33 protein-coding genes, 1 tRNA gene and 1 rRNA gene are annotated in these 41,316 nt (G+C 70.9%); 21 read left to right on the top strand and 14 right to left on the bottom strand.

Features of this window, described 5'->3' with window-relative positions; translation table 11 throughout:
* The 3 genes from rrf to ACFU97_RS43100 all read left to right on the top strand — a co-directional run.
* A 5S ribosomal RNA gene (gene rrf / locus ACFU97_RS43110) occupies positions 1-92 on the top strand; the annotation flags it as partial.
* Between the two features lie 114 nt (positions 93-206).
* Entirely contained in the window at positions 207-869 is a 663-nt protein-coding gene (locus ACFU97_RS43105) for a DegT/DnrJ/EryC1/StrS family aminotransferase (protein ID WP_384267977.1), read from the top strand.
* Positions 870-966: 97 nt separating this feature from the next.
* Positions 967-1,039: transfer RNA gene (locus tag ACFU97_RS43100), tRNA-Thr, on the top strand.
* Between the two features lie 72 nt (positions 1,040-1,111).
* Here ACFU97_RS43100 and ACFU97_RS43095 read toward each other — a convergent pair.
* Complete coding sequence (locus tag ACFU97_RS43095; RefSeq protein ID WP_384267974.1) at positions 1,112-3,865, bottom strand: SpoIIE family protein phosphatase; 2,754 nt, start codon at positions 3,863-3,865, stop codon at positions 1,112-1,114.
* Between the two features lie 376 nt (positions 3,866-4,241).
* On the opposite strand from ACFU97_RS43095, the gene ACFU97_RS43090 reads away from it, so the two are divergent.
* The 9 genes from ACFU97_RS43090 to ACFU97_RS43050 all read left to right on the top strand — a co-directional run bounded on the left by ACFU97_RS43090 (position 4,242) and on the right by ACFU97_RS43050 (position 18,378).
* Positions 4,242-9,713, top strand: coding sequence for a HAMP domain-containing protein (locus tag ACFU97_RS43090; protein WP_384267972.1), 5,472 nt, complete (start codon positions 4,242-4,244; stop codon positions 9,711-9,713).
* A gap of 244 nt (positions 9,714-9,957) precedes the next feature.
* Positions 9,958-10,638, top strand: a complete 681-nt coding sequence (locus ACFU97_RS43085; protein WP_384267968.1) for a two-component system response regulator — start codon at positions 9,958-9,960, stop codon at positions 10,636-10,638.
* 124 nt (positions 10,639-10,762) lie between these two features.
* On the top strand, positions 10,763-13,468 hold the full coding sequence (locus ACFU97_RS43080; protein WP_384267966.1) for a DNA translocase FtsK: 2,706 nt from the start codon (positions 10,763-10,765) through the stop codon (positions 13,466-13,468).
* 244 nt (positions 13,469-13,712) lie between these two features.
* Positions 13,713-14,552, top strand: coding sequence for a helix-turn-helix domain-containing protein (locus ACFU97_RS43075; protein WP_384267963.1), 840 nt, complete (start codon positions 13,713-13,715; stop codon positions 14,550-14,552).
* Between the two features lie 83 nt (positions 14,553-14,635).
* Positions 14,636-16,105 (top strand): 30S ribosomal protein S12 methylthiotransferase RimO, encoded by a 1,470-nt coding sequence (gene rimO, locus ACFU97_RS43070; RefSeq protein WP_384267961.1) that lies wholly within the window; start codon positions 14,636-14,638, stop codon positions 16,103-16,105.
* The gene (gene pgsA, locus ACFU97_RS43065) at positions 16,102-16,821 is read left to right on the top strand and encodes a CDP-diacylglycerol--glycerol-3-phosphate 3-phosphatidyltransferase (protein ID WP_384267959.1); all 720 of its coding nucleotides are present in this window, start codon (positions 16,102-16,104) and stop codon (positions 16,819-16,821) included. Before rimO ends, pgsA begins: the two co-directional genes overlap by 4 nt.
* Positions 16,818-17,363 (top strand): CinA family protein, encoded by a 546-nt coding sequence (locus tag ACFU97_RS43060; protein ID WP_384267956.1) that lies wholly within the window; start codon positions 16,818-16,820, stop codon positions 17,361-17,363. The genes pgsA and ACFU97_RS43060 overlap by 4 nt, the downstream gene beginning before the upstream one ends.
* Positions 17,364-17,472: 109 nt before the next feature.
* Entirely contained in the window at positions 17,473-17,847 is a 375-nt protein-coding gene (locus ACFU97_RS43055; protein ID WP_016432287.1) for a helix-turn-helix domain-containing protein, read from the top strand.
* Between the two features lie 252 nt (positions 17,848-18,099).
* Positions 18,100-18,378: a hypothetical protein gene (locus tag ACFU97_RS43050; protein ID WP_384267953.1), complete on the top strand. Its 279-nt coding sequence runs from the start codon at positions 18,100-18,102 to the stop codon at positions 18,376-18,378.
* Here the strand turns inward: ACFU97_RS43050 and ACFU97_RS43045 are convergent.
* From ACFU97_RS43045 to ACFU97_RS43035, 3 genes are all read right to left on the bottom strand, one after another.
* On the bottom strand, positions 18,326-19,090 hold the full coding sequence (locus ACFU97_RS43045) for an SDR family NAD(P)-dependent oxidoreductase (RefSeq protein WP_384267951.1): 765 nt from the start codon (positions 19,088-19,090) through the stop codon (positions 18,326-18,328). The two genes, ACFU97_RS43050 and ACFU97_RS43045, sit on opposite strands and share 53 nt — an antisense overlap.
* 32 nt (positions 19,091-19,122) lie before the next feature.
* Positions 19,123-19,959 carry an Fpg/Nei family DNA glycosylase gene (locus tag ACFU97_RS43040; RefSeq protein ID WP_384267949.1) on the bottom strand — a complete coding sequence of 279 codons (837 nt, stop codon included), beginning with the start codon at positions 19,957-19,959 and terminating at the stop codon, positions 19,123-19,125.
* A gap of 98 nt (positions 19,960-20,057) precedes the next feature.
* Positions 20,058-24,986 (bottom strand): ATP-dependent helicase, encoded by a 4,929-nt coding sequence (locus ACFU97_RS43035; RefSeq protein WP_384267946.1) that lies wholly within the window; start codon positions 24,984-24,986, stop codon positions 20,058-20,060.
* 106 nt (positions 24,987-25,092) lie between these two features.
* On the opposite strand from ACFU97_RS43035, the gene ACFU97_RS43030 reads away from it, so the two are divergent.
* From ACFU97_RS43030 to ACFU97_RS43020, 3 genes are read left to right on the top strand one after another with little or no spacing between them, the layout of a single operon-like run.
* Entirely contained in the window at positions 25,093-26,046 is a 954-nt protein-coding gene (locus ACFU97_RS43030) for an AraC family transcriptional regulator (RefSeq protein WP_384267944.1), read from the top strand.
* On the top strand, positions 25,959-26,783 hold the full coding sequence (locus ACFU97_RS43025) for an AzlC family ABC transporter permease (RefSeq protein ID WP_384267941.1): 825 nt from the start codon (positions 25,959-25,961) through the stop codon (positions 26,781-26,783). The genes ACFU97_RS43030 and ACFU97_RS43025 overlap by 88 nt, the downstream gene beginning before the upstream one ends.
* Positions 26,780-27,088 carry an AzlD domain-containing protein gene (locus ACFU97_RS43020; protein WP_384267939.1) on the top strand — a complete coding sequence of 103 codons (309 nt, stop codon included), beginning with the start codon at positions 26,780-26,782 and terminating at the stop codon, positions 27,086-27,088. Before ACFU97_RS43025 ends, ACFU97_RS43020 begins: the two co-directional genes overlap by 4 nt.
* Before the next feature lie 19 nt (positions 27,089-27,107).
* Here ACFU97_RS43020 and ACFU97_RS43015 read toward each other — a convergent pair whose 3' ends face one another.
* A complete protein-coding gene (locus ACFU97_RS43015; protein WP_384267937.1) occupies positions 27,108-28,082 on the bottom strand; it encodes a hypothetical protein in 975 nt (324 codons plus the stop codon).
* A gap of 80 nt (positions 28,083-28,162) precedes the next feature.
* On the opposite strand from ACFU97_RS43015, the gene ACFU97_RS43010 reads away from it, so the two are divergent.
* Both ACFU97_RS43010 and ACFU97_RS43005 read left to right on the top strand, forming a co-directional pair.
* Positions 28,163-28,357, top strand: coding sequence for a DUF3046 domain-containing protein (locus ACFU97_RS43010; RefSeq protein ID WP_384267934.1), 195 nt, complete (start codon positions 28,163-28,165; stop codon positions 28,355-28,357).
* Positions 28,358-28,417: 60 nt separating this feature from the next.
* The gene (locus ACFU97_RS43005; RefSeq protein WP_384267932.1) at positions 28,418-29,740 is read left to right on the top strand and encodes an AI-2E family transporter; all 1,323 of its coding nucleotides are present in this window, start codon (positions 28,418-28,420) and stop codon (positions 29,738-29,740) included.
* A 42-nt stretch (positions 29,741-29,782) separates the two neighbouring features.
* Here ACFU97_RS43005 and ACFU97_RS43000 read toward each other — a convergent pair whose 3' ends face one another.
* Positions 29,783-30,523 (bottom strand): hypothetical protein, encoded by a 741-nt coding sequence (locus ACFU97_RS43000; RefSeq protein ID WP_384267930.1) that lies wholly within the window; start codon positions 30,521-30,523, stop codon positions 29,783-29,785.
* 318 nt (positions 30,524-30,841) lie between these two features.
* Between ACFU97_RS43000 and recA the strand changes: the two genes are divergently transcribed.
* Both recA and recX read left to right on the top strand, forming a co-directional pair.
* A complete protein-coding gene (recA, locus tag ACFU97_RS42995) occupies positions 30,842-31,966 on the top strand; it encodes a recombinase RecA (RefSeq protein WP_384267927.1) in 1,125 nt (374 codons plus the stop codon).
* A gap of 3 nt (positions 31,967-31,969) precedes the next feature.
* The gene (gene recX, locus ACFU97_RS42990) at positions 31,970-32,821 is read left to right on the top strand and encodes a recombination regulator RecX (RefSeq protein ID WP_384267926.1); all 852 of its coding nucleotides are present in this window, start codon (positions 31,970-31,972) and stop codon (positions 32,819-32,821) included.
* A gap of 64 nt (positions 32,822-32,885) precedes the next feature.
* Here recX and ACFU97_RS42985 read toward each other — a convergent pair whose 3' ends face one another.
* The 8 genes from ACFU97_RS42985 to ACFU97_RS42950 form a co-directional block, all read right to left on the bottom strand.
* Positions 32,886-33,299 carry a rhodanese-like domain-containing protein gene (locus tag ACFU97_RS42985; protein WP_384267923.1) on the bottom strand — a complete coding sequence of 138 codons (414 nt, stop codon included), beginning with the start codon at positions 33,297-33,299 and terminating at the stop codon, positions 32,886-32,888.
* On the bottom strand, positions 33,296-33,844 hold the full coding sequence (locus ACFU97_RS42980) for a cysteine dioxygenase (protein WP_384267921.1): 549 nt from the start codon (positions 33,842-33,844) through the stop codon (positions 33,296-33,298). Before ACFU97_RS42980 ends, ACFU97_RS42985 begins: the two co-directional genes overlap by 4 nt.
* A 75-nt stretch (positions 33,845-33,919) precedes the next feature.
* Positions 33,920-33,967, bottom strand: coding sequence for a hypothetical protein (locus ACFU97_RS42975; RefSeq protein ID WP_309506048.1), 48 nt, complete (start codon positions 33,965-33,967; stop codon positions 33,920-33,922).
* 118 nt (positions 33,968-34,085) lie between these two features.
* The gene (locus tag ACFU97_RS42970) at positions 34,086-35,687 is read right to left on the bottom strand and encodes an FAD-dependent monooxygenase (RefSeq protein ID WP_384267919.1); all 1,602 of its coding nucleotides are present in this window, start codon (positions 35,685-35,687) and stop codon (positions 34,086-34,088) included.
* 191 nt (positions 35,688-35,878) lie between these two features.
* The gene (locus ACFU97_RS42965; protein ID WP_384267916.1) at positions 35,879-36,778 is read right to left on the bottom strand and encodes an amino acid ABC transporter permease; all 900 of its coding nucleotides are present in this window, start codon (positions 36,776-36,778) and stop codon (positions 35,879-35,881) included.
* Positions 36,775-37,440 (bottom strand): amino acid ABC transporter permease, encoded by a 666-nt coding sequence (locus tag ACFU97_RS42960; RefSeq protein WP_384267915.1) that lies wholly within the window; start codon positions 37,438-37,440, stop codon positions 36,775-36,777. Before ACFU97_RS42960 ends, ACFU97_RS42965 begins: the two co-directional genes overlap by 4 nt.
* A 127-nt stretch (positions 37,441-37,567) precedes the next feature.
* The gene (locus ACFU97_RS42955; RefSeq protein WP_384267913.1) at positions 37,568-38,410 is read right to left on the bottom strand and encodes a glutamate ABC transporter substrate-binding protein; all 843 of its coding nucleotides are present in this window, start codon (positions 38,408-38,410) and stop codon (positions 37,568-37,570) included.
* A gap of 83 nt (positions 38,411-38,493) precedes the next feature.
* Complete coding sequence (locus ACFU97_RS42950) at positions 38,494-39,270, bottom strand: amino acid ABC transporter ATP-binding protein (RefSeq protein ID WP_384267910.1); 777 nt, start codon at positions 39,268-39,270, stop codon at positions 38,494-38,496.
* 287 nt (positions 39,271-39,557) lie between these two features.
* Between ACFU97_RS42950 and ACFU97_RS42945 the strand changes: the two genes are divergently transcribed.
* Both ACFU97_RS42945 and ACFU97_RS42940 read left to right on the top strand, forming a co-directional pair.
* Entirely contained in the window at positions 39,558-40,244 is a 687-nt protein-coding gene (locus ACFU97_RS42945; protein WP_384267908.1) for a response regulator transcription factor, read from the top strand.
* A gap of 9 nt (positions 40,245-40,253) precedes the next feature.
* Positions 40,254-41,316: histidine kinase dimerization/phospho-acceptor domain-containing protein (locus tag ACFU97_RS42940; RefSeq protein WP_384267905.1), on the top strand; the 1,063-nt coding region annotated here is incomplete at its 3' end.

The raw sequence follows: 41,316 nt of genomic DNA, 5'->3' as shown, positions 1-41,316 counted from the left end.
CGCCCGGTTACATTCCGAACCCGGAAGCTAAGCCTTACAGCGCCGATGGTACTGCAGGGGGGACCCTGTGGGAGAGTAGGACGCCGCCGAACAATTATTCAAAGGGTTGGATCCTGAACTTCGGTTCGGGGTCCAACCCTTTTTTGTTCTGCGTCACTTGAAGTTCACGTTGCGCAACAACCATCCGCAGTATGGGTACTGCTGCACTGCTCAGGGCCGCCGGCGTAGGGCTCGGCGACGAGGTCGTCGTACCGGCCTTCGGGAACGTCGAGGTCGCTCAGGCCGTCATACTGGCCGGGGCGCTGCCGGTGTTCGCCGACATAGATCCGGTGACGTACTGCATCGATCCGTCCGCCGCCGAGGCGGCCGTAACTCCGCGGACCGCGGCGGTCGTTGTCGTCCATCGCTTCGGCCGGCCGGCCGATGTCGCGCGGCTGCACGGCCTGGGGCAGCGGCGCGGGCTCCTCGTGCTGGAACAGGGCGAGTCCGAGGTGCCGTACGACGAAGTGGCGCAGCGCAGGGAGCGGGCGGCTTATCTCGACGCCAAGTTGAGGGGTGTGCGAACGCCCGACGGTGGTGACGGGCACACCTATCAGCAGTACGTGGTGCGGGTGCCGGGCAACGGGCGGCCGGACCGGGACGCCTTCGCGCGAGCCGTGCGGGCCAGGGGAGTTGAGGCCCGGGTGCCGGTGAAGACACCGGTGCACCGGCTGCCGGAATTCCGTCGCTGCGTGTCCTTGCCGGAGACCGAGCGGGCCGCCGACGAGACGCTCGCGCTGCCCGTGGACGCCGCGTTGACGAAGCGGGACATGCAGCGGATCGTCGGTGCGTGCAACGCGCTGGGCGGGCTGCTGCAGCCTGCCTTCTGAGCAGGCGTTCGGGACGGGACCAGGTGGTTGGGAGCACCCGTCCCCACGGGGTATGATCTATTCCGTCGCCGCGGGGGAAACCCCGAAAAGGTGACTGGCCCCTATAGCTCAGTCGGTAGAGCGTCTCCATGGTAAGGAGAAGGTCAACGGTTCGATTCCGTTTGGGGGCTCCGAATCGAAAGGCCCCGCCCAATTGGGCGGGGCCTTTCGTGTGTTCGGGGGCCGCTCTGTTCGGGGGTCGCTCAGTCCTTGTGCAGGCCCGGCACCCGCATCGCCAGGATGGCCATGTCGTCGGACGGGGCGTCGGAGGCGAAGCGCTCGACCGCGCGCATGATGCGGGCCGCGACCGCGCCGGCCGTCAGGCCCGTGCAGGTCGTGAGGACATCGGCGAGGCCGTCGTCGCCCAGCATGCGGGTGCCCTCGCGGCGCTCCGTGACGCCGTCCGTGACGCAGAGGAGGACGTCGCCCGGGTCGAGGGTGACCGTCTGCTCGTAGAGCTCGAGGTCGTCCATGACGCCCAGCAGCGGCTGGGGTTCGGCGGCCGGTTCGACGGTGCCGTCCTGGCGCAGGCGCAGGGGGAGCGGGTGACCCGCACAGACCACCTTGAGCTGTGCGCTGCCGTCCTCCTGGGGCCGCAACTCGCCGTAGAGGAGCGTCAGGAAGCGGCTGCGGGCGCCCTCGTCGAGAATGGCCGAGTTCAGTCGCTCCAGGACCGCCGGGCCGCTGAGGCCTTCGCGGGCCAGCAGGCGCAGGGCGTGCCGGGCGAGGCCGGTGACGGCGGCCGCGTTGGGGCCCGTGCCGCACACGTCGCCGATGGCGAAGCCGTAGGCGCCGTCGCTGATCGGGAAGAGGTCGTAGAAGTCGCCGCCGACCTCGTTGCCCTCGCCGGCCGCGCGGTAGATGACCTCGACCTCGACGCCGCCGATCTCGGGGAGCTCGGGCGGCAGGAGGCTGCGCTGGAGGGACTGGCTGATGGCGGTGCGCTCGGAGTACAGGCGGGCGTTGTCCAGAGCCAGGGCCGCTCGGCGGCTCAAGTCCTCGGCCAGTTCCAGGATTTCCTGGCGGAAGTGTTCGTCGGTGGGCTTGCCGAGCGTCAGCATGCCGATGACGCGGTTGCGGGCGACCAGGGGCAGGACGACCGTCTCGCCGCCCACGGCGGACGCCGTGGCGAGCGTGGGGCCGATGCCCGAGGCGATCTGGTGGGTCGGGCCGCCGCTGAGCCCCAGGCTGCGCATGGAGCTGCGGAGGGCCGCCTGGTGGGCGACCTCGCCGGGGGCCGTCCACACGCGCGCGCCGGGGGTCGGCACAGGGTCGGGCGGCGAGACCTTGGAGAGCAACGACTTGATGCCGTCGATGAGTTCCTCGTCCTCGTGCAGGACGTACGACAGGTACGGCTCGGAGGCCTGGTCGGCGATGGTGTAGACGGCGCACCAGGTGGCGAGGGTGGGGACCGTCATCTGTGCCATCAGGGCCAGCGTCTGGTCGCGGTCCAGGGTGCCGGCGAGGAGGTCGGAGGCCTCGACGAGGAAGCTCAGGGAGCCTCGGCGCAGGCGCTCCAGTTCGCCGAGGCGGGCCGACTCCACGGCCAACGCGATGCGGTCGGCGGCGAATTGGAGGCGCAGGGCCTCCTCGTTCGAGTATCTGCCCGCGCTTTCGGCGGCCACGCCCAGGGAGCCGGTGAGCCGTCCCTCGACCTTCAGGGGAACCGTGACGACCGAGCGCATGCCGGTGCCGCTGAGGAGCGGGACCGCGCCGGGGACGGCCGAGAGATCGTCGTGGACGGCCGGCATGCGGGCCGAGCCGTAGCGGCCGGGGCCCGCCTCGACGGGTACGCGCGCGAAGCGCTGGCGGGCGGAGGGCAGGCCCGTGGAGGCGCGGACCTCCAACTCCGTCTCGTCGTCGGTCGCGAGGAGCAGGAAGGCGGAGTCGCCGTCGAGCATGTCGCGGGCGCGCTCGACGGTGCGCTGCAGGAGGCCGTCGAGGTCGTCCGGGGCGGGGGAGCCGATGAAGACCTCGAAGGGGTCGTTGCTCTGGCCCTCGCCGCTGGTGACGGTGTCCGACGACGGCAGGCGCAACGGGGTCTGCAGGACGGCCCGTTCGTGGTCGCGGACGAGGAGGCAGACCGTGGAGGGTTCGCCGCCCGTGTCGCGGACGCGCAGGTGCGAGGCGTAGACCGGGATGACGCGGCCGCCGGCGTCCCTGATGCCGTAACTGCCCTCCCAGCGCGAGAGTTGGAGAGCCTCGGCGATGCCCGTGCTGGTGCCCGGCGTGTGCGGCCAGGCGGCGAGGTCGGTGAGCGGCTTGCCGGTGACCTGTTCGGCCGGGTAGCCGAAGAGCTCCTCCGCGTCCTCGTTCCACGCCGTGATGGAGCCGGTGCGGTCGATCTGGACGACCGCGACACGGACCCGGCCGTCGGCGACCGGGAGGAGGGCGGAGGGCAGGGACGGGCCCGCGGCGCGGGTGCCGACCGCGCGCTCGGGAAGCTCCAGCTGGAACCAGACCTGCTTGTGCGTCGGTGTGTACTCGACGCCCCAGCGGCCGGCCAGCGCCGCGCAGAGCTGCAGGCCGCGGCCGCCCTCGCGGTCGGGGCTGCCCATGTTGACGGGGGAGCCCTGGAGGGGGATCTCACGCTCGGGGTAGCGGTCGGCGACCTCGATCCGTACGCCCTCGTCACTGCGCAGGCACAGAACGTCGGCGGAGGTGCCCGCGTGCACGACGGCGTTCGTGACGAGTTCGCTGGTCAGGACCACGGCGTCGTCGACGATGTCGGCGAATCCCCAGCCCTGGAGAGTGTCGCGGACGAACGAGCGGGCGGTCGCGACCGATCGCCCGACGGGCTCGAAACTGGCGGCCGCGCGCGCGGTGATCACAGAACTCCTTGTCCGGTTGTCGACGGGCAGGGCTGCCTGGCCGATCGGCTCATGCCGCTGATGCGGCAGACTGCCCGTCGGCCGGGGGTCCGGGGGCTGTTCCCCCGGGATCAATCCGGTGGTCATGCTGTGCGGCCGCCCTCCGATGCCCGCTCGTACTCGTGCCACCGCCCAGGCCGGACGGACCGGCGCGGCTGGACAGCCGCATGCAAGGTTACTTACCTTCGCCGTCCATGCGGATGCCGGTCTGCAGTGTTTCCGCCCAGAGGGTGTGCGGACGATGTGCGAAGCTGCCGAACTGTTATGGCCGGGTTCAAGCAGGGTGAAACACTGGGCAAGCTTCTTGTGAAGGTCCGGGCAGGCTGAGTGACTTCCGTACGCAGCGGGCAGCAGCCCGGGGTGTGGCCTGGTATATCCGGCAGGAATACGCAGCAGTAACTGGTACGTCGAACGGAAGTACCGGAGCACAGCAGTAACGGTCGACCCCTGCGGGAGGGACACAGTGGAGTCTGGCGCAGCGACGCGGGGCACTAAGACGCGCGCGAAAGGCGGACAGTCCCTGAGCAACCAACGCAAAACGCGGGGCGGCACCACTTCGGTGGACACGGCGTCCCTGAACCGACTGCTGGCGGCTCTCGTGGCGATGCGCGACGGGAACTTCCGCAAGCGACTCACGGTGTCCGGGGACGGCGTGATGTCGGAGATTGCTGCGGTTTTCAACGAGGTGGCCGACCGCAATCTGCATCTGACGAGTGAGCTGTCCCGGGTGCGCCGCATGGTGGGCCGCGAGGGCAAGCTCACGGAGCGGCTGGAGACGGGCGCCTACGAGGGTTCCTGGGCCGCCGCCATCGAGGCCTCCAACGCCCTCGTGGACGACCTCGTACGGCCCGTCTCCGAGGTCGGACGGGTGCTGACGGCGGTGGCCGAGGGTGATCTGTCGCCGCGTATGGAGCTGCGGACGCAGGCGTCGGACGGGACCGGGCATCCGCTGCGCGGGGAGTTCCTCAAGGTCGGTCGTACGGTCAACAATCTCGTCGACCAGCTGTCGACGTTCACCGACGAGGTCACGCGCGTGGCCAGCGAGGTGGGCACCGAGGGCAAGCTGGGCGGCCAGGCACGCGTGCGGGGCATGTCGGGTTCGTGGAAGGACCTCACGGACTCCGTCAACACCATGGCGTACCGGCTGACGGCCCAGGTGCGCGACATCGCCCTGGTGACGACGGCGGTGGCCAAGGGTGATCTGTCACGGAAGGTCACCGTCCATGTCGCCGGCGAGATGCTGGAGCTGAAGAACACCGTCAACACGATGGTCGACCAGCTGTCGTCGTTCTCCTCCGAGGTGACGAGGGTCGCGCGCGAGGTGGGCACCGAGGGCGAGCTGGGCGGCCAGGCGCAGGTGCCGGGTGTGGCCGGTGTGTGGAAGGACCTCACCGATTCGGTGAACCTCATGGCCGGCAACCTCACGGCCCAGGTGCGCGGGATCTCCCAGGTGACCACCGCGGTCGCCAACGGCGATCTGTCGCAGAAGGTCACGGTGTCGGCACGCGGCGAGGTCGCGCAGCTCGCGGACACGATCAACCAGATGACCGAGACGCTGCGGATCTTCGCGGACGAGGTCACCCGGGTGGCCAACGAGGTCGGCGCGGCGGGGCAGCTGGGCGGCCAGGCGAACGTGCCGGGCGCCGCCGGTACGTGGAAGGACCTGACGGACTCCGTCAACACGGTCTTCCGGAACCTCACGATCCAGGTGCGGGACATCGCCGCGGTGACGACGGCCGTGGCCAACGGCGACCTGTCGCAGAAGGTCACCGTCGACGTGGCCGGCGAGATGCTGGAGCTGAAGAACACCGTCAACGGCATGGTGGACCAGCTGTCCTCCTTCGGTTCCGAGGTCACGCGCGTGGCGCGCGAGGTCGGTGTCGAGGGTGAGCTGGGCGGTCAGGCGCAGGTGCCCGGCGCCGCCGGCACGTGGAAGGACCTGACGGACTCCGTCAACACCGCGTTCCGCAACCTCACCGGGCAGGTGCGCAACATCGCCCAGGTGACGACGGCCGTGGCCAACGGCGACCTGTCGCAGAAGGTCACCGTGGACGTCTCCGGCGAGATGCTCCAGCTGAAGAACACCGTGAACACGATGGTCGACCAGCTCTCGTCCTTCGCCGACCAGGTGACCCGGATGGCCCGGGACGTGGGCACCGAGGGCCGCCTGGGAGGTCAGGCGGTCGTACCGGGAGTCGCCGGCACCTGGAAGGAGCTCACCGACTCCGTCAACGGCATGGCCGGCAACCTGACGGCCCAGGTGCGCAACATCGCCCAGGTCACGACCGCGGTCGCCCAAGGTGACCTGTCGCAGAAGATCGACGTGGACGCGCGCGGGGAGATCCTGGAGCTGAAGAACACCATCAACACGATGGTCGACCAGCTCTCCGGGTTCGCCGATCAGGTGACCCGGGTGGCCCGCGAGGTGGGCACGGAGGGGCGCCTGGGCGGTCAGGCGCAGGTGCCCGGCGTCGCCGGCGTGTGGCGGGACCTGACGGACTCCGTGAACGGCATGGCCGGGAACCTGACGGCCCAGGTGCGCAACATCGCCCAGGTCGCCACCGCGGTCGCCCGCGGTGACCTGTCCCAGAAGATCACCGTGGACGCGCGCGGGGAGATCCTGGAGCTGAAGAACACGCTGAACACGATGGTCGACCAGCTGTCGTCGTTCGCGGAGGAGGTCACCAGGGTCGCCCGCGAGGTGGGCACGGAGGGCCAGCTCGGCGGTCAGGCCGAGGTCCAGGGCGTCTCCGGCACCTGGAAGGACCTCACGCAGTCCGTGAACTTCATGGCGAACAACCTGACCATCCAGGTGCGCAACATCGCCGAGGTCACGACGGCGGTCGCCAAGGGCGACCTGTCGAAGAAGATCACCGTCGACGCGAAGGGCGAGATCCTCGAGCTCGTCACGACCGTCAACACGATGGTCGACCAGCTGTCCAGCTTCGCCGAGCAGGTGACCCGGGTGGCCCGCGAGGTGGGCACCGAGGGCATCCTCGGCGGCCAGGCGCACGTACCGGGCGTCGTCGGCATCTGGAAGGACCTCAGCGACAACGTCAACCTCATGGCCAAGAACCTGACCGTGCAGGTGCGCAACATCTCCCAGGTGGCGGCGGCGGTCGCCAACGGCGATCTGACGCGGACGGTGACGATCGAGGCGCGCGGCGAGGTCGCGCAGCTCGCCGACACCTTCAACACCATGGTGAAGACGCTGAGTTCGTTCGCCGACCAGGTCACCAAGGTGGCCCGCGAGGTGGGCACGGACGGCATCCTCGGCGGCCAGGCGCACGTACCGGGTGTGTCCGGCACGTGGAAGGACCTCACCGAGTCCGTGAACCAGATGGCGTCGAACCTGACCGGCCAGGTCCGCAACATCGCCATGGTCACCACGGCCATCGCCAAGGGCGACCTGACCAAGAAGATCGACATCGACGCCCGCGGCGAGATCCTCGAGCTCAAGACGACGATCAACACGATGGTCGACCAGCTGTCCAGCTTCGCCGAGGAGGTCACCCGGGTCGCCCGCGAGGTGGGCACGGAGGGGGCGCTCGGCGGCCAGGCACGCGTGCGTGACGTCGACGGGACCTGGCGCGACCTCACCGAGTCCGTGAACGAGATGGCCGGGAACCTCACCCGCCAGGTGCGCGCCATCGCGCGCGTGGCGACCGCGGTGACCCGCGGCGACCTGAACCTGAAGATCGACGTCGACGCGTCCGGCGAGATCCAGGAGCTGCAGGACTACATCAACAAGATGATCGCCAACCTGCGCGACACCACGATCGCCAACAAGGAGCAGGACTGGCTCAAGGGCAACCTCGCCCGCATCTCCGCGCTGATGCAGGGCCGGCGCGACCTGCAGGACGTGGCCTCGCTGATCATGAGCGAGCTGACGCCGGTGGTCTCCGCGCAGCACGGCGCGTTCTTCGTCGCGATGCCGCTGGTCGACGGCAAGGACCTCAGCGCCGAGAGCGAGGACGCGTACGAACTGCGCATGCTGGGGTCCTACGGCTACTCGATGGGCTCCATGCCGACGTCGTTCCGGCCGGGCGAGGCGCTGATCGGGACGGCCGCCGAGGAGAAGCGCACGATCCTGGTGGAGAACGCGCCCAGCGGCTATCTGAAGATCTCCTCCGGCCTCGGCGAGGCGCCGCCCGCGCAGGTGATCGTCCTTCCGGTGCTGTTCGAGGGCAAGGTGCTCGGCATCATCGAGCTGGCCTCCTTCACACCGTTCACGCAGATCCAGAAGGACTTCCTCAACCAGATCGCCGAGATGATCGCGACCAGCGTCAACACCATCTCGGTCAACACCAAGACCGAGCAGCTGCTGAAGCAGTCGCAGGAGCTGACCGAGCAACTGCGCGAGCGCTCGGCCGAGTTGGAGAACCGGCAGAAGGCCCTCCAGGCGTCCAACGCCGAACTGGAGGAGAAGGCCGAGCTGCTGGCCCAGCAGAATCGTGACATCGAGGTGAAGAACACCGAGATCGAGGAAGCGCGCCAGGTCCTGGAAGAGCGCGCCGAGCAGCTCGCGGTCTCCATGCGCTACAAGAGCGAGTTCCTCGCCAACATGTCGCACGAGCTGCGGACGCCGCTCAACTCCCTGCTGATTCTGGCCAAGTTGCTCGCCGACAACGCGGACGCGAACCTGACGCCGAAGCAGGTCGAGTTCGCCGAGACCATCCACGGCGCGGGCTCGGACCTGCTCCAGCTGATCAACGACATCCTCGACCTGTCGAAGGTCGAGGCGGGCAAGATGGACGTCTCCCCGACGCGTATCGCACTCGTGCAGCTCGTGGACTACGTGGAGGCCACCTTCCGGCCGCTGACCGCGGAGAAGGGCCTGGACCTGTCCGTACGGGTCTCTCCCGAGCTGCCCGCCACCCTGCACACCGACGAGCAGCGGCTGCTCCAGGTGCTGCGGAACCTGCTGTCCAACGCGGTGAAGTTCACCGACTCCGGCTCGGTCGAGCTGGTGATCCGGCCGGCCGGCCGGGACGTCCCGGTGGGGATCAAGGAGCAGCTGCTCGAGACCGGCTCGCTCACCGACCCGGACGCGGGCCTGATCGCGTTCTCGGTGACGGACACCGGTATCGGCATCGCCGCCAGCAAGATGCGGGTGATCTTCGAGGCGTTCAAGCAGGCGGACGGCACGACGAGCCGCAAGTACGGCGGCACCGGCCTCGGGCTGTCGATCTCCCGGGAGATCGCGCAGCTGCTCGGCGGTGAGATCCACGCACAGAGCGAACCCGGGCGCGGTTCGACGTTCACGCTGTATTTGCCCCTGCATCCGAGCGAACTGCCCCCGCAGGGTTACCAGCAGGCGCTGCCCGCCCTGGAGGCGGGCGACCTGGTGGCCGCCTCGGACCTGGCGCAGCTCGCCCAGGCGGAGATCGAGACGCCGGCCGAGGTGAAGTCGTACCGCGAGACGCAGAACGGCGCCGCCGCGCTCTTCCGGCGCCGCCGCAGGAGCGGGTTCGACGCGGAGCAGCTCACCGCCGCGCCGGAGCAGTGGACGGCCGAGCAGAAGGCCGCGGCGCCGCAGGCGCACCGTGGCATCCGGTTCGGCGGCCAGAAGGTGCTGATCGTCGACGACGACATCCGTAACGTGTTCGCGCTGACCAGCGTCCTGGAGCAGCACGGCCTCTCGGTGCTGTACGCCGAGAACGGCCGTGAGGGCATCGAGGTCCTGGAGCAGCACGACGATGTCGCGGTCGTCCTGATGGACATCATGATGCCCGAGATGGACGGGTACGCGACGACGACAGCGATCCGCAGGATGCCGCAGTTCGCGGGCCTGCCGATCATCGCGCTGACGGCGAAGGCGATGAAGGGCGACCGGGAGAAGGCGATCGAGTCGGGTGCTTCCGACTACGTGACCAAACCGGTCGATCCCGATCACCTGCTGTCGGTGATGCAACAGTGGATGCGAGAGGAGTGACGGGAACCATCGATGTTCACTCGGAGTTGCTGACTCAGTGTGGCCGATGCCGTGTAGAAGTACGGGATTCGGGGAACCTTCTGGTCTCCCGCTACGTTTCTGCTACGTGCACAGTGACATCGCGGTGACAGGGTGTGGCGACGAGCGGGGTGCGGCTACGATGACCGGCACAAGGACGGGCGGCGAAAGGGAGTCGTCCCCAGGGGCGGCGCCCGGTGCACAGCCGGGGCGAGGAGGGCGGGCCATGGTGCAGAAGGCCAAGATCCTCCTGGTCGATGACCGGCCGGAGAATCTGCTGGCGCTGGAGGCCATCCTCTCTGCGCTCGATCAGACGCTGGTGCGGGCATCGTCCGGGGAGGAAGCGCTCAAAGCACTGCTCACGGACGACTTCGCGGTCATTCTGCTGGACGTCCAGATGCCGGGCATGGACGGCTTCGAGACAGCCGCGCACATCAAGCGGCGAGAACGGACCCGGGACATCCCGATCATCTTCCTCACCGCGATCAACCACGGCCCTCACCACACCTTCCGGGGGTATGCGGCCGGCGCGGTGGACTACATCTCGAAGCCGTTCGACCCCTGGGTGCTGCGCGCCAAGGTCTCGGTCTTCGTCGAGCTGTACATGAAGAACTGCCAGCTGCGGGAGCAGGCGGCGCTGCTGCGGCTCCAGTTGGAGGGCAGCGGCAAGGCGGCGGTCGGCGAGGTCAAGGAGCCCGCGGGTCTGCTGGCCGAGCTGTCGGCGCGGCTCGCCGCGGTCGAGGAGCAGGCCGAGGCGCTGTCCAAGCAGCTCGACGACGAGTCGGCGGACGCGGCGGCGGTGGCGACCGCGGCCCATCTCGAACGCAAACTCACGGGTTTGCGGCGGGCGCTGGACGCCCTGGAACCGGGTGCCGGCAGCGCCTCGTCGGTGTCCTCGCAGAACTGACGTTCCGGTGCGGACCAGTTGCGTATGAGGACGCGTCAGTTCCGCTCCCCTTCCAGGGCGACACGAACGGGTGAAGCAGTGGGCACACGTGTCGGTTGCCGTCTCCACCGGTAACCTCACACCTATGGCCTCACGTCCCTCCGCTGCCAAGAAGCAGCCCGCGAAGAAGGCGGCGGCACCGGCGAAGAAGGCCGCCGCGAAGAAGGCTCCGGCGAAGAAGGCGCCCGCAAGGAAACCCGCCGCCAAGAAGGCGGCGCCGCCGCCGAGGCCGGCGCCCAGTCCGACCGGCGGCATCTACCGGCTCGTGCGCGCCCTCTGGCTGGGCCTCGCGCACGCCGTCGGCGCCGTGTTCCGCGGGATAGGGAACGGCGCGAAGAACCTCGACCCGGCGCACCGCAAGGACGGCGTCGCGCTGCTGCTGTTCGGCATCGCGCTGATCGTGGCCGCGGGCACCTGGGCCGATCTGCGCGGCCCGGTCGGCGATCTCGTCGAGATCCTGGTGACCGGCGCCTTCGGCCGGCTCGATCTGCTGGTGCCGATACTGCTCGCGGTCATCGCGGTGCGCTTCATCCGGCATCCCGAGCAGCCCGAGGCCAACGGCCGCATCGTGATCGGCCTGTCCGCGCTCGTCATCGGCGTGCTCGGCCAGGTCCACATCGCCTGCGGCGCGCCCGCGCGCAGCGACGGCATGCAGGCCATAAGGGACGCCGGCGGGCTCATCGGCTGGGGCGCGGCGACCCCGCTGACGTACACGATGGGCGAGGTGCTCGCCGTACCGCTGCTGGTGCTGCTGACGATCTTCGGCCTGCTCGTCGTCACGGCCACCCCGGTCAATGCCATCCCGCAGCGGCTGCGGCTGCTCGGCGTGAAGCTCGGCGTCCTGCACGACCCCGAGGACGACGACGACTTCGGCGAGGACGACCGGCGCTACGACGACCAGTGGCGCGACGGGCTGCCCGCGCGCCCGCGCAAGCGCGGTCCGGCCCAGGAGGTCTACGACCCCGACACGGCGGAGCAGGAGGCCCTCTCCAAGCGCCGTGGCCGCCCCCGGCGTTCCGCGGTGCCGCAGCCCGACATGGCGCGCCCCATGGACGCCGTGGACGTCGCCGCGGCGGCCGCGGCCGCGCTCGACGGCGCGGTCATGCACGGCATGCCGCCCTCGCCGATCGTCGCCGACCTCACCCAGGGCGTGAGCGTCGGGGACCGCGAGGAGAGCACGCCGACGCCGGCCCCCAAGGCCGTCCCGGCGGCCCGCCCCAAACAGGAGAAGCTGAAGGTCGAGGTCGCCGACCTCACCAAGCCCGCGCCCGAGGAACCCGGCGACCTGCCGCCGCGCGCCGAGCAGCTCCAGCTGTCCGGCGACATCACCTACTCCCTGCCCTCGCTCGACCTCCTCGAGCGCGGCGGCCCCGGCAAGGCGCGCAGCGCCGCCAACGACGCCGTGGTCGCCTCGCTCACGAACGTCTTCTCCGAGTTCAAGGTCGACGCCTCGGTCACCGGCTTCACCCGCGGACCGACGGTCACGCGCTACGAGGTCGAGCTCGGCCCCGCCGTGAAGGTCGAGCGGATCACCGCGCTGACGAAGAACATCGCCTACGCGGTCGCCAGCCCGGACGTGCGGATCATCAGCCCGATCCCGGGCAAGTCCGCGGTCGGCATCGAAATCCCCAACACCGACCGGGAGATGGTCAACCTCGGCGACGTGCTGCGCCTCGCGGCGGCCGCCGAGGACGAGCACCCGATGCTGGTCGCGCTCGGCAAGGACGTCGAGGGCGGCTACGTGATGGCCAACCTGGCGAAGATGCCGCACGTGCTGGTGGCCGGCGCCACCGGTTCCGGCAAGTCGTCCTGCATCAACTGCCTGATCACGTCCATCATGGTCCGCGCGACGCCCGAGGACGTCCGCATGGTCCTGGTCGACCCCAAGCGGGTCGAACTGACCGCCTACGAAGGCATTCCGCACCTGATCACGCCGATCATCACCAACCCGAAGCGGGCCGCCGAGGCACTCCAGTGGGTCGTACGGGAGATGGACCTGCGCTACGACGACCTGGCGGCGTACGGCTTCCGGCACATCGACGACTTCAACGAGGCCGTGCGCAACGGCAAGGTGAAGCCGCCGGAGGGCAGTGAGCGCGAGCTCCAGCCGTACCCGTACCTGCTGGTCATCGTCGACGAGCTCGCCGACCTGATGATGGTCGCCCCGCGTGACGTCGAGGACGCGATCGTGCGCATCACGCAGCTCGCGCGCGCGGCCGGCATCCACCTGGTGCTGGCCACGCAGCGGCCGTCGGTCGACGTCGTGACCGGTCTGATCAAGGCGAACGTGCCCTCGCGGCTCGCCTTCGCCACCTCCTCGCTCGCCGACAGCCGGGTCATCCTCGACCAGCCCGGTGCCGAGAAGCTGATCGGCAAGGGCGACGGGCTGTTCCTGCCGATGGGGGCGAACAAGCCGACCCGTATGCAGGGCGCCTTCGTGACGGAGGACGAGGTCGCGGCCGTCGTCCAGCACTGCAAGGACCAGATGGCGCCGGTCTTCCGGGACGACGTCACCGTGGGCACCAAGCAGAAGAAGGAGATCGACGAGGAGATCGGTGACGACCTCGACCTGCTGTGCCAGGCGGCCGAGCTGGTGGTCTCCACGCAGTTCGGGTCGACGTCCATGCTCCAGCGCAAGCTGCGCGTCGGCTTCGCCAAGGCCGGCCGGCTCATGGACCTGATGGAGTCGAGGAACATCGTCGGACCGAGTGAGGGTTCGAAAGCTCGTGACGTTCTTGTGAAGCCTGATGAGCTGGACGGAGTGCTCGCGGTGATCCGCGGGGAGGCTTGAGGGTAAGGCTGGATCAGAGGGGTGAGCGATGTCGGATCGTGACTCACCCGTAAGGGATCATTGAGCAACCGTTTCCCTTCCGCGTACGTCAAGTTGAGGGAAGCGACAAGCGTGTACACCACCATCGGCGTGTCCGGCCATACCGATGGGCTAACAAGCTCCACCGCCCGGTTGCCCCACCCATTTGTACCCCCCATAGACTGAACCTCCAGCACAGGTGGCTTAACGCTCGAAAGGCGCCCCCGTGTCCATCGGCAACTCTCCTGAAGACGAGCGTCCGTTCGAAGACGATCGCGAGGAAGCCCGCCTCTCCATCGGCCATGCCCTCCGGCAGGCCCGTATCGCGGCCGGGCTGACCGTCGACGACGTCACCAACGCCACCCGGGTCCGGATCTCGATCGTGCACGCCATCGAGGCGGACGACTTCGCCCCCTGCGGCGGGGACGTCTACGCCCGGGGTCACATCCGGACCCTGGCCAAGGCCGTCCATCTCGATCCGGCCCCGCTGCTGGCGCAGTACGACGCCGAACACGGCGGCCGGCCGGCGCCGACCCCGGCGGCCCCCCTCTTCGAGGCGGAACGCATCCGCCCTGAGCGGCGCGGGCCCAACTGGACCGCGGCCATGGTCGCCGCGATCGTCGCCGTGGTCGGCTTCGTCGGCTTCACCGCGTTCAAGGGCGGCGACGACGGCGGCGGCAAGACGCAGGTCGCCGAGGGATCGACGCCCACGACCAGCGAGTCCGCCTCGCCCACGCCCAAGAAGAGCAAGCCCGACAACCCGAAGACCGATCCGTCGGACAGCGCCATCGCGGCCGCGCCCCAGGACAAGGTGACCGTCCAGGTGAGCGCCGCCGACGGCCGCAGCTGGATCTCGGCCAAGGACCACAACGGCCGGCTCCTGTTCGACGGGCTCCTCAAGCAGGGCGACTCCAAGACCTTCCAGGACAGCGAGAAGATCAACCTCGTCCTCGGCGACGCGGGCTCGATCCAGCTCTACGTCAACGGCAAGAAGGTGGAGAACGACTTCCAGCCCGGCGCGGTCGAGCGCCTGACGTACACGAAGGGCGACCCGCAGGTCGGCTAGGGCCGACGGGGTACGACGGGGCCGGCGAAGATCGCTGGCCCCGTCGACGTGGGCTGTCTGAGAGACAAAGTAGTCTTGAGCGCATGCCTGAACGCCGTACCGTCGCACTCGTCACCCTTGGCTGCGCCCGTAACGAGGTGGACTCGGAGGAGCTCGCAGGCCGCTTGGAGGCGGACGGCTGGGACCTCGTGGAGGACGCCGCCGATGCGGACGTCGCGGTCGTCAACACGTGCGGCTTCGTGGAAGCCGCCAAGAAGGACTCCGTCGACGCCCTCCTGGAGGCCAACGACCTCAAGGGACAGGGCAGAACCCAGGCCGTCGTGGCGGTGGGCTGCATGGCCGAGCGGTACGGCAAGGAGCTCGCCGAGGCCCTCCCCGAGGCCGACGGCGTGCTCGGCTTCGACGACTACACGGACATCTCCGACCGCCTGCGGACCATCCTCGGCGGCGGCATCCACGCCTCCCACACCCCGCGCGACCGGCGCAAGCTGCTGCCGATCAGCCCCGCCGAGCGCCAGGAGTCCGCGGCCGAGGTCGCGCTGCCCGGGCACGGCCCCGTGGACCTGCCGGAGGGGCTGGCGCCCGCCTCCGGCCCCCGCGCGCCCCTGCGCCGCCGGCTGGACGGCTCCCCGGTCGCCTCGGTGAAGCTCGCCTCCGGCTGCGACCGGCGCTGCTCCTTCTGCGCCATCCCGTCCTTCCGCGGCTCCTTCATCTCCCGCCGCCCGAGCGACGTGCTGAACGAGACGCGCTGGCTGGCCGAGCAGGGCGTGAAGGAGATCATGCTGGTCTCCGAGAACAACACCTCCTACGGCAAGGACCTGGGCGACATCCGCCTGCTGGAGTCGCTGCTGCCGGAGCTGGCGGAGGTCGACGGCATCGAGCGCGTGCGGGTCAGCTACCTCCAGCCGGCCGAGATGCGCCCGGGTCTGATCGACGTGCTGACCTCCACGCCGAAGGTCGCCCCCTACTTCGACCTCTCCTTCCAGCACTCCGCGCCCGGCGTGCTGCGCGCCATGCGCCGCTTCGGCGACACCGACCGGTTCCTGGAGCTGCTCGACACCATCCGCGGCAAGGCGCCCCAGGCGGGCGTCCGCTCGAACTTCATCGTCGGCTTCCCCGGCGAGAGCGAGGCCGACCTGGCGGAGCTGGAGCGGTTCCTGAACGGCGCGCGGCTGGACGCCATCGGCGTCTTCGGCTACTCCGACGAGGAGGGCACGGAGGCGGCGACGTACGAGAACAAGCTGGACGAGGACGTGGTGGCCGAGCGGCTGGCACGTGTCTCCCGGCTGGCCGAGGAACTCGTCTCGCAGCGCTCCGAGGAGCGCGTGGGCGAGACGGTGCACGTGCTCGTGGAGTCGGTGGACGAGGACGGGACCTACGGTCGTGGTGCGCACCAGGCGCCGGAGACGGACGGACAGGTGCTGCTGACGAGCGGTGAGGGTCTTGAGCCCGGCCGTATCGTCGAGGCGAAGGTGGTCGGCACGGAAGGTGTCGACCTCGTGGCCGAGCCCCTGACCGGTTCGCTCGGGTGTAGTGAGGAGGCGGGCAGATGACCGGAGTACCGGCATCGGCGGCGAACGGCTCCTCCAAGGCGGAGTCCTCCTCACCCCCCACCGTCGACCCCGACCGGCAGACGGACAGGTCCCCCCGGGGCGCGAAGCTGGCGGCCGCGGCCGTGAACCAGGCCAGCGTGTGGAACGTCGCCAACCTCCTCACCATGCTCCGGCTGGTGCTGGTGCCCGGCTTCGTCGCGCTGATGCTGGCCGACGGCGGCTACGACCCGGCGTGGCGCTCGCTCGCCTGGGCCGCCTTCGCCATCGCCATGATCACCGACCTGTTCGACGGTCATCTGGCGCGCACCTACAACCTCGTCACCGACTTCGGGAAGATTGCCGACCCCATCGCCGACAAGGCGATCATGGGCGCGGCGCTGATCTGTCTCTCCGGGCTGGGCGACCTGCCGTGGTGGGTGACGATCGTCATCCTCGGCCGGGAACTCGGCATCACACTGATGCGTTTCCTCGTCATCCGGTACGGCGTCATCCCGGCCAGCCGCGGCGGCAAGCTCAAGACGCTCGTCCAGGGCGTGGCCGTCGGGATGTACGTCCTGGCGCTGACGGGCTGGCTCGCCACCCTGAGATGGTGGGTCATGGCGGCCGCGGTCGTCCTGACCGTGGTGACCGGTCTCGACTATGTGAGACAGGCCATTGTGCTGCGCAGGCAGGGAATCGCGGAGCGCAAGGCCGCGTTGGAGGAGACGGAAGGGTGAGTTCTCCGGCTGCCGAAGTGGTGCGACTACTGACAGTGAGGGGCGAGACCCTCGCCGTCGCCGAGTCGCTCACCGGCGGACTGGTTGCGGCAGACATCACATCGGTGCCCGGGGCCTCCAAGGCCTTCCGCGGTTCGGTGACCGCCTACGCCACCGAACTCAAGCAGGAACTGCTCGGCGTCGACGCCTCGCTGCTCGCCCGGAGCGGAGCGGTGGATCCGCAGGTCGCGGCCCAGATGGCGGCAGGAGTGCGCACGGCGCTTGGCGCCGACTGGGGCCTTGCGACCACCGGTGTGGCAGGCCCGGAACCGCAGGACGGCCGGCCGGTCGGGACGGTGTTCGTGGCCGTGGCCGGCCCCTCCGGACGGGATTCCGATTCTGCCGGTGGCGGAAAAGTAGAGGCCCTGCGGTTGAACGGCGACCGCGCGGAAATTCGTATGGAGAGTGTACGGAGCGTACTCGCACTGCTTCTGAAGGAGCTTGCGGGCGAACAGACCGGGAATGAGCTGGCACAGCATACGGAACAGAACGGGGGGTTTTGATGTTTGCAGCCCTGAGTGAACACGACATCGCTCCCCGCACGGCCGCAGCGCGAGGCGGTACGGTGGGGCGTGAAGGATGCGGTTACGCGGTCCGAGGAGGGAGCCACCGATGATTCTGCTCCGTCGCCTGCTGGGTGACGTGCTGCGTCGGCAGCGCCAGCGCCAGGGCCGTACTCTGCGCGAAGTCTCCTCGTCCGCCCGAGTTTCACTCGGCTATCTCTCCGAGGTGGAGCGGGGGCAGAAGGAGGCTTCCTCCGAGCTGCTCTCCGCCATCTGCGACGCGCTGGACGTACGGATGTCCGAGCTCATGCGGGAAGTGAGCGACGAGCTCGCCCTCGCCGAGCTGGCCCAGTCTGCTGCGGCCACCGAGTCTGTGCCCGCGCCGGTTCGTCCGATGCTGGGTTCCGTGTCGGTGACCGGCGTGCCACCGGAACGGGTGACCATCAAGGCGCCCGCCGAGGCGGTGGACGTGGTCGCCGCGTGACGATCACGCGCGTGACTGCGTGAACCGACGAGCACGTGCAAGGCCCCGGCCGGGGTCTCTCCAGGGGGAACTGGAGAGGAGCGGTCGGGGTTTTCGCGTTCCCAGGGCATTTTCTACGGGCCTCCCGGCCCGTTTGCCGGTGCGGCCGGGGGCGGTCATGGTGGATACCTGCGGTGCGTTGCGCCCATATGCCGTCGGTGCGCCCTCCCTGGGGGTGACGGCGGTCTGGCTTCGGGGCTGGAGGTGGCGTCCATGGCACGGCCGATAGTGCGCCGGGGGGCGGCTCTGGGGCTCGGGGTGCTGTGGTGGTGGGCCGTGCTGCGGCTGGCGTTCGCTCCCGGCGCCGGGGTGCTGGAGGGGGCGGTGGCGGCCGGGGGATGGGGACTGAGCCTGCTGCCGGTGCACTGCGTGCCCAAGGCGCGGGCGGCCGGGGCCGTGGGGCCGGAGCGCTGGCGGGACGCCTGGCGGGCGGCCCGCGCTACCACGGCATCGCCACACCGCCGTTCGGGCGCAGGATCTGGCCCGTGGTGAAGGACGACGCGTCGGAGGCCAGGTACAGCACGGTGTGAGCCACGTCCACCGGCTCGCCGACCCGGCCCAGCGGCGCCATGCGGGCCATGACCGCCTCGGTCTGCGCCTGGGCCTCGGCCTCGTGGCGGTCGGTCATGGGAGTGCGGATCCAGCCCGGCGCGACCGCGTTGACGCGGATCCCGTGCCGGCCCACCTCGTTCGCCAGGGTCTTCGTCAGCTGGACGACGGCCGCCTTGGCCACGCCGTAGCAGAGCAGTCCGGGGCGGCCGGTGTCGACGGCGCCGGAGGCCATGGTGACGATGCTGCCGCCCGTTTTCGCCCCGAGCATCCGGCGCGCGGCCTCCTGGCAGGCGTACAGCACCCCCTTGAAGTTGACGCTCAGCACCCGGTCGAGGTCCTCGTCCCGGGTCTCCAGGACCGGGCTGGTGTGCATGATCCCGGCGATCGCGGCCATCACGTCCAGTCGCTCGCAGGATTCGACGGCCTGTCTGAGCTGCGCCCGGTCGGTGACATCGAGCTGGTGGGTGAGGGCGGTGCCGCCGCCGTCCTTGATGAGCGTCGCCGTCCCGTGCAGGCCCTCCGCGTCGCGGTCGGCGCAGTGGACGGTGGCGCCGGCTTCGGCGAGCAGTACGGCCGAGGCGCGGCCGATGCCGCCGGCGGCCCCGGTGACGAATGCGGTGCGTCCGGTGAGGTCGTACGCCTTGACGGGCATGTAGGGACGGTACGAGGGTTTCTGACGGGTCGTCAATTAGTCGTACGGCGTGGAGTTCTGGAGCCGCGGTAGCTGCTCGGGGCCGGTCCCGTCTGGCAGTTCGGGCACCAGTAGGTGGGGCGTTCGCGGGAGCCGTCGCCCTGCTCGGCGACGCGGACCGCGGTGCGGCAGCGCAGACAGGGGCGGGGTGCGCGGCCGTAGACGAACAGGTCCTGGCCACGGCGGCCCGTCGTCGTGCGGACCGGGCGTTCGCGGTTGGCCTCCAGCAGTTTCTTGGCCAGCTCGGGCAGTTTCGCGGCGCGGTCGGCGGGCAGCGCGCCGACGGGGAGCCAGGGGGTGACGCCGAGCAGGAAGCAGAGCTCGCTCTTGTAGACGTTGCCGATCCCGGCGAGATTGCGCTGGTCGAGCAGGGCCTCGCCGAGCTGGCGGGCGGGGTCGGTGAGGAGGTTGGCGAGCGCCTGCTCGGGGTCCCAGTCGGGGCCGAGGAGGTCGGGGCCGAGATGGCCGACTACGCGCTGTTCGTCGGGGGTGCGCAGGAGCTCCAGGACGGGGAGGCGGTAGCCCACCGCCGTGAGCTCCGTGTTGCCGAGGATGGCGCGGATCTGGTGGGAGGGGCCGCCGGTCCAGCGCCGGCCGTTGGCGAACACCTTCCAGGAGCCGTCCATCTTCAGGTGCGAGTGGAGCGTCAGGCCGCCCTCGACCCGGGTCAGCAGGTGCTTGCCGCGTGCGGTGACGTCCAGGACGGTGCGGCCCGTGAGGTCCGCCGTGGCGAAGCGGGGCACCCGGAGGTCGCTACGGGTCAGCACCTTGCCCGCGAGGGCGACGTGCAACCGCCTCGCGGCCTGCCAGACCGTGTCTCCTTCGGGCATGGGTCAAGGGTTGCACGGCGTGCGTCGGAGCGGTGTGCGCCCGCCGGGGGCCGGCGGTCGGTGGCGGGGCCGGCGGTCGGCAGGGGGTGCCTGCCGGTTCATGCGCGAAGGCGCAGGCCGCGCGGGGTGGCGATGAAGCCCGCTCCTTCCAGGAGGGTGCCGATCGGGGACGTCAGGGCGGAGGCGCCGTTCACCCGCTCCACCGTGACCGTGCCGAGCGAGCCCGCCTTGGCGGCCGCGGCCAAGGCCTGGGCCGCTTCCTGGAGGCGAGGGTCGTCGGTCGCCTTGACGTCCGGGTCGGCGGGCCAGGCCAGCAGGGTCTTGCCGCCGCGCTCCATGTAGAGCGTCAGCTCGCCGTCGACGAGGACGACCAGGGAGCCCGCCTTCCGGCCGGGCTTGTGACCCGCTCCGGTGGGGGGCTCGGGCCAGGGGAGGGCGGCGCCGTACGCATTGGCCGGGTCCGCGGCGGCCAGGACGACCCCCCGGGAGTCGGAGGCGGGGGTACGGCGACCGGAGCCGTAACCCCCCGGTCCGAAGCCGGACTGCGAGCCGCGGGGTCCTGCCGGGGGGAAGTCGCGGGGTGAGACGTATTCGTGAGCGGCCTTGCGGGGGGCGTGGGAGCCGGAGCCGTCGATGGGCTGCGATGCCTCGAACCCGGTGTCGAACGGGTCGTTGAACTGGAGGTCGAATTCGGTGGCGAGGTCGCCGCCGAGGCCGGTGCCGAAATCACCGCCGTACGGTGCCCCCGCTCCGTCGGGGGACGGATGGGGCGGCAGGGCCTCTCCGCGGTCGCGGGCGTTCGACACCGCGCGCAGGCGGTCCACCGCGCCGTCCATCGCGAACTGCGCCGCGCCGAGCCCCTCCACCACATAGCCGCGCCGGGCCTGCCCGCTCTCCTCGAAGACGGACAGGACGCGGTACGTCGCCGAGAAGCCGCCCTCGACGCCCTCCGCGGCGACGGCTCCCCGCGTGACTACGCCGTGCCGGTCCAGGAGGGTGCGGGCGAGGGCGTGCGCGCGCACCGTGGGGTCGGCCTCGGGCGCCGGGAGCAGGGACCAGCGGCCGGCGACGGTCGGCGGGCCGCTGCGGGAGGCGGGGCGGGCCGCGGCGGTGAGGGAGCCGTAGCGCCCGCGAGGGACGTTGCGCTTGGCACGGTGGGCGGTGGAGCCCACGGTGCGGCCCGAGCCGAGCAGGGAGCGCAGCGGGGAGAGCGTGTCGTTGGTGAGGCGGCCGGACCAGGCCAGGTCCCAGACGGCGTCGGCCAGTTGGGGATCGGTGGCCTCGGGGTGGGTGGTCGCGCGGACCTGGTCGGCGATCTGGCGGAAGAACAGGCCGTAGCCGCCGGAGAGGGCGTCCAGGACCGACTGGTGCAGTGCCGTCAGCTCCAGGGGGTGCGGCGGGGGCAGGAGCAGCGGGGCCGCGTCCGCGAGGTACAGGGAGATCCAGCCGTCCTTGCCGGGGAGGGCGCCCGCGCCCGCCCAGACGAGCTCTCCGGCGGAGGTCAGTTCGTCGAGCATCGCGGGCGTGTAGTGGGCGACGCGGGACGGCAGGACCAGCTTCTCCAGGGCCGACGCGGGCACGGACGCGCCCTGCAACTGCTCGACGGCACGCACCAGTCCGTCGATGCCGCGCAGCCCGTGTCCCTTGCCGATGTGCTGCCACTGCGGGAGGAACTGGGCGAGTGCCGCCGGCGCCACCGGCTCCACCTCGTGCCGCAGGGCGGCCAGGGAGCGGCGGCGCAGCCGGCGCAGCACGGCGGCGTCGCACCACTCCTGGCCGATGCCGGCGGGGTGGAACTCCCCTTGCACGACACGTCCGTTCGCGGCGAGGCGGTGCAGTGCGCCCTCCGTGACCGCCACGCCGAGGCCGAAGCGGGTGGCCGCGGTGGCCGAAGTGAAGGGGCCGTGGGTGCGCGCGTACCGGGCGAGGAGGTCGCCGAGCGGGTCCTTGACGGGCTCCGTGAAGGCTTCCGGGACGCCGACCGGCAGGGCGGTGCCGAGGGCGTCGCGCAGGCGGCCCGCGTCCTCGATCGCCGCCCAGTGGTCGGCGCCGCCGATGCGGACCTTGATCGCACGGCGGGCACCGGACAGTTCCTGCGCCCACTGCGGCTCGGCGCCGCGCTCGGCCAGCTCGGCGTCGGTGAGGGGCCCGAGCAGGCGCAGGAGGTCCGCCACGCCCTCGGCGTCCTTGACGCGGCGGTCCTCGGTGAGCCACTGCAGCTCGCGCTCCAGCTCGGTCAGCACCTCGGCGTCGAGCAGCTCGCGCAGCTCCGCCTGGCCCAGCAGCTCGGCCAGCAGCCGCGAGTCGAGGGAGAGCGCCGCGGCACGGCGCTCGGCGAGCGGGGAGTCCCCCTCGTACAGGAACTGGGCGACGTAGCCGAACAGGAGGGAGCGGGCGAAGGGGGACGGCTCGTTGGTGGTGACCTCGACCAGACGCACCTTGCGGGACTCCAGGTCGCCCATCAGCTCGACCAGCCCGGGGACGTCGAAGACGTCCTGGAGGCATTCGCGGACCGCTTCCAGGACGATCGGGAACGAACCGAACTCGCCGGCCACCTGGAGCAGTTGGGCGGCGCGCTGGCGCTGCTGCCACAGGGGGGTGCGCTTGCCGGGGTTGCGCCGCGGCAGCAGCAGCGCGCGGGCGGCGCATTCGCGGAAGCGGGAGGCGAACAGGGCCGAGCCGCCGACCTGGTCGGTGACGACCTGGTCGACCTCGCCCTTGTCGAAGACGACGTCCGCCGCGCCGACCGGCGCCTGCTCGGCGTCGTATTCGGAGCCCGCCTTCATCGGCTCCTGGTCGAGCAGGTCCAGGCCCATGAGGTCGGCGTCCGGCAGGCGCAGCACGATGCCGTCGTCGGCGTGCATGACCTGGGCGTCCATCCCGTACCGCTCGGAGAGCTTGGCCCCGAGGGCGAGCGCCCATGGGGCGTGCACCTGGGCGCCGAAGGGGGAGTGCACGACCACACGCCAGTCGCCGAGCTCGTCACGGAAGCGCTCCACGACGATGGTGCGGTCGTCCGGGACATGGCCGCAGGCCTCGCGCTGCTCGTCCAGGTACGACAGGACGTTGTCCGCGGCCCAGGCGTCCAGGCCCGCCGCGAGCAGGCGCAGCCGGGCGTCCTCCTTGGGGAGCGAACCGACCTCGCGCAGGAACTGGCCCACCGCGCGGCCCAGTTCGAGCGGGCGGCCCAGCTGGTCGCCCTTCCAGAAGGGCAGCCGGCCCGGCACGCCCGGCGCCGGGGAGACCAGCACGCGGTCGCGGGTGATGTCCTCGATGCGCCAGGAGCTGGTGCCGAGCGTGAAGACGTCGCCCACGCGCGACTCGTAGACCATCTCCTCGTCGAGCTCGCCGACCCGGCCGCCGCCCTTCTTCGGGTCGGAACCGGCGAGGAACACCCCGAAGAGGCCGCGGTCCGGGATCGTGCCCCCGGAGGTGACCGCGAGGCGCTGGGCCCCGGGCCGGCCGGTGACCGTGCCCGCGACGCGGTCCCACACCACGCGCGGGCGCAGCTCGGCGAAGGCGTCGGACGGATAGCGGCCCGCGAGCATGTCCAGGACCGCCGTGAACGCAGACTCGGGGAGGGACGCGAACGGGGCGGCGCGGCGGACCGTGGCGAGCAGGTCGTCGACCTGCCAGGTGTCCAGCGCGGTCATGGCCACGATCTGCTGGGCCAGGACGTCCAGGGGGTTGGCCGGGACCCTCAGGGACTCGATGGAGCCGGTGCGCATGCGCTCGGTGACCACCGCCGCCTGGACGAGGTCGCCGCGGTACTTCGGGAAGACCACACCGGTGGAGACCGCGCCCACCTGGTGTCCCGCACGGCCCACGCGCTGCAGGCCGGAGGCGACGGAGGGCGGGGACTCCACCTGCACGACGAGGTCCACCGCACCCATGTCGATGCCCAGCTCCAGGCTGGAGGTGGCGACCACGGCGGGCAGCCGGCCCGCCTTGAGGTCCTCCTCGACGAGAGCGCGCTGCTCCTTGGAGACCGAGCCGTGGTGGGCGCGCGCGATCACGGGCGGGGCGCCCTGGGCCGCTCCGGAGCCGCCCATGAGCTCGGCCGGGGCGTGGTGCTCGTCCAGGGGCTCGCCGGTGGCGCGCTCGTACGCGATCTCGTTGAGCCTGTTGCACAGGCGCTCCGCGAGGCGGCGGGAGTTGGCGAACACGATCGTGGAGCGGTGGGCCTGGACCAGATCGGTGATCCGCTCCTCGACATGGGGCCAGATCGACGGCCGCTCCGCGCCCTCGGAGCCGTCGGCGACCGGGGAGCCGCCCAGTTCGCCCAGGTCCTCGACGGGGACGACCACCGAGAGGTCGAACTCCTTGCCCGACTCCGGCTGGACGATCTCCACCTTGCGGCGCGGCGAGAGGTACCGGGCGATCTCGTCCACCGGGCGGACGGTCGCCGAGAGGCCGATACGGCGGGCCGGCTTCGGCAGCAGCTCGTCCAGGCGCTCCAGGGAGAGCGCGAGATGGGCGCCGCGCTTGGTGCCCGCCACCGCATGCACCTCGTCCAGGATCACCGTCTCGACACCGGTCAGCGCGTCGCGGGTGGCCGAGGTCAGCATCAGGAACAGCGACTCGGGGGTGGTGATGAGGATGTCCGGGGGCCGGGTGGACAGGGCGCGGCGCTCGGCTGCGGGGGTGTCGCCGGAGCGGATGCCCACCTTCACCTCTGGCTCGGGCAGGCCCAGGCGCACGGATTCCTGGCGGATGCCGGTCAGCGGGCTGCGGAGGTTGCGCTCGACGTCGACCGCGAGGGCCTTCAGCGGCGACACGTACAGGACCCGGCAGCGCTTCTTCGGGTCGGCCGGCGGGGGTGTCGAGGCCAGCTGGTCCAGCGCGGCGAGGAATGCGGCGAGGGTCTTTCCGGAGCCGGTCGGGGCGACCACCAGCACGTCCGAGCCCGCTCCGATGGCCTGCCACGCGCCCGCCTGGGCCGCGGTGGGCGCGGAGAAGGCCCCCGTGAACCAGCCGCGGGTCGCGGGGGAGAAGCCGTCGAGGGCTCGGTGCGCGGAGCTGACCATGCGTCCATCCTGCACCCGTCCACTGACAATGGCCCTGACCTGCGGTGACGTGGCGCCGAGGGTGGGCCGGGGAGAGTCCTGCCCGGGTCTCGCGGAGAATGGGGGCATGGCAGGTTCGGGGAAGGAGGCGGCGCGGCACTGGCAGTACGCCGAACTGCCGGGGGTGGATCTGCTGCGCGCCCGCTACATCCGCAAGACGTTCGTACGGCACACCCACGAACACTTCGTCATCGCGGCGATCGCGGACGGCGTCGAGGTCTTCCATCACCGCGGCGCCGACCAGTACGCCGGCGCGGGGGCGCTCGCGCTCGTCAACCCCGACACCACGCACACCGGGCGGGCCGGGGTGCCCGAGGGATGGCGGTACGGGGCCGTCTACCCGTCGCCCGAGGTCGTGGCCGAGATCGCCGCGGAGACCACCCTCATCCGCGGGACGCCGGGATTCGTGAGCCCGGTGCTCGACGATCCCTACACCGTGCGGCTCGTCCACCAGGTGCTGCGGGCCACCGAGGACGGCAACGCACTGGCCGCCGACACCCTGCTGCGCGTCGCCGTGACCCGGCTGCTCCGGCTGAACGGCGGGCCCCTGCCGCAGCGGGAGGTGCGGACGGCGGGGGCCAGGATCGCGGCACGCGCGCGTGCCGCGCTCGAGGAGCGGATGGCCGAGCCGCCGAGCCTGGAGCAGCTCGCGGCCGGCCTCGGCACCAGCCCGTTCGCCCTGCTGCGGGCCTTCCGCGACGCCTACGGGATGCCGCCTCACACCTGGCTCACCGACGCCCGGGTGCGCCAGGCGCGACGGCTGCTGGACGCCGGCACCACGCCCGCGGAGGCGGCCGTGGCCGTGGGGTTCACCGACCAGCCGCACCTGAACCGGCACTTCACCCGCATCGTCGGTGTGCCCCCGGGTGCCTACCGGCGGGAGCGCAAGAACGTACAAGACGTGCGCGGGCGACTGCTCCTACCGTCCGAGGCGTGGCAGAACAGACAGCTCTCGCAGACATACGCGCCGAGGACGGCGGGAAGACCGATGCCGCCGTCGTCCGGGACGCCCTCGGCGTAGGCGTCGCCGTAGGACTGTCCGGCTTCGCCTTCGGGGTGACCTCGGCCGGCAGCGGGCTCACGCTGCTGCAGACCTGTGCGCTCAGCCTCCTGGTGTTCACCGGCGCGTCCCAGTTCGCCCTGGTGGGCGCGCTCGCGGCCGGCGGCAACCCGCTCACGGCGGCGGCCGGCGCCTTCTTCCTGGGCGTCCGCAACGCCTTCTACGGACTGCGTCTGTCGCAGCTGCTGGCCCTCCCGCGCGCGGTACGGCCGTTCGCCGCCCAGTGGGTCATCGACGAGACGACGGCGGTCGCGCTGGCCCAGCCCACACGGCGGGCCACACGGATCGGCTTCACCGTCACCGGGCTCAGCCTGTACGTGCTGTGGAACCTCACCACGCTGCTCGGCGCCCTGGGTGCCCAGGCCATCGGGGACACGGACGCATGGGGCCTCGACGCGGCCGGCCCCGCCGTCTTCCTGGCGCTGCTCGCGCCGATGCTCAAGACCGGCACCGAGCGCGCCGTCGCCGGCCTCGCCGTCCTCCTGGGGCTCGGCCTGCTGCCCGTACTGCCCGCCGGGGTGCCCGTGCTGCTGGCCGCCCTCGCCGCGCCCGCCGTCCTCTTCCTGGAGGGCCGCCGCAGGGGCACCGCGCCGCCCGGCCCCGCACACGAGAACGACGTGACGATGACGAACGACGTGACGAACGACGCGACGAACCACGTGACGCTGACGAACGACGCATCAGAGGAAGACCGTTGAACACCTGGATCGCGATCGGCGCGACCGCCGTCGGCTGCTACGCCGTCAAGCTCGCCGGACTGCTCGTGCCCTCGGGCGCTCTCGAGAAGCCGCTCGTCAGGCGGCTGGCCGCGCTGCTGCCGGTGGCGCTGCTGGCCGCGCTGACGGCCCAGCAGACCTTCGCCGACGGGCACACGCTGGTCCTCGACGCACGTGTCGCGGGGCTCGGCGCGGCCGCCGTGGCGCTGGTCCTGCGCGCTCCCTTCCTGCTCGTGGTGGCCGCGGCCGTGCTGGTGACCGCCGGGGTGCGGGCCATGGGCGGCTGACGGCGCCCGGGGCAGGCGGTCAGCCGATGGACCGACCGTGCGCCCTCAGCGTGCGCAGCGCCTCGACGGTCACCATGGGGCGCGTCTCCAGGGCGATGCCCGGGGCCCACGCGCGCTGGGCGCACCACCCGTGCGCGGCGGCGTGGGGCAGGACCGGCCAGCCGCCGTCCTCCTGCTGCGCGTTTGCGAGGTGGTCGAGGGAGCGCGCCATCTCCGCGTCCGTGAACCACGCGCGCGCGAGGGAGCCCGGTGTCTTCGCGTAGTCGTGTGGGAAGTGCTGCTCGCCGGGCAGGTAACCGGGGGCCACGGGATACGTGTCCAGGCGGTCGGGTTCCAGCGCCGCGAGCCGCTGTTCGCGCACCAGGCGGCCGAGACGGGCGGCGGCCGCCTCCGCGCGCGGGCGGTCGGGAGCGGAGTCCAGGAAGGCCACGGCGGCCTGGATCTCGTAGGGGTGCGACGTGACCAGCGAGTCGACCGCGTGCCAGCAGAAGTCCGCCGCCCTGAACAGCCAGGCGTGCCACACCGAGTTGCGGTTCAGCAGGCCCACCACCGGCCCCGTGGTGAGGAGTTCGCTCGGCGGATCGTCCACCACCCGGAGGAACGGGGCCGTCGGATAGCCGCGCTGGCCGGGGCTGACGGCCGGCAGCGCGCCGTCCGCCGTGGAGACGGCCGTCAGATACCGGCACACGCGTTCCACGCGCTGCCCGCCGCAGCGCCCGATGGTGTCCAGGACACGCAACGCGTACCCGGTGTGCAGTGGCTGGCTGACCGGGCCGCGCAGGTTCGGGTCCAGGGCGTGGCCGTACCCGCCGTCCTCGTTGCGGTAGGCGTCGAGTGCGGTCTCCACCGGGTCCGCCGCCCCGTTCAGGAAGTGGTGGGCGAAAAGGCGCTGCTCCAGCACGCGCGCGGTGAGCCAGACGAAGTGCTCGGCGCGGAAGAGCGGGGAGCGCGCCGGGGACGTGGCAGGGAGTGGGGAGACTCCTGTTTCGGACATGCGACAGACCGTAAAGCGGAAAGCGGTCTCGGCAACGGGTACCGGCGCAGGCCCACCCCCTGGGGCGGGATACTGGTGTCATGCGGTTGACGGTCTTCTGGCAGCGGATGGCGGATCACTTCGGTTCGGGGTACGCCGACACCTTCGCGCGCGACCACGTGATGGCGGAGCTCGGCGGCCGCACGGTGCACGACGCGCTGGACGCGGGCTGGGACGCCAAGGAGGTCTGGCGCGTGGTCTGCACCGTCATGGACGTGCCGCGGGAGAAGCACTGATAGGTCACGAAGATCGCAGGACGGCAGTTGATTGTCGGACCGGTGGGCGAGACTTGATCCGTGGCACCCACTGACGAGACCGGGCGGACGTCCCGGCAGGCATCCCCGTTCGGCACGACGCCGCCCGGCCGGCCCCCGGCCGACCCGGCCACCGGGCCGGGCGTCGGCATGCCGCGCTGGCTGCCGCGCGCGGTGGTGCTCGTCCTCGGTCTCTACGCCGCCTTCCAGCTGGGCACGTGGGCCTTCCACCAGCTCACCGGCCTGCTGATCAACATCCTCATCGCGTTCTTCCTGGCCCTCGCCATAGAACCCGCGGTGAGCTGGATGGCCTCGCGCGGGATGCGCAGGGGGCTGGCCGCCGGCATCGTCTTCGTCGCCGTGATGATCGTGTCCGCGGGATTCGTCATCCTGCTCGGCTCCATGCTCGCGGGCCAGATCGTCAAGATCGTCGAGGACTTCCCGGACTACCTCGACTCCGTCATCAACTGGATCAACACCCACTTCCACACCGACCTCAAGAGCGTGGACGTCCAGGAGGGCCTGCTCCGCTCCGACTGGCTGCGCAACTACGTGCAGCACAGCGCCACCGGCGTGCTGGACGTGTCCGCCCAGGTCCTCGGCGGTCTCTTCCAACTGCTGACGATCGCCCTGTTCTCGTTCTACTTCGCCGCCGACGGCCCCCGGCTGCGGCGGACGATCTGCTCCGTGCTGCCGCCCGCGCGGCAGGCCGAGGTGCTGCGCGCGTGGGAGATCGCCGTCAACAAGACCGGCGGCTACATCTACTCGCGCGGCCTGATGGCGCTGATCTCCGGCATAGCCCACTACATCCTGCTGCAGATCCTGGGCGTCCCGTACGCGCCCGTGCTCGGCGTCTGGGTGGGCCTGGTCTCGCAGTTCATCCCGACCATCGGCACCTACCTGGCGGGTGCCCTGCCCATGCTGATCGCGTTCACCGTGGATCCCTGGTACGCGCTGTGGGTGCTGATCTTCGTCGTGGTCTACCAGCAGTTCGAGAACTACATGCTCCAGCCCAAGCTGACCTCGAAGACCGTCGACATCCACCCGGCCGTCGCCTTCGGCTCGGTCATCGCCGGCACCGCTCTCCTCGGTGCCGTCGGCGCGCTGATCGCCATCCCGGCGGTCGCCACACTGCAGGCGTTCCTGGGAGCGTACGTGAAGCGGTACGCGGTCACCGATGACCCCCGGGTCCACGGGCACCGGCGAGGTGGACCGGGGACGGGACTGCTCACGCGCGCGAAGCTGCTGTGGGGGCGGCGGCCGGCGGCGACGGGGGAACCGGGGGACGAGTCGCGGGAGCCGCGGGACTCGCGCGAGCCAGGAGAGCCGCAGGACTCGCGCGAGCCGGGGCAGGGCTCCTCCTGAGGCGCTGAGGTGCTGCGGCGCCGAGGCGCTGGGACGGCCCGCTCAGTACGTGAGTACCGCCCACACCCCGGCGCCGATGACGGCCACCACGTAGCAACCGGTCGCCGCCGCCACGATCCGCCGCCGGACCGGCTCGCTCCAGGACGTGCGGGACAGCAGCCAGGTCAGTGCCGGCAGGACCAGGACCGCGTGCAGGCTGACCCCGTGCAGCGGCTTGAGCGGGGCCGTCGAGTGGTACGCCGCCTCCTGGTGCCCGGTCCGGGTGAGCACGACACCGCGCGCGATCATCGCGGCGCCCGAGGCGAGCCCCACCAGCAGGATCGCGAAGCCGGAACGGACCGCGAGGGCCATCCCCGCGGGACCCGTGGGCCGGTGCCGGAACGAGGCGACGGCGAACACGGTGAGCAGCACCACGAGGACGCCGCCGCCCACCGCGAGCATCATCGACACCGCGGTGTCGAAGGGCGTCTCCATGTCGAGGTGCGAGGGCACTCGGCGCCATGCCTGCAGGGTGATGCCGCCGACCTCCACGACGCAGTCGGCGGTGAACACGGCGAGCAGCAGGGCCCGTAGCCGCGCGCCGATGCGCAGATACGACGTCACCCAGGCGACCGCGATCAGCGTCGCCCCGAAGGACAGCCCGAAGGTGACGGGCTTGCGCCAGGAGACGGGCCCGTACCAGGGGCCGCCGTCGACGGCGAACACCGCCAGATGCACGAGGCCGGAGAGGATCAGGACGAGGCCGACGGCGTAGGCGGTTCTGGTGCTCTTCCGGGTCTCCATGCCCTCAGCCTCGCGAGAGCGCCCACGCCCCGTCGTCGTCCCGCCGAAGACACCCGCCATACACCATGGGAAGTAGCGCGAGGCACCAACTCCGCGCGGACACAGTCCCGCTGTGCCGCGTGGTGCGCTTGACACGAAAATCGAACATCCATTCTTATGGAGACTCCGGTGAGGTTCTCGACGGGTGGTTCGACCCGGTTCAGGAGGAGAAGTACCCGAGTTATCCACAGGCCGGACGGGCGTCGGGGCGCATTGTCAGTGGCAGGCGTTAGCGTCTTTGACGTGAAGCGATCGACTCAAGCAAATCGGGTGGAACCCATGGCAGGAACCGACCGCGAGAAGGCCCTTGATGCCGCTCTCGCACAGATTGAACGGCAATTCGGCAAGGGCGCGGTCATGCGCATGGGCGAGCGGTCGATGGAGCCCATCGAGGTCATCCCGACCGGGTCGACCGCGCTCGACGTGGCCCTGGGCGTCGGCGGCCTGCCGCGCGGCCGCGTCGTCGAGATCTACGGTCCGGAGTCGTCCGGCAAGACGACCCTGACCCTGCACGCGGTGGCGAACGCGCAGAAGGCGGGCGGCCAGGTCGCCTTCGTGGACGCGGAGCACGCCCTCGACCCCGAGTACGCGAAGAAGCTCGGCGTCGACATCGACAACCTGATCCTCTCCCAGCCGGACAACGGCGAGCAGGCCCTGGAGATCGTGGACATGCTGGTCCGCTCCGGCGCCCTCGACCTCATCGTCATCGACTCCGTCGCCGCGCTCGTCCCGCGCGCGGAGATCGAGGGCGAGATGGGCGACAGCCACGTCGGTCTGCAGGCCCGTCTGATGAGCCAGGCGCTGCGGAAGATCACCAGTGCGCTCAACCAGTCCAAGACCACCGCGATCTTCATCAACCAGCTCCGCGAGAAGATCGGCGTGATGTTCGGCTCCCCGGAGACCACGACCGGTGGCCGGGCGCTGAAGTTCTACGCCTCGGTGCGCATCGACATCCGCCGCATCGAGACCCTGAAGGACGGCACGGAGGCGGTCGGCAACCGCACCCGCACGAAGGTCGTCAAGAACAAGGTCGCGCCGCCCTTCAAGCAGGCCGAGTTCGACATCCTCTACGGCCAGGGCATCAGCCGCGAGGGCGGCCTGATCGACATGGGCGTGGAGCACGGCTTCGTCCGCAAGGCCGGCGCCTGGTACACGTACGAGGGCGACCAGCTCGGCCAGGGCAAGGAGAACGCGCGCAACTTCCTCAAGGACAACCCCGACCTGGCCAACGAGATCGAGAAGAAGATCAAGGAGAAGCTGGGCGTCGGTGTGCGTCCGGAGAAGCCGGCCGCGGAGCCCGGCGCGGACGCCGCCGTTTCGGCCACCGCGGACGACGCCGCGAAGTCGGTGCCCGCCCCGGCGGCCAAGGCGGCGAAGGCCAAGGCTCCGGCTGCCAAGAGCTGACGCATGACACGGCGAACCGACTGGGCCGAGTACGCCTACCAGGACGCCGCGCGTGAGCGCATCGGCGGGGACGACGGGGGATCCGCCGGGCCGTTCGGTGACGACGGCTCGTACGGCGGCGAAGGCTCGTACGACGACGGGCCGGGTGGCGGGGAGTGGCGTGGCGACGGGGCGCCGGAGGGCTTCGGCTCGTCCCGTGGCCGCTCTCGCCGGGGCGGTGGGGCTCGTGACGGAGCCCGAGGCGCCGGCGGCTCCCGCGGTCGCCGCCGGCGGCGTCGCGACGAGGCGTCCGATCAGGGCGGTCAGGACGGGGGCTCCTCCTCCTCGTCGAGGGCCGAGCAGGAGGAGTCCTCAGGGGACCCGGTGGAGCGGGCACGGGCGATCTGCCTGCGTCTGCTCACCGGGACCCCACGTACGCGCAAGCAGCTCGCGGACGCCTTGCGCAAGCGGGAGATCCCGGACGACGCCGCGGAGGAGGTGCTGTCGCGGTTCGAGGAGGTCGGGCTGATCAACGACAGTGCGTTCGCCGACGCCTGGGTGGAGTCCCGGCACCACGGCCGCGGCCTGGCGAGACGGGCCCTGGCCCAGGAGCTGCGGACCAAGGGCGTCGACTCGACGCTGATCGATGAGGCCGTCTCGCAGCTCGACTCGGAGCAGGAAGAGGCGACCGCGCGCGACCTCGTCGAGCGCAAGCTGCGGGCCACACGCGGCCTCGACCGCGACAAGCGGCTGCGCCGCCTCGCGGGCATGCTCGCCCGCAAGGGCTACCCCCAGGGCATGGCCCTGCGGGTGGTACGGCAGGCATTGGAGGAAGAGGGCGAGGACACGGAGTTCCTCGGGGACGAGGGGTTCTGACGCGGGTCCGGCACGGCGGGAGCTCTTCGCTCCCTGCGCTTCCACCGCGACAAGCCCTGCGCGCCTACGCCGTCACCGGCAACCCCGCCGCCTTCCACGCCTGGAACCCGCCGACCAGATCGGTCGCCCGGGCGAGCCCCAACCGGTGCAGGGACGCCGCCGCGAGGCTCGACGCGTAGCCCTCGTTGCAGATCACCACGACCCGCACCTCATGACCGGTGGCCTCGGGCAGACGGTGGCTGCCCTGCGGGTCGAGGCGCCACTCCAGTTCGTTGCGCTCGACGACGAGAGCACCGGGGATCACGCCGTCCCGCTCGCGCAGGGCGGCATAGCGGATGTCGACGAGGAGCGCCTCGCCGGCCTCGGCGGCGTCGTACGCCTCGCCGGGCTCGATCCGCTCGTAGTCCTGGCGCACCCGCTGAAGCAACTCGTCGATGCCGACGGGCCGTTCGCCCGTGCCGTTCGCCGTCTCGCTCACTGCCAGTCCTCCGGGCGCTCGACCTGCTCCAGCCGGAGCACTTGGCCCACGCGACTGTAGCGGCGGATCTGCGGCAGGGGCGGATAGTAGGCGTGGACAGAGATCGCATGCCGTTCGGCGGACTCGTTGAGCACCTCGTGCACATGGTGCCGGCCGAAGGCGCGCCCCCGGCCGGCCGGCAGCCGGCGCTCCCGGTCGACTCCGTCGTTGAGTTCCAGCGTCCTCCAGCCGTCGGCGGGCAGCCGGGCGGCGAGCGAGTTCTCCTTGAGCTCACCGGCCGCCGTCAGGAAGGCGCCGACGGATTCGGCGTGGTCGTGCCAGCCGGTGCCCGTGCCGGGCGGCCAGCCGATCAGCCAGGCCTCGCTGCCACCGGGTCCCTCCAGGCGCACCCAGGTGCGGCCCTCCGGGTCGAGGGGGAGCGAGGCGATCAGCTCGGCGTCGGCGGCCGTACGCCGTACGAAGTCGAGGAGGTCCGCCTGGGTCGGGCCCTGGGCGGCGGGCGCGGAGGCAGGGGGAGAAGAGGGCGCAGGGGAGGAGACAGACACGGGACACCGTCCTGAAGAGTTCGCGAGGGGGCGCGCGGAAGCACTGAGGCGCGCGCGGGAAAAAGGGATGCGAATTCAGCAGGACGGGCGACACACGCAGCCCGCATAGCGGACGAGGTCCATATGGACCCTCCGCCACAGGCGCGTAAAGGTGTCGGTCACGATCCGGAGTACACCATCGTCGGTGCGGAGCGGTCAACTCACCGTCACTATATGGACCACAGGGTGACGGTGAGTACGGTCACTTCGCCGCCGAGCCGGCCGTGGCCTCCTCCTTCGCCGGCCCGCCGAGCGTGGCTTCCGCCGCCGCGTACAGGTCGGCCGGGCGCACGCCGCCCAGCGCCGTGACCAGGTGGCCGTCGGGCCGCACCAGCAGCACCGTGTGCGGGGCCGCGCCGGGGTAGCTCTCGGCGACCAGCAGCTCGGCGTGGTGCGGCAGCGCGGCGACGGCGGCCGCCAGCCGCGGCATGATGCCGGCGCTCACCCAGTGCTTACGCGCCCACACGCCCGTACCCGGCGCGACCAGCACCACCAGCAGGGCACCGCGCCCGAGCCGATCCCTCAGCTGCACGAAGGAACCGTCCTCCGCGGTGACGCGCACATCGGCGACCGCGGCGCCGGGCGCCGTGTCCACCGGGACCTCAGCCTCCAGATGCCGGGGCGCCAGCGGCGAGTGGTCGTACGCCCCCGGCGCACCGAGCGCACCGCGCCCCAGGTGACCGTCCGTGAGCAGCGCGTCGTGGCCGCGGGCCGAGCCGGGCACGTACGCGCGCAGCCCTCCTCCGCCGCGCAGCAGCGGCAGCACCTGGTCGGCGGCGCGCAGCCGGGCGGCGACGATCCCGCGCCGCTCCGCCTGATAGCTGTCGAGCAGGGCCTCGTGCGGTCCGTGATGCCAGGTAAGCGCCAGCTTCCAGGCCAGATTGTCGGCGTCCCTGAGCCCTTCGTCGAGCCCTTGCGTGCCCAGCGCGCCGAGCAGGTGCGCCGCGTCCCCGGCGAGGAAGACCCGGCCGACCCGCCACCGCCGGGCCAGCCGGTGATGGACGGTGTGCACGCCGGTGTCGAGCAGTTCGTACGCCGGCGCGGAGCCGCCCGACCAGCCGCCGAGCGTCTCCCGGACGCGCGCCAGCAGCAGCTCGGGCGTGACCAGGTCCTTGCCCGGCGGCAGCAGCCAGTCCAGGCGCCACACGTCGTCCGGGAGGGGGCGGGCGGTCACCTCCGCGGCCGAGGGCCCGGACGTCCGCCACGGCGGCATCCGATGGAGCAACGCCTCGTCCGGCCACGGAAGTTCCGTGCGCAGCGTGGCCACGGCGTGTCGCTCCACCGCCGTACGGCCGGGGAAGCGGATGTCCAGGAGCTTGCGCACGGTGGAGCGCGGGCCGTCGCAGCCGACCAGGTAACTGCCGCGCCAGTACGTGCCCTTGGGGCCGCGGGTGTGCGCGGTGACCCCGGAGGTCTCCTGCTCGACGCCGTCGAGGCGGCTGTCCGTGACGACCTGGACCAGGCGCTCCGCGGCCAGGGCCTCGCGCAGGGCGCCGGTCAGGACGTGCTGGGCGATGTGCAGCGGCGAGGGCTCGGCGTCGCCGAACGTGACCTCGCGCATCACCTGCTTGCGCCGTACGGACCGCCATGCGGCCCAGTGGGCGCCCTCCCGAGAGAGCGGCATGGCCGTCAGCCGCTCCATCAGCGCGGCGGCCTCCTCACGCAGGACCACGGTGCGGGCGGGACGCTGCTCGTCCTTGCCGGGGCCCTCGTCCAGCACGACGGCGGGCACGTCCTGACGGGCCAGCGCCAGGGCGAGCGTGAGCCCGACGGGCCCCGCTCCGACGATGATCACCGGGTCCACGGCGCGGCGCCCCCTGCCCGCGGCGAAGTCCTCGCGGACGCATGTGAACAGAGGGTTGGAGCAGGGTGCACGATCACAGAACGTATGCAACCCATTGGCGAGGTTTGCGTCAAGCGACGGAGGCAGTGGCGATCATGCCACTGCCTCCGTGCGCCGTTCATGCCACTTGACTGATCATCAGGCTGCAGTGATCAGCGGCCCCCGGCCAACGGAGCGCCGCCGAGCTCGCCGGCATTGATGTCATCCACGTCGTCGGCCCCCAGGACCGCGCCCGTGCTCCGCTTGCTGCGCCGCAGCCTGCCTTCCAGCCAGCTGGCGAAGCTGGTGAGGAGGAAGTTGACGATGATGAAGATGATCGCCACCACGACGAAGCTCTGGATCACGTTGGCGTAGTTGGCGGCCAGCGTGCTGCGTGCGTTGAGAAGCTCCGTGTAGCCGATCATCACGCCGCCGAGCGCCGTGTCCTTCACGATGACCACGAGCTGGCTGACGATGGCCGGCAGCATGGCGGTCACGGCCTGCGGGAGCAGGATGCTGGTCATCGTCTGGTTCTTGCGCAGACCGATCGCGTACGCCGCCTCCGTCTGGCCCTTGGGGAGTGCGAGGATGCCGGCCCGGACGATCTCGGCGAGGACCGAGGCGTTGTAGAGCACCAGGCCGGTGACGACCGCGTACAGCGGCCGGTCCTCGGTGCCGACGTTGGTCGAGCGGGCGTAGAACTCGTTGGCGAACAGCATCAGGAGCAGAACCGGGATCGAGCGGAAGAACTCGACCACGACGGCGGCCGGTCCGCGGACCCAGCGGTGCTCGGACATGCGCGCGATACCGAAGAAGGCACCCAGCGGCAGCGCGATGACCATCGAGAGCGCGGCGGCCTTCAGGGTGTCCATGAGGCCCGGCAGCAGATAGGTCGTCCACGCCTCGGAGGTCGTGAACGGCTGCCAGAGGGACCATTTCAGCTGGCCCTTGTCGTCCATGGTCTGCCACACCCACCACGCCACGAGAGCGAGCAGGAGGATGAAGACGACCGAGAGAGCGACGTTGCGCCGCTTGGCCCGGGGGCCGGGGGTGTCGTAGAGGACGGAGCTCATCGCTTCACCGCCAGTCGCTTGCCGAGCCAGCCTAGGATCAGGCCGGTCGGCAGGGTCAGTACGACGAAGCCGAAGGCGAAGACCGCGCCGATGAGCAGCGTCTGGGCCTCGTTCTCGATCATCGTCTTCATCAGGTAGGCGGCCTCGGCCACGCCGATCGCTGCCGCCACGGTGGTGTTCTTGGTCAGTGCGATCAGGACGTTGGCCAGCGGGCCGATCACCGAACGGAACGCCTGCGGCAGCACGATGAGCCGGAGCGTCTGGCTGAAGTTCAGCCCGATGGCCCTGGCCGCCTCCGCCTGCCCCAGGGGCACGGTGTTGATGCCGGAACGCAGCGCCTCGCAGACGAAGGCCGCGTGGTAGGCGGTGAGGCCGAGCACCGCCAGTCGGAAGCCCTGGATCTTGAAGTCGGAGGCGCCCAGCGTCACACCGAAGATGTCGGCGAGGCCGAGCGAGGTGAAGACGATGATGACCGTCAGGGGGATGTTCCGGACGATGTTGACGTAGACGGTGCCGAATCCGCGCATGAGCGGGACCGGGCTGACCCGCATCGCGGCCAGCAGGGTGCCCCAGATCAGGGAGCCCACGGCGGAGAGGACGGTGAGCTTCACCGTCATCCAGAACGCCCCCAGGACGTCATAACCTTGAAGAAAGTCGAACACGATCTCCCGCGCTTCCGGGTGGGTGGCGTACGAGGAGGGCGTGGCGCGCCGCCGCCGTGATCGCGGCGGGCGGCGGCGCGCCCCTGTGAAACCCTGCGGTGGCCCTGGGCCGGAGCCCTCGCCCTGCTTACTGGACGATCTGGCCGATCTTCGGGGCGGGCTCGTACTTGTAGTTGGCCGGGCCGAAGTTCTTCTCGACGTCCTTCTTCCAGGTGCCGTCGCTGACCATGGTCGTCAGGGCGTCGTTGATCTTCTTCAGGGTCGCGGAGTCACCCTTCTTCACGCCGATGCCGTAGTTCTCGTTGCTGAGCTTGAGCCCGGCGAGCTTGAACTGGCCCTTGTACTTGTCCTGCGCGGCGTAGCCCGCGAGGATCGAGTCGTCGGTGGTCAGCGCGTCCACGGCACCGCTCTGGAGGCTCGCGATGCACTCCGAGTAGCCGCTGTTCTCCTTGAGGTTGGCCTTGGGCGCAATCGACTTCTGGACGTTCTGCGCCGAGGTGGAGCCTGTCACGGAGCACAGGTTCTTGCCGTTGAGGTCCGTGCCCTTGGTGATGTCGGAGTCCTTCTTCACCAGCAGGTCCTGGTGGGCCAGGAAGTAGGGACCCGCGAAGTCGACCTTCTGCTTGCGCTCGTCGGTGATCGAGTACGTGGCTGCGATGAACTTCACGTCGCCGCGGGCCAGGGCGTTCTCACGGTCGGCGCTCTTGGTCTCGACCCACTCGATCTGCGAGGGCTTGTAGCCGAGCTTGCCGGCGACGTACGTGGCCACGTCCACGTCGAAGCCGGAGAAGGTGCCGTTGGGCTCCTTCAGACCGAGGCCGGGCTGGTCGTACTTGATGCCGATCTTGATCTTGTTTCCGCCACCGGACGACCCGCTGTCCTTGTTGTTGTCACTGGACCCGCACGCCGTGGCGGCCACGGCGAGGGCGAGGACGGCGGCCGAGGCGGCGGTGACCTTGCGGAGCTTCATGGTGAACATCCTTTGGGTGGTGAAGAGACGAGAGCCGGCGTGGTGACAGCGGCCGGCGGTGGCTGGGCGCGGCGGACCGGACGTCAGTGGTGAAGGATCTTCGACAGGAAGTCCTTGGCGCGGTCGCTGCGCGGATTGCTGAAGAACTGGTCGGGCGCAGCCTCTTCGACGATCCGGCCGTCCGCCATGAAGACCACACGGTTTGCAGCCGATCGTGCGAAGCCCATCTCATGGGTGACGACGATCATGGTCATGCCGTCCCGGGCGAGCTGCTGCATGACCTCGAGGACCTCGTTGATCATCTCCGGGTCGAGCGCGGACGTCGGCTCGTCGAAGAGCATGACCTTCGGGTCCATGGCCAGGGCGCGCGCGATGGCGACACGCTGCTGCTGGCCGCCGGAGAGCTGCGCGGGGTACTTGTCCGCCTGCGTGGCCACGCCGACCCGGTCCAGCAGGGCCCGGGCCTTCTCCTCGGCCTTCTTCTTGTCGGCCTTGCGGACCTTGATCTGGCCCAGCATCACGTTCTCGAGCACGGTCTTGTGCGCGAAGAGGTTGAAGGACTGGAAGACCATGCCGACGTCGGCGCGCAACCGGGCCAGCTCCTTGCCCTCCTGGGGCAGCGGCTTGCCGTCGATCGCGATCGAGCCCGAGTCGACGGTCTCGAGCCGGTTGATGGTGCGGCACAGGGTGGACTTGCCGGACCCGGAGGGCCCGATGACCACGACGACCTCGCCGCGGGCGATCGTCAGATCGATGTCCTGCAGCACGTGCAACGCGCCGAAGTGCTTGTTGACGCTCTTCAGGACGACAAGCTCGCCTGCACTGGCCACGTCTTCCTTGGCCACCGATACTTCGGTCATCGCTCTCAGGCTCCGTCCTCCTCGGTTTCGGAGGACAGTAGTAACCCGCGACGACCAGCGTCATTACATCTGAGGGGAATCTGAGCATCACGATCCGATAGCAATCGGACACGTGTCGTAGCAGTTCCCGGCGGGGGCGTATCGGCCGGATAACGGAAGCCGCGCGCAACCGGAACCCTCTTGACGCCGTCGTCGTCCATCAGCGTGACTGCGGTGGTGCACGCGCGCGCGTGCACGCACTTTTTACGCATCCTGACCGTACGGCCGATGAAGCGAAGGAGGACGGGATGAGGCTGCTCCTCGTCGAGGACGACAACCATGTGGCCGCCGCTCTTTCCGCGGTTCTGGCCCGGCACGGTTTCGACGTCACGCACGCGCGCAGCGGCGAGGAAGCCCTTCAGGCGCTGGTTCCGGAGGGCGACGGCTTCGGCGTCGTCCTGCTCGACCTCGGACTGCCCGACCAGGACGGATACGAGGTCTGCAGCAAGATCCGCAAGCGAACCAGCACCCCGGTGATCATGGTCACCGCCCGCTCGGACGTGCGCTCGCGCATCCACGGCCTCAACCTCGGCGCCGACGACTACGTGGTGAAGCCCTACGACACCGGTGAGCTCCTCGCGCGCATCCACGCCGTCAGCCGGCGCACCGCCCACGAGGACCCGGCGGGCGGCGGCGACGACGCCCTGCGTCTGGGGGCGATGCTCATCGAGCTGCCCACCCGGCAGGTCAGCGTGGACGGTTCGGTCGTCCAGCTGACCCGCAAGGAGTTCGATCTGCTCGCCCTGCTCGCGCAGCGGCCCGGGGTCGTCTTCCGCCGGGAGCAGATCATCAGCGAGGTGTGGCGCACCAGCTGGGAGGGGACCGGACGCACCCTGGAGGTGCACGTCGCGTCCCTGCGCGCCAAGCTGCGCATGCCGGCCCTGATCGAGACCGTGCGCGGCGTCGGTTACCGGCTCGTCGCCCCGGCTTCGTAGCCTGCACGGGTGCGTACACGTCTGCTTCCGCTGCTCATCGTCCTGATGGCGGCCGTCCTGCTCGCGCTCGGCGTCCCGCTCGCCGTCAGCGTGGCCGCGGCCCAGCAGCAGAAGGTCGTCGTCGACCGGATCGACGACACGGCCCGGTTCGCGTCCCTCGCGCAGTTCGTCACCGACGCGTGCAGCTCCACGCGCACGTCCACGGACGAGCGCCTGGCCACCCTCACCACCGAACTGGCCAGCTACTACGGCGTCTACGGCATCAGGGCCGGCGTCTTCTGCCGTACCGACGTCCCCATGGCCCAGGCGCCGCAGACGTTCTTCCTGCCGGAGACGGGCGAGGTGCGCGAGGCGTTCGCCGAGGCGCTGCTCAGCCGCCGCAGCCACGACCCCCGGCAGGTGTGGCCCTGGCAGCGCGGCCGGCTGGTCGTCGCCTCGCCGGTCATCCGGGACGGTGACGTCGTCGCGGTCGTCGTCACCGACTCGCCCACCGGGCAGCTGCGCTCACGGATCCTGCACGGCTGGCTGATCATCGGCGTGGGCGAGATCGCCGCGATGCTGCTCGCGGTCGGCGCCGCGCTCCGGCTCACCGGCTGGGTGCTCCGGCCCGTACGGGTGCTGGACGCCACCACGCACGCGATCGCGAGCGGCCGGCTGAAGTCCCGCGTCGCGGCCGCGGGCGGGCCGCCGGAACTCCAGCGCCTGGCACGGTCGTTCAACGAGATGGCGGACAACGTCGAGGACGTGCTGGAGCAGCAGCGCGCCTTCGTCGCCGACGCCTCGCACCAGCTGCGCAACCCGCTCGCCGCGCTGCTGCTGCGTATCGAACTGCTCGCGCTGGAACTGCCGGAGGGCAGCGAGGAGGTGGCATCGGTCCGCACCGAGGGCAAGCGCCTCGCGGAGGTTCTCGACGACCTGCTCGACCTGGCCCTGGCCGAGCACACCGAGGCCGATCTGCGGGTCACCGACATCGGCGCGCTGACCGCCGAGCGCGTCGCGGCCTGGACGCCGACCGCCGAGGCCAAGGACGTGCGGCTGGTGGGCAGTTGCTCGGCGACCACCGCCCGGGCCG

The sequence above is a fragment of the Streptomyces sp. NPDC057616 genome, from assembly GCF_042800575.1.
Taxonomy (GTDB): domain Bacteria; phylum Actinomycetota; class Actinomycetes; order Streptomycetales; family Streptomycetaceae; genus Streptomyces.
Note: the sequence above shows the minus strand (reverse complement) of the source record. Positions and strands in the feature narration are given on the sequence as shown.

What these genes read in the sequence shown, in the direction of transcription:
- ACFU97_RS43095 (WP_384267974.1), bottom strand. Translation starts at nt 3,865, where the DNA reads ATGACCACCGGATTGATCCCGGGGGAACAGCCCCCGGACCCCCGGCCG.
- ACFU97_RS43085 (WP_384267968.1), top strand. Translation starts at nt 9,958, where the DNA reads ATGGTGCAGAAGGCCAAGATCCTCCTGGTCGATGACCGGCCGGAGAAT.
- ACFU97_RS43080 (WP_384267966.1), top strand. Translation starts at nt 10,763, where the DNA reads ATGGCCTCACGTCCCTCCGCTGCCAAGAAGCAGCCCGCGAAGAAGGCG.
- rimO (WP_384267961.1), top strand. Translation starts at nt 14,636, where the DNA reads ATGCCTGAACGCCGTACCGTCGCACTCGTCACCCTTGGCTGCGCCCGT.
- pgsA (WP_384267959.1), top strand. Translation starts at nt 16,102, where the DNA reads ATGACCGGAGTACCGGCATCGGCGGCGAACGGCTCCTCCAAGGCGGAG.
- ACFU97_RS43055 (WP_016432287.1), top strand. Translation starts at nt 17,473, where the DNA reads ATGATTCTGCTCCGTCGCCTGCTGGGTGACGTGCTGCGTCGGCAGCGC.
- ACFU97_RS43050 (WP_384267953.1), top strand. Translation starts at nt 18,100, where the DNA reads ATGGCACGGCCGATAGTGCGCCGGGGGGCGGCTCTGGGGCTCGGGGTG.
- ACFU97_RS43045 (WP_384267951.1), bottom strand. Translation starts at nt 19,090, where the DNA reads ATGCCCGTCAAGGCGTACGACCTCACCGGACGCACCGCATTCGTCACC.
- ACFU97_RS43040 (WP_384267949.1), bottom strand. Translation starts at nt 19,959, where the DNA reads ATGCCCGAAGGAGACACGGTCTGGCAGGCCGCGAGGCGGTTGCACGTC.
- ACFU97_RS43035 (WP_384267946.1), bottom strand. Translation starts at nt 24,986, where the DNA reads ATGGTCAGCTCCGCGCACCGAGCCCTCGACGGCTTCTCCCCCGCGACC.
- ACFU97_RS43030 (WP_384267944.1), top strand. Translation starts at nt 25,093, where the DNA reads ATGGCAGGTTCGGGGAAGGAGGCGGCGCGGCACTGGCAGTACGCCGAA.
- ACFU97_RS43015 (WP_384267937.1), bottom strand. Translation starts at nt 28,082, where the DNA reads ATGTCCGAAACAGGAGTCTCCCCACTCCCTGCCACGTCCCCGGCGCGC.
- ACFU97_RS43010 (WP_384267934.1), top strand. Translation starts at nt 28,163, where the DNA reads ATGCGGTTGACGGTCTTCTGGCAGCGGATGGCGGATCACTTCGGTTCG.
- ACFU97_RS43000 (WP_384267930.1), bottom strand. Translation starts at nt 30,523, where the DNA reads ATGGAGACCCGGAAGAGCACCAGAACCGCCTACGCCGTCGGCCTCGTC.
- recA (WP_384267927.1), top strand. Translation starts at nt 30,842, where the DNA reads ATGGCAGGAACCGACCGCGAGAAGGCCCTTGATGCCGCTCTCGCACAG.
- recX (WP_384267926.1), top strand. Translation starts at nt 31,970, where the DNA reads ATGACACGGCGAACCGACTGGGCCGAGTACGCCTACCAGGACGCCGCG.
- ACFU97_RS42965 (WP_384267916.1), bottom strand. Translation starts at nt 36,778, where the DNA reads ATGAGCTCCGTCCTCTACGACACCCCCGGCCCCCGGGCCAAGCGGCGC.
- ACFU97_RS42955 (WP_384267913.1), bottom strand. Translation starts at nt 38,410, where the DNA reads ATGAAGCTCCGCAAGGTCACCGCCGCCTCGGCCGCCGTCCTCGCCCTC.
- ACFU97_RS42950 (WP_384267910.1), bottom strand. Translation starts at nt 39,270, where the DNA reads ATGACCGAAGTATCGGTGGCCAAGGAAGACGTGGCCAGTGCAGGCGAG.
- ACFU97_RS42945 (WP_384267908.1), top strand. Translation starts at nt 39,558, where the DNA reads ATGAGGCTGCTCCTCGTCGAGGACGACAACCATGTGGCCGCCGCTCTT.